54 protein-coding genes (1 of these 54 cut by a window edge) are annotated in these 57,037 nt (G+C 66.5%); 35 read left to right on the forward strand and 19 right to left on the reverse strand.

Annotation, left to right across the window (positions count from 1 at the left end; all coding sequences use genetic code 11):
• The 8 genes from QGG75_05575 to QGG75_05610 all read left to right on the forward strand — a co-directional run.
• Nucleotides 1-714, forward strand: a 714-nt coding sequence (locus QGG75_05575) for a group II intron maturase-specific domain-containing protein (GenBank protein MDP6066712.1), incomplete at its 5' end; no start/stop codon positions are given.
• 224 nt (nt 715-938) lie between these two features.
• The gene (locus QGG75_05580; protein MDP6066713.1) at nt 939-1,751 is read left to right on the forward strand and encodes a peptidylprolyl isomerase; all 813 of its coding nucleotides are present in this window, start codon (nt 939-941) and stop codon (nt 1,749-1,751) included.
• A gap of 39 nt (nt 1,752-1,790) precedes the next feature.
• A complete protein-coding gene (locus tag QGG75_05585) occupies nt 1,791-3,041 on the forward strand; it encodes a sarcosine oxidase subunit beta family protein (GenBank protein ID MDP6066714.1) in 1,251 nt (416 codons plus the stop codon).
• Nucleotides 3,042-3,045: 4 nt separating this feature from the next.
• Entirely contained in the window at nt 3,046-3,324 is a 279-nt protein-coding gene (locus QGG75_05590; protein MDP6066715.1) for a sarcosine oxidase subunit delta, read from the forward strand.
• Entirely contained in the window at nt 3,324-6,308 is a 2,985-nt protein-coding gene (locus QGG75_05595) for a sarcosine oxidase subunit alpha family protein (protein ID MDP6066716.1), read from the forward strand. The genes QGG75_05590 and QGG75_05595 overlap by 1 nt, the downstream gene beginning before the upstream one ends.
• Nucleotides 6,301-6,915 (forward strand): sarcosine oxidase subunit gamma family protein, encoded by a 615-nt coding sequence (locus QGG75_05600; protein MDP6066717.1) that lies wholly within the window; start codon nt 6,301-6,303, stop codon nt 6,913-6,915. Before QGG75_05595 ends, QGG75_05600 begins: the two co-directional genes overlap by 8 nt.
• Nucleotides 6,916-6,973: 58 nt before the next feature.
• Nucleotides 6,974-8,527: an AMP-binding protein gene (locus tag QGG75_05605; protein MDP6066718.1), complete on the forward strand. Its 1,554-nt coding sequence runs from the start codon at nt 6,974-6,976 to the stop codon at nt 8,525-8,527.
• 13 nt (nt 8,528-8,540) lie between these two features.
• Nucleotides 8,541-9,593 carry an isocitrate/isopropylmalate family dehydrogenase gene (locus QGG75_05610; protein ID MDP6066719.1) on the forward strand — a complete coding sequence of 351 codons (1,053 nt, stop codon included), beginning with the start codon at nt 8,541-8,543 and terminating at the stop codon, nt 9,591-9,593.
• Between the two features lie 51 nt (nt 9,594-9,644).
• On the opposite strand, the gene QGG75_05615 is transcribed toward QGG75_05610, so the two are convergent.
• From QGG75_05615 to QGG75_05635, 5 genes are all read right to left on the reverse strand, one after another.
• Nucleotides 9,645-10,892 (reverse strand): MFS transporter, encoded by a 1,248-nt coding sequence (locus QGG75_05615; GenBank protein MDP6066720.1) that lies wholly within the window; start codon nt 10,890-10,892, stop codon nt 9,645-9,647.
• Nucleotides 10,893-10,900: 8 nt separating this feature from the next.
• Nucleotides 10,901-12,121, reverse strand: a complete 1,221-nt coding sequence (locus QGG75_05620; GenBank protein ID MDP6066721.1) for an MFS transporter — start codon at nt 12,119-12,121, stop codon at nt 10,901-10,903.
• Complete coding sequence (locus QGG75_05625; protein ID MDP6066722.1) at nt 12,118-13,773, reverse strand: AMP-binding protein; 1,656 nt, start codon at nt 13,771-13,773, stop codon at nt 12,118-12,120. Before QGG75_05625 ends, QGG75_05620 begins: the two co-directional genes overlap by 4 nt.
• 94 nt (nt 13,774-13,867) lie before the next feature.
• Nucleotides 13,868-14,692 carry a dienelactone hydrolase family protein gene (locus QGG75_05630; GenBank protein MDP6066723.1) on the reverse strand — a complete coding sequence of 275 codons (825 nt, stop codon included), beginning with the start codon at nt 14,690-14,692 and terminating at the stop codon, nt 13,868-13,870.
• Between the two features lies 1 nt (nt 14,693).
• On the reverse strand, nt 14,694-15,179 hold the full coding sequence (locus QGG75_05635) for a cache domain-containing protein (protein MDP6066724.1): 486 nt from the start codon (nt 15,177-15,179) through the stop codon (nt 14,694-14,696).
• Between the two features lie 153 nt (nt 15,180-15,332).
• Between QGG75_05635 and QGG75_05640 the strand changes: the two genes are divergently transcribed.
• The 8 genes from QGG75_05640 to QGG75_05675 all read left to right on the forward strand — a co-directional run bounded on the left by QGG75_05640 (nt 15,333) and on the right by QGG75_05675 (nt 21,836).
• A complete protein-coding gene (locus tag QGG75_05640) occupies nt 15,333-16,868 on the forward strand; it encodes a trimethylamine methyltransferase family protein (GenBank protein ID MDP6066725.1) in 1,536 nt (511 codons plus the stop codon).
• 41 nt (nt 16,869-16,909) lie between these two features.
• Nucleotides 16,910-18,421, forward strand: a complete 1,512-nt coding sequence (locus tag QGG75_05645; protein MDP6066726.1) for a malonyl-CoA synthase — start codon at nt 16,910-16,912, stop codon at nt 18,419-18,421.
• A complete protein-coding gene (locus QGG75_05650; GenBank protein MDP6066727.1) occupies nt 18,418-19,305 on the forward strand; it encodes a DUF1932 domain-containing protein in 888 nt (295 codons plus the stop codon). Before QGG75_05645 ends, QGG75_05650 begins: the two co-directional genes overlap by 4 nt.
• 102 nt (nt 19,306-19,407) lie before the next feature.
• Nucleotides 19,408-20,127, forward strand: a complete 720-nt coding sequence (locus QGG75_05655) for a Crp/Fnr family transcriptional regulator (GenBank protein ID MDP6066728.1) — start codon at nt 19,408-19,410, stop codon at nt 20,125-20,127.
• Between the two features lie 207 nt (nt 20,128-20,334).
• Nucleotides 20,335-20,574 carry a hypothetical protein gene (locus QGG75_05660; GenBank protein ID MDP6066729.1) on the forward strand — a complete coding sequence of 80 codons (240 nt, stop codon included), beginning with the start codon at nt 20,335-20,337 and terminating at the stop codon, nt 20,572-20,574.
• A 53-nt stretch (nt 20,575-20,627) separates the two neighbouring features.
• Nucleotides 20,628-20,861 (forward strand): hypothetical protein, encoded by a 234-nt coding sequence (locus tag QGG75_05665; GenBank protein ID MDP6066730.1) that lies wholly within the window; start codon nt 20,628-20,630, stop codon nt 20,859-20,861.
• Nucleotides 20,862-21,202: 341 nt separating this feature from the next.
• On the forward strand, nt 21,203-21,412 hold the full coding sequence (locus tag QGG75_05670) for a cold-shock protein (protein ID MDP6066731.1): 210 nt from the start codon (nt 21,203-21,205) through the stop codon (nt 21,410-21,412).
• Between the two features lie 163 nt (nt 21,413-21,575).
• A complete protein-coding gene (locus tag QGG75_05675; GenBank protein MDP6066732.1) occupies nt 21,576-21,836 on the forward strand; it encodes a hypothetical protein in 261 nt (86 codons plus the stop codon).
• Between the two features lie 102 nt (nt 21,837-21,938).
• Here the strand turns inward: QGG75_05675 and QGG75_05680 are convergent, their stop codons facing one another.
• Nucleotides 21,939-23,600, reverse strand: a complete 1,662-nt coding sequence (locus QGG75_05680; GenBank protein MDP6066733.1) for an acyl-CoA mutase large subunit family protein — start codon at nt 23,598-23,600, stop codon at nt 21,939-21,941.
• A 173-nt stretch (nt 23,601-23,773) separates the two neighbouring features.
• On the opposite strand from QGG75_05680, the gene QGG75_05685 reads away from it, so the two are divergent.
• The 6 genes from QGG75_05685 to QGG75_05710 all read left to right on the forward strand — a co-directional run bounded on the left by QGG75_05685 (nt 23,774) and on the right by QGG75_05710 (nt 30,389).
• Complete coding sequence (locus QGG75_05685) at nt 23,774-24,871, forward strand: TRAP transporter substrate-binding protein (protein MDP6066734.1); 1,098 nt, start codon at nt 23,774-23,776, stop codon at nt 24,869-24,871.
• A 106-nt stretch (nt 24,872-24,977) separates the two neighbouring features.
• Entirely contained in the window at nt 24,978-25,529 is a 552-nt protein-coding gene (locus QGG75_05690; protein MDP6066735.1) for a TRAP transporter small permease subunit, read from the forward strand.
• Between the two features lie 26 nt (nt 25,530-25,555).
• Nucleotides 25,556-27,106: a TRAP transporter large permease subunit gene (locus QGG75_05695; GenBank protein ID MDP6066736.1), complete on the forward strand. Its 1,551-nt coding sequence runs from the start codon at nt 25,556-25,558 to the stop codon at nt 27,104-27,106.
• 16 nt (nt 27,107-27,122) lie between these two features.
• Nucleotides 27,123-28,268, forward strand: a complete 1,146-nt coding sequence (locus QGG75_05700; protein MDP6066737.1) for a thiamine pyrophosphate-dependent enzyme — start codon at nt 27,123-27,125, stop codon at nt 28,266-28,268.
• A 1-nt stretch (nt 28,269) separates the two neighbouring features.
• On the forward strand, nt 28,270-29,253 hold the full coding sequence (locus tag QGG75_05705; GenBank protein ID MDP6066738.1) for an alpha-ketoacid dehydrogenase subunit beta: 984 nt from the start codon (nt 28,270-28,272) through the stop codon (nt 29,251-29,253).
• Nucleotides 29,253-30,389: a dihydrolipoamide acetyltransferase family protein gene (locus QGG75_05710; protein ID MDP6066739.1), complete on the forward strand. Its 1,137-nt coding sequence runs from the start codon at nt 29,253-29,255 to the stop codon at nt 30,387-30,389. Before QGG75_05705 ends, QGG75_05710 begins: the two co-directional genes overlap by 1 nt.
• A gap of 6 nt (nt 30,390-30,395) precedes the next feature.
• On the opposite strand, the gene QGG75_05715 is transcribed toward QGG75_05710, so the two are convergent.
• Nucleotides 30,396-31,256 carry a crotonase/enoyl-CoA hydratase family protein gene (locus QGG75_05715; GenBank protein ID MDP6066740.1) on the reverse strand — a complete coding sequence of 287 codons (861 nt, stop codon included), beginning with the start codon at nt 31,254-31,256 and terminating at the stop codon, nt 30,396-30,398.
• Between the two features lie 49 nt (nt 31,257-31,305).
• Between QGG75_05715 and QGG75_05720 the strand changes: the two genes are divergently transcribed.
• Nucleotides 31,306-32,853, forward strand: a complete 1,548-nt coding sequence (locus QGG75_05720) for a carboxyl transferase domain-containing protein (protein ID MDP6066741.1) — start codon at nt 31,306-31,308, stop codon at nt 32,851-32,853.
• A gap of 1 nt (nt 32,854) precedes the next feature.
• Here QGG75_05720 and QGG75_05725 read toward each other — a convergent pair whose 3' ends face one another.
• The 3 genes from QGG75_05725 to QGG75_05735 form a co-directional block, all read right to left on the reverse strand.
• Nucleotides 32,855-33,205 (reverse strand): type II toxin-antitoxin system MqsA family antitoxin, encoded by a 351-nt coding sequence (locus QGG75_05725; protein ID MDP6066742.1) that lies wholly within the window; start codon nt 33,203-33,205, stop codon nt 32,855-32,857.
• Complete coding sequence (locus QGG75_05730; GenBank protein ID MDP6066743.1) at nt 33,202-33,495, reverse strand: type II toxin-antitoxin system RelE/ParE family toxin; 294 nt, start codon at nt 33,493-33,495, stop codon at nt 33,202-33,204. Before QGG75_05730 ends, QGG75_05725 begins: the two co-directional genes overlap by 4 nt.
• 117 nt (nt 33,496-33,612) lie before the next feature.
• Nucleotides 33,613-34,506 (reverse strand): alpha/beta hydrolase, encoded by an 894-nt coding sequence (locus QGG75_05735; GenBank protein ID MDP6066744.1) that lies wholly within the window; start codon nt 34,504-34,506, stop codon nt 33,613-33,615.
• Nucleotides 34,507-34,580: 74 nt separating this feature from the next.
• On the opposite strand from QGG75_05735, the gene QGG75_05740 reads away from it, so the two are divergent.
• Nucleotides 34,581-35,189, forward strand: a complete 609-nt coding sequence (locus tag QGG75_05740; GenBank protein MDP6066745.1) for a glutathione S-transferase family protein — start codon at nt 34,581-34,583, stop codon at nt 35,187-35,189.
• 11 nt (nt 35,190-35,200) lie between these two features.
• Here QGG75_05740 and QGG75_05745 read toward each other — a convergent pair whose 3' ends face one another.
• Complete coding sequence (locus tag QGG75_05745) at nt 35,201-35,788, reverse strand: hypothetical protein (protein ID MDP6066746.1); 588 nt, start codon at nt 35,786-35,788, stop codon at nt 35,201-35,203.
• Nucleotides 35,789-35,834: 46 nt separating this feature from the next.
• Complete coding sequence (locus tag QGG75_05750) at nt 35,835-36,878, reverse strand: alpha/beta hydrolase (protein ID MDP6066747.1); 1,044 nt, start codon at nt 36,876-36,878, stop codon at nt 35,835-35,837.
• A gap of 99 nt (nt 36,879-36,977) precedes the next feature.
• Here QGG75_05750 and QGG75_05755 point away from each other — a divergent pair, with 99 nt between their 5' ends.
• Nucleotides 36,978-38,537, forward strand: a complete 1,560-nt coding sequence (locus QGG75_05755; protein ID MDP6066748.1) for an MBOAT family protein — start codon at nt 36,978-36,980, stop codon at nt 38,535-38,537.
• A 9-nt stretch (nt 38,538-38,546) separates the two neighbouring features.
• The gene (locus QGG75_05760; GenBank protein ID MDP6066749.1) at nt 38,547-39,809 is read left to right on the forward strand and encodes a hypothetical protein; all 1,263 of its coding nucleotides are present in this window, start codon (nt 38,547-38,549) and stop codon (nt 39,807-39,809) included.
• A gap of 18 nt (nt 39,810-39,827) precedes the next feature.
• Here QGG75_05760 and QGG75_05765 read toward each other — a convergent pair whose 3' ends face one another.
• The 7 genes from QGG75_05765 to QGG75_05795 form a co-directional block, all read right to left on the reverse strand.
• The gene (locus QGG75_05765) at nt 39,828-41,552 is read right to left on the reverse strand and encodes a thiamine pyrophosphate-binding protein (GenBank protein ID MDP6066750.1); all 1,725 of its coding nucleotides are present in this window, start codon (nt 41,550-41,552) and stop codon (nt 39,828-39,830) included.
• Between the two features lie 117 nt (nt 41,553-41,669).
• Nucleotides 41,670-42,992, reverse strand: coding sequence for a HipA domain-containing protein (locus QGG75_05770; protein MDP6066751.1), 1,323 nt, complete (start codon nt 42,990-42,992; stop codon nt 41,670-41,672).
• A complete protein-coding gene (locus QGG75_05775) occupies nt 42,982-43,320 on the reverse strand; it encodes a helix-turn-helix transcriptional regulator (protein ID MDP6066752.1) in 339 nt (112 codons plus the stop codon). The genes QGG75_05770 and QGG75_05775 overlap by 11 nt, the downstream gene beginning before the upstream one ends.
• Nucleotides 43,321-43,508: 188 nt before the next feature.
• Nucleotides 43,509-43,838, reverse strand: a complete 330-nt coding sequence (locus tag QGG75_05780; GenBank protein ID MDP6066753.1) for a TraR/DksA C4-type zinc finger protein — start codon at nt 43,836-43,838, stop codon at nt 43,509-43,511.
• A gap of 4 nt (nt 43,839-43,842) precedes the next feature.
• Nucleotides 43,843-45,396 (reverse strand): AMP-binding protein, encoded by a 1,554-nt coding sequence (locus QGG75_05785; GenBank protein MDP6066754.1) that lies wholly within the window; start codon nt 45,394-45,396, stop codon nt 43,843-43,845.
• 17 nt (nt 45,397-45,413) lie between these two features.
• Nucleotides 45,414-45,752, reverse strand: a complete 339-nt coding sequence (locus QGG75_05790) for a hypothetical protein (protein ID MDP6066755.1) — start codon at nt 45,750-45,752, stop codon at nt 45,414-45,416.
• 31 nt (nt 45,753-45,783) lie between these two features.
• Nucleotides 45,784-46,650 (reverse strand): VOC family protein, encoded by an 867-nt coding sequence (locus tag QGG75_05795; protein MDP6066756.1) that lies wholly within the window; start codon nt 46,648-46,650, stop codon nt 45,784-45,786.
• Between the two features lie 495 nt (nt 46,651-47,145).
• On the opposite strand from QGG75_05795, the gene mraZ reads away from it, so the two are divergent.
• The 9 genes in view from mraZ to ftsW are tightly spaced (at most 20 nt apart) and all read left to right on the forward strand, a layout consistent with a single transcriptional unit that may run on beyond the window.
• Complete coding sequence (gene mraZ, locus QGG75_05800) at nt 47,146-47,613, forward strand: division/cell wall cluster transcriptional repressor MraZ (protein MDP6066757.1); 468 nt, start codon at nt 47,146-47,148, stop codon at nt 47,611-47,613.
• 20 nt (nt 47,614-47,633) lie between these two features.
• Nucleotides 47,634-48,647 (forward strand): 16S rRNA (cytosine(1402)-N(4))-methyltransferase RsmH, encoded by a 1,014-nt coding sequence (gene rsmH / locus QGG75_05805; GenBank protein MDP6066758.1) that lies wholly within the window; start codon nt 47,634-47,636, stop codon nt 48,645-48,647.
• Complete coding sequence (locus tag QGG75_05810; GenBank protein MDP6066759.1) at nt 48,644-49,009, forward strand: hypothetical protein; 366 nt, start codon at nt 48,644-48,646, stop codon at nt 49,007-49,009. The genes rsmH and QGG75_05810 overlap by 4 nt, the downstream gene beginning before the upstream one ends.
• Nucleotides 49,006-50,691, forward strand: a complete 1,686-nt coding sequence (locus QGG75_05815; GenBank protein MDP6066760.1) for a penicillin-binding protein 2 — start codon at nt 49,006-49,008, stop codon at nt 50,689-50,691. Before QGG75_05810 ends, QGG75_05815 begins: the two co-directional genes overlap by 4 nt.
• Before the next feature lie 4 nt (nt 50,692-50,695).
• Nucleotides 50,696-52,144: a UDP-N-acetylmuramoyl-L-alanyl-D-glutamate--2,6-diaminopimelate ligase gene (locus QGG75_05820; GenBank protein ID MDP6066761.1), complete on the forward strand. Its 1,449-nt coding sequence runs from the start codon at nt 50,696-50,698 to the stop codon at nt 52,142-52,144.
• Nucleotides 52,141-53,571, forward strand: coding sequence for a UDP-N-acetylmuramoylalanyl-D-glutamyl-2,6-diaminopimelate--D-alanyl-D-alanine ligase (locus QGG75_05825; protein MDP6066762.1), 1,431 nt, complete (start codon nt 52,141-52,143; stop codon nt 53,569-53,571). The genes QGG75_05820 and QGG75_05825 overlap by 4 nt, the downstream gene beginning before the upstream one ends.
• A gap of 20 nt (nt 53,572-53,591) precedes the next feature.
• Nucleotides 53,592-54,677, forward strand: a complete 1,086-nt coding sequence (mraY, locus tag QGG75_05830; GenBank protein MDP6066763.1) for a phospho-N-acetylmuramoyl-pentapeptide-transferase — start codon at nt 53,592-53,594, stop codon at nt 54,675-54,677.
• A 7-nt stretch (nt 54,678-54,684) separates the two neighbouring features.
• Nucleotides 54,685-56,076, forward strand: a complete 1,392-nt coding sequence (murD, locus tag QGG75_05835; GenBank protein MDP6066764.1) for a UDP-N-acetylmuramoyl-L-alanine--D-glutamate ligase — start codon at nt 54,685-54,687, stop codon at nt 56,074-56,076.
• A protein-coding gene (gene ftsW / locus QGG75_05840) for a putative lipid II flippase FtsW (GenBank protein ID MDP6066765.1) crosses the window boundary here: on the forward strand, nt 56,073-57,037 show its 5' portion. It continues 157 nt past the right edge of the window; 965 of the gene's 1,122 nt are visible here — the first part of the coding sequence; it begins with the start codon at nt 56,073-56,075; the stop codon falls past the right edge of the window. Before murD ends, ftsW begins: the two co-directional genes overlap by 4 nt.

Consider the following 57,037-nt stretch of genomic DNA (forward strand, 5'->3'; position numbering starts at 1 on the left):
CGGCAGCAGGGAACGCCACAAGGCGGGCCGCTGTCGCCGCTGCTGTCGAACATCCTGCTCGACGACCTGGACAAGGAACTGGAACGGCGGGGCCATGCCTTCTGCCGCTACGCCGACGACTGCAACGTCTATGTGCGGTCACGGCGGGCGGGGGAGAGGGTGCTGGCATCACTGACCCAGTTTCTGGACAGGCGGCTGAAGCTCAAGGTCAACGAAGCCAAAAGCGCCGTTGACCGACCGTGGAAACGGACCTTTCTGGGCTACTCCGTGAGCCACCATCACAAGCCGCGACTGAAAGTGGCGGCAGCCTCGGTGGTGCGGTTCAAGGGCACGCTACGGGAAGTGTTCCGCCGGGGACGGGGGCGCTCCCTGGCCCAGGTCATCGAGGAAATCACCCCGATGCTGCGCGGCTGGACGACGTACTACCGGCTGGCGCAAGTGAAGGGTGTCTTCGAGATCCTCGATGGATGGCTGCGGCGCAGGCTGCGGCTCATCCTCTGGCGCCAGTGGAAACGGCCCCGCACCCGAGCCCGGAAACTGATGCAACGAGGCCTCGACAGGGAACGGGCGTGGACAGCCGCCTTGAACGGCAGGGGGCCCTGGTGGAACGCCGGATCCTCCTACATGCACCAAACCTACCCGACATCCTTCTTCCGGGGTCTCGGTGTGCCATCTTTCATCGAGCAACTCCACCACCCGCAGCGCACTTCATGAACCGCCGTATACGGATCCGTACGTACGGTGGTGTGGGAGGAGGGGTGCCGCAAGGCCCCCTCCTACCCGATCCGGACGGCCGGCGGGCGGCAGTCGCCGCCGTTGCACGAAAAGACCAAGCGCAAAAAAATACATCGCTCACGGCTGCGGAACAGAAATCAATTGTCGCCGCTCTGCCCCTGGGGTAGGCAGGGGGCCGATCCCAGTCAGCCCGAGGTCAGGTTATGAGACGTCTTTTGCTGCCGCTGCTGCTTGGCCTCTCGGCCACCACCACTACCGCTCTGGCCGGGCCCGCGGCTGGCGACGTCGTGGCCACGGTCAACGGCGCGCCCCTATACCGCTGGGAGGTTGCCATGATGCACCAGGCGTTGCCGCCGCGTTTTCGCAATCTGCCGCTCGAGCGCCTTTTCGATCAACTGGTGGAGCGCATGATCGACCGCCGCCTGGTGACCCAGGCGGCACGGCGGGTGGGGCTGCACGAAAAGCCCGAGGTCAAGGCCCGCATCGTCTTCCAGTCCGACGAGGTACTGTGGCAGGAGTACCTCAAGATCGCCGTCGAGGGTGAGATCAGCGAGACCAGCCTGCACCAGGCCTACGATGCCATGGTGGCCAAGCAAGCGCCCAAGCTCGAGGTCCACGCCCGCCATATTCTGGTAAAAGAGCAAGAAGAGGCCCGCGACATCATCAAAAAACTCAACGGCGGTGCCGGCTTCGCCGAGATGGCACGGCGGCATTCCACCGGTCCCTCGGGGCCCAAGGGTGGCGATCTCGGCTACTTCGGCAAAAGCCAGATGGTGCCGCCCTTCGCCGAAGCCGCCTTTGCCATGGAACCCGGGAACTATTCCCAGACACCGGTGCAGACGCGCTTCGGCTGGCACATCATCCTGGTCGAGGACCGGCGCCAAAAGCCGGCGCCGAGCTTTGCGGAAAGCGCACCTGAGCTGAAGGCCGAACTGAGCCGCGGCCTGGTCGCCGAGCGGGTGGCCGAGCTGAGGAAAGGTGCCCAGGTGACCAGAACCAAGAGCGGTGCCAAATGACCGCGTGACAGGCTTCGCCGCTTTGCGCGAGAATTCGTCATGAGCCGCTATTCCATCTTCGGCCTGGTGCGCAACGCGCTTTCCCACCGGCCCGACTGGCCTCAGGCCTGGCGCAGCCCCGAGCCCCAGCCGGCCTACGACGTCATCATCATCGGCGGCGGCGGCCACGGCCTGGCCACGGCCTACTACCTGGCCAAGGAGCACGGCATCTCCAACGTCGCCGTGCTGGAAAAGAGCTGGCTGGGCGGCGGCAATACGGGGCGCAACACCACCATCATCCGCTCGAATTACCTGTGGGACGAAAGCGCCAACCTTTACGAAAAATCGCTCAAGCTTTACGAGGGGCTGAGCCGGGATCTCAACTTCAACATCATGCTGAGCCAGCGCGGCGTGCTCAACCTGGCCCACACGCTGGGCGACATGCGCGAGCTCTCGCGGCGCGTGGCCGCCATCCGCCTCAATGGCATCGATTCGGAAATCCTCGATACCGCCGAGGTCAAGGCCATGGTGCCGCTCTTGAACGTCTCGCCCCAGGCGCGCTATCCCGTGCTCGGGGCCTCGCTGCAGCGCCGCGGCGGCACAGCCAGGCACGATGCCATTGCCTGGGGCCTGGCCCGGGCCGCCGATGGCCTGGGCGTCGACATCATCCAGAACTGCGAGGTCACCGGCATCAAGCGCCAAGCCGGCCGGGTGACGGGCGTCGAGACCAGCCGCGGTACCATCGAGGCCAAGAAAATCGGCATCTGCGTGGCCGGGCATTCCAGCGAACTCGCCGCCATGGCGGGCCTCTGCCTGCCCATCGAGAGCCATCCCCTGCAGGCCATGGTCTCTGAGCCCCTCAAGCCTCTGCTCGACTGCGTCGTCATGTCCAACCAGGTGCACGTCTACGTCAGCCAGTCGGACCGCGGTGAGCTGGTCATGGGCGCCGGCATCGATCACCACATCGGCTACAGCCAGCGCGGCGGCCTGGCGGTGCTGTCGGAGACCATCGCGGCGGCGCTGGAGCTGTTTCCGGTGTTCAGCCGGGTGCGCCTGCTGCGCCACTGGGCCGGCACCGTCGACACCTGCCCCGACGCCAGCCCCATCGTCGCCAAGCTGCCGCTGGAAGGCCTTTACCTGAATGGCGGCTGGGGCACCGGCGGCTTCAAGGCGACACCCGGCGCAGGCTGGGTCTTCGCCCACACCATCGCCCAGGACCGGCCGCACGCGCTGAATGCGCCCTTCTCGCTGGAACGCTTCACCTCGGGTGCCCTGATCGACGAACACGGCGCCGCGGCCGTGGCGCACTAATGCCATGCTGAGTATCCCCTGCCCCTGGTGCGGCCCCCGCGACGAGGAGGAATTCTCCTACGGCGGCGAGGCCCACATCACCAGGCCCCAAGACCCGGCGGCGCTGAGCGATGCCGAGTGGGCCGATTACCTCTTCATGCGGCAAAACACCAAGGGCCGCTTTCATGAGCGCTGGGTGCACAGCCAGGGCTGCCGGCGCTGGTTCAACATCACCCGCGACAGCGCCGACAACCGCCTCATCGCCGCTTACCGCATGGGCGAGCAGCCGCCGGAGGAAGGCTGATGGCGGGGCGCCTCGACGAGGGCGGCCGCATCGACCGGCAGCGGCCGCTGCGCTTTCGCTTCAACGGCCAGGGCTACCAGGGCTTTGCCGGCGACAGCCTGGCCTCGGCGCTGCTGGCGGCCGGCCGTGGGCCGCTGGCACGGAGTTTCAAGTACCACCGCCCGCGCGGTCTCATGGGCCTGGGCGCCGAGGAGCCCAACGTGGTGGTGCAACTGGAGACCGGCGATCGCTCGACACCCAACCTGCTGGCCAGCCAAATCCCGCTCTATCAGGACCTCAACGCCCGTAGCGTCAACTGCTGGCCCGGGCCGGGCTTCGATCTGGGCGCCATTATCGAGCCCTTTTCGCGCTTCATGCCGCCCGGCTTCTATTACAAGACCTTCATGTGGCCGGCGGCGCTGTGGCCCCTTTATGAGCGCATTATCCGCAGCCGTACCGGTCTCGGCAGGGTGCCCGAGGAACCGGATCCCGAACGCTACGATCACATGCACGCGCATTGCGACGTGCTGGTGGTGGGCGGCGGCCCGGCCGGCCTGGCTGCGGCCCTGGCGGCCGGGCGCCTGGGGGCCCGGGTCGTGCTGGCCGACGAGCAGACCGAGTTCGGCGGCAACCTGCTGGGCAGCAGGCAAACCATCGACGGCGCCCCGGCCCTGGACTGGGTGGCCAAGGCACTCGAGGATCTGGAAAAGCGCGACGAGGTGACCCTGCTTTCGCGCACCACGGCGGCGGCCTATGGCGACCATAACTACCTCACGCTGATCGAGGAGCGCGCTGGCGAAACCCCACCTGGCGCCAGCCGCCAGCGCCTGTGGCGCCTGCGGGCGCGACAGGTGGTGCTGGCCACCGGCGCCATCGAACGGCCGCTGGTCTTTGCCGGCAATGACCGGCCCGGCGTCATGCTGGCCTCGGCGGCGCAGGGCTATCTCAATCGCTACGCCGTCAAGCCGGGCCGGCGCGCCGTGGTCTTCAGCAACAACGACAGCGCTTATGCCGCCGCCCTCGACCTGGCCCATGCTGGCATCGCGGTGAGCCTGGTCGACGCCCGGCCGGAGCCCACCGGCGAGCTGCCCCAACGGGCCGGCAAAATGGGCATCGAGATTCTCGAGGGCCGGGTCGTGGTGGCGACTCGCGGCCGGCGCCGGCTGAAGGGCGTCGAGGTTCGGCGTCTCGGGGCGGACGGCGGCCTGGGGGACGAAGCCAGACACCTCGATTGCGACCTGCTGGCCATCTCGGGCGGCTGGAGCCCGGCCGTGCACCTGCATTGCCACGCCGGCGGCAAACTCGCCTGGCGCCCCGAGGACGCCTGCTTCGTACCCGCCGCCACGCCCCAGTCCTCGCGTGCCGCGGGCGCCGCCAACGGCACTTTCGGACTGAAAGGCTGCTTGGCCGAGGGCCGCAATGCCGGCACCGATGCGGCCGCCGAGGCCGGCTTCCTGCGTCGCGGCCGGGCACCCAAGGCGCCGCAAGCCGAGGACACAGCGGACCAGCCGCTGCTACCGCTTTGGCAAGTGCCAACGCCAACCGAAGCAAAGGCGAAAGCCTTCGTCGACATACAGTATGACGTCACCGCCGATGACATCCGCCTGGCCGCCCGCGAGGGCTATCGCTCGGTCGAGCACATGAAGCGCTACACCACGGCCGGCATGGCCACCGACCAGGGCAAGACGGCCGGCGTCAACGCGCTGGCCATCCTGGCCGACGAGCTGGGGGCCGGGATCGCGGAGATCGGCACCACGACCTTTCGGCCGCCCTACACGCCCGTCAGCCTGGGCGCCCTGGCCGGGCGGCGGGTCGGCCCCTTCGCCGACATCATCCGGCGCACGCCGCTGCACCACTGGCACGAGGGCGCCGCTGCCCGCTTCGAGGACGTGGGCCAGTGGAAACGGCCCTGGTACTACCCCCGGGCCGGCGAGGACATGCGCGCCGCCGTCAACCGCGAATGCCTGGCGGCGCGCCAGGGCGTGGCCATCCTCGATGCCACGACGCTGGGCAAGATCGATATCAAAGGCCGCCATGCGGCCGAATTCCTCGACCGGGTCTACTGCAATTCCTGGCAAAGCCTGGCGCCGGGACGCTGCCGTTACGGCCTGATGCTGGGCGATGACGGCATGGTCATGGACGACGGCGTCACGGCCTGCCTGGGCGAGGATCACTACCTGATGTCGACGACGACGGGGAACGCGGCCCGGGTGCTGGGCTGGCTCGAGGAATGGCTGCAAACGGAATGGCCCGAGCTCGAGGTCTACCTCACCTCGGTCACAGAGCACTGGGCCGTGGCCGCAGTTTCCGGGCCGCTGGCACGCCGCCTGCTGGCTGAGCTGGCGCCCGAGCTCGACCTGGATCCAGAATCCTTTCCCTTCATGGCGGTGCAAAGCGCCACGGTGGCGGGCATCCCGGCGCGCATCTTCCGCATCAGTTTCACCGGCGAGCTCTGCTTCGAGATCAACGTGCCGGCGAGCCACGGCATGGGGCTTTGGACGGCCCTGATGACGGCCGGCGAGAAGTACGGCATCACACCCTTTGGCACCGAAGCCATGCACGTGCTGCGGGCTGAAAAGGGCTATGTCATCGTGGGCCAGGATAGCGACGGCACGGTGACGCCCGATGATCTCGGCCTGGGCGCCATGGTGGCGCTGAAAAAGCCCGACTTCATCGGCCGGCGCAGCTTGCACCGCGCCGACACCACGCGCCCCGACCGCAAGCAACTGGTCGGATTGTGGCCTGAGAACCCCGAAGAGGTGCTGCCCGAGGGCGCCCAGATCGTCGCCGAGCTGCACGAGCGGCCGCCCATGCCCATGATCGGCCACGTCACCTCGAGCTATTACAGCGCCAACCTGGGCCGCTCGTTCGCCCTGGCCCTGGTGGCCTCGGGGCGCGACCGGCTGGGCCAGACGCTGCACCTGCCGCTGGCCGGCCACATCGCCCGGGCCGAGGTCACGGACACCGTCTTCATCGATCCCCAGGGGAGCCGGTTGCGTGGTTGAAGGCTATCTCAGGCAGAGCCCGCTGGCGCACCTCCACCTGCCGGCCCGGGCCACAGATTCGGCGGGGGCCGGCGTGGTGATGGCGGAACGGCCTTTCCGTGGGCTCGTCAATTTGCGCGGAGATGCCGGCGACAAGGATTTTTGCCGGGCCGTGGCCGAGGTGCTGGGTGAGACCCCGCCTGGCGAGCCCAACACCACGGCCGGCTCGAGCCCACGCCTGTTCTGGCTCGGCCCCGACGAGTGGCTGGTGATGACGGCCGAGGACGGTGGCTCGGCCGTGGCCGCGGCGCTGACCTCGGCGCTCTCGGGCCTGGCCGCCGCCGCCACCGACATCAGCGAAAGCCGCACCATCATCGACCTCTCGGGGCCACGAGCCCGCCAGGTGTTGATGAAGGGCTGCGGCCTGGACGTCCACCCCCGCGCCTTCCCCAGCGGGGCTTGCGCCCAGACGCTGCTGGGCCAGGTCGGCGTACTGCTGCACTGTCTGGATGCCGAGGCCGGACAGTACGAAATCACAGTGCCGCGCAGTTTCGCCGAATACCTCTGGGCCTGGCTCGAGGACGGGGCCCTGGAATACGGCCTGGCGGTGGCAGCCGAGGAAATCTGAAAACGCCGTGGTCCATGACCCCCGCATTCCCGAACGCCAGGCCTCTGTCATACCGGCCATGCTCGAGCGCTGGGCCCATGAGACGCCGGAGAAGGTGTTTCTGGTTTTCGCCGACGGCGAGGCCTGGAGCTTTGCCGAGACCCGGAGCCGGGCGCGCCGGGCCGCCGCCGGCCTGCAGGCGCTGGGTGTCGGCCGGGGCGATCACGTGCTGTCCTGGCAGCCCAACGGCAAGCAGGCCATCACAACCTGGTTCGGCCTGAATTTCCTGGGCGCGGTCTACGTGCCGATCAACACCAGCTATCGCGGCAGTCTGCTGGAGCACGTGGTGGCGCTATCGGATGCCCGCCTGCTGGTGGCCCACAGCCAACTGCTGCCCCGCCTGGCCGAGGTCGGGCAGGGCCAGCTCAGCGACGTCGTGGTCAGCGGCGGGCCGGCCCCAGACATCGCCGGCCTTCGCTTCCACGACATAGCGGTGCTCTCGCCAAGCGAGGAGACCGAGGCCGAACCGCCGGTGGAACCCTGGGAGACCCAGTACATCATCTTCACCTCGGGCACTACGGGGCCCTCGAAGGCGGTGCTGTCGTCTTATTTGCAGACCTGGTCAATGGCCGTCGAATCCGCCGATTATCTCGGGGCCGACGACCGTTTCCTGGTCAACCTGCCGCTCTTCCACGTCGGCGGCACCATGTTCGTCCATGGCATGTTGGCGCGGGGCGGCTCGTGCTTGGTGGTCGAGGGCTTCGAGACCGACATGTTCTGGCCCCAGGTGCGCCGGCACGATGTCACCTCGACCTGCTTCGTCGGCGCCATGACGCCCTTCCTGCTCAAGCTGCCGCCCAGCAACCGCGATCAGGAGCACCCCATGAGGGTGGGGGTAACGATTCCCTGGAACGAGGATTCGCTGCGGTTGGGCCAGCGCTACGGCATCGAGATGCGCACCGCCTTCAACATGACGGAGATCTCGGCGCCCATCGTCTCGGAGCCCAATCCGCCCCAGATCGGCACCGCCGGCAAGCCCCGGCCCGGCATGGAGGTGCGGGTGGTCGACGAAAACGACTGCGAGGTGGCGCCGGGCGTGGTGGGCGAGCTGATGGTGCGCAGCGATCGGCCCTGGGCGCTCAATCACGGCTATTACAAGGACCCCGAGGCCACGGCCCAGGCCTGGCGCAACGGCTGGTTCCATACCGGCGACGCCTTTCGCTACGACGACGAGGGCAATTTCTTCTTCGTCGACCGCATCAAGGACGCCATTCGGCGACGCGGCGAGAACATCTCGTCCTTCGAGGTCGAGTCCGAGGTTACGCTGCACCCCGACGTGGGCGAAGCAGCCGCCATCCCGGTGCCCAGCGAGTTCAGCGAGGACGAGGTCATGGTGGTGGTGGCCCCGGTGCCGGGGCGCGAGGTCGAGCCCGAGGCGCTTTTTCACTTTCTCGAGCCGCGCCTGGCCCACTTCATGCTGCCGCGCTACATCAGGATCGTCGACGACTTGCCCAAGACGCCGACCCAGAAGATCCAGAAACACCTGTTGCGCGACGACGGCGTGACGGCAGCGACCTGGGACCGCGAGGTCGCCGGCATCAAGGTCAAGCGCGAACGCATCGGCGACGGCTGACCGGAACCTCACCATGTCCCAGAACGCTTTTCGCATCGCCGTGATGCCCGGCGACGGCATCGGTCCCGAGGTCATGGCGCCGACGCTGGCGCTGCTCGACGCCGTGGCCGCCCGGGTTGGCGGTTTTGCCTTTCACTTCGAGCACCACGCCGTCGGTGCCGGGGCTTACCTGGAAAGCGGCACGGCGCTGAGCGACGAGGCTCTGGCGGGGGCCGAGGCCGCCGACGCCATGCTGTTCGGCGCCGCCGGTGATCCCGGCGTGCGCTACCCCGACGGCACCGAGATCGGACCGCAGCTCACGCTGCGCGAGACTTTCGGGCTTTATGCCGGGGTGCGGCCGATCCGCGCGCTGCCCGGCGGCCCGACGGTGCTGGCCGATCCGCGGGGCCGCGACATTGACCTGGTCATCGTGCGCGAATCCACCGAGGGCCTATTCGCCTCGCGCCGTTTGGGCACGGTCGAGGACGACGTCGCCCGCGGCGTCATGGAGATCACGCGGGCGACATCCGAGAAGCTTTTCGATTTCAGTTTTGCGCTGGCCCACCGGCGCCGAGCCCGGGGCCGGCCCGGCCGGGTGACCTGTGTCGACAAATCCAACGTCATTACGGCACTCGCCTTCTTTCGCGCCATCTTCGACCAGAGCGCGGCGGAGCATCCCGGGATCACGGCCGACCACGCCTACATCGATGCCACGGCGCTCGATCTGGTGCGCCAGCCCTGGAACTTCGACGTGCTGGTGACCGAGAACATGTTCGGCGACATCCTCTCCGACCTGGGCGCCGGCCTGATCGGCGGCATGGGATTCGCCCCCTCGGCCGACATCGGCGACCGGCACGCGGTCTTTCAGCCCTGCCACGGCTCCGCCCCCGACATCGCCGGCCAGGGCCTGGCCAATCCCACGGCGATGTTCCTCTCGGCCGCCCTGATGCTCGACTGGCTGGGCCGGCGCCATGGCCTCGAGGCCTGCCACCAAGCCGCCGAGCTGATCGAGGCGGCGGTCGACGGCAGCCCCGCCGGCACGGCCGCGGTGACCGGCGCCGTCATGGCGCGCCTTGGCACCACATGAGATGGCGGACCGCCTGCCTGTTAGGTCCCTGCCCTCGAAACTCCGAAACCCTTAGGCCGGCTGTAGGGCCGGAGTCTGGCGGTTGAAGCGCACCAAGAGGGTGCCGACGATGGCGAGATTGAGGATGTTGAAGGCGACGCCCACGGTAAAGGCGATCTGGTACGAAGCCGTGAGATCGAAGATGAGACCGCCCAGCCAGCCGCCCAGCGCCATACCGATGGTGCCGAAAAGGTAGATCACGCCAAGCCGCCAGCCGCTCTCGCCGGCCGGGTAGAGGTCACGAATGATCATCGTATAGGTCGGCACGATACCGCCGAAGCTGAGGCCAAACAGCGCCGCCACCAAGTAGAGGGCGCCCAGGCTCTCGGCCATGGTAAAGAGCGTCAGCGTGATGGCCTGCAGGCTGGCGCTGATGAACAGCGTGCGCAAGGACCCGATTCGGTCGCAAAGCGCCCCGAAGCCGATGCGGCTCGCGGTGCCGCAGGCCAGCAGCACGGCCAGCATCTCGGCCGCCCGGGCCGTGGGGTGGCCGAGATCGCTGGCGTGGGCGACGACATGCACCATGGGCATAGCCATGGCGACGCAGCAGCCGATGATGGCCAGGCTCAGAAGCCCCAGCACCAGGTTGGGCTTGAACCCCAGCACGCGCCCCTCCTCGCCGCCGGCCGGCGCCGTGGCGGCAACCTCGGCCAGCGGCGGCGGCCGGCGGAAAATCAGGCACATGGGCAGCATGGCGGCCAAGGCCAAGAGGCCGAGCAGGAAATAGCTCTGGCGCCAGCCGTAGTTTTCCATGACGTAGCGAAAGAGCGGCGGCCAGATCACGCCGCCGACGGACTGGCCGCTGATGACGATGGCCACGGCAACGCCCCGGTAGCGCTGGAACCAGTGCGTCACGTTGGCCACCAGCGGCGAAAACATGACGCCGTTGCCCAGCAGCCCGAGCAGCACCGCATGCACCAGCAGCAGACTCACGGGCCCCTCGCTGAAACCCGCCGCCAGGGCGCCCAGACCGACGCCGAACGAGCCCAGCAGCGCCGGCTTGAGCATGCCGACGCGATCCGACCAGCGGCCCATGGCGATGCCGCCGATGCCCATGCCCAGCATGACCAGCGAAAAGCCCGCCGAGGGCACCCAGCGCGGCACCGCGAACTCGGCGGCGATGGTCTTCAGGCCCACCACCACGCCGTAAGTGCTACCGACGGCAAAGCTCATCAGCAACATCGAGAGCAGGGCCACGGTCCAGGCGTAGCCCCGATCGACGGCCGATGGGGCCGATTTTTCCCAAATGCGCGGGCTCATGGCCGGTCTCAAGCGGCCTGGGCCACTATGCCGCCCCGGCCCTGGCGGCGCTCGCGGCCCAGCAGCATGCCGATGATGACCAGATGGCCGATGTTGAAGACCACGCCCAGCGCGAAGGCCCACTGGTAGGAGGCCCAAACGTCGAAGACGAAGCCGCCCAGCCAACCGCCCAGACCGGCGCCCACGGTCCCGAACAGCATGATCACGCCGATCCGCCAGCCGCTTTCGGCGGCGGCAAAATGGTCGCGGATGATCAGGGTGTAAAGCGGCACGATGCCGCCAAAGCTGAGGCCAAACAGGACCGACAAGAGGTAAAGCCCGGCCAGGCCGTCGACGAAGAGATAAAAAGACAGCACCAGGGCCTGAAAACCCGAAGCCACGAGCATCGCCTTAAAGGCGCCGATGCGATCGGCCAGCAGCCCGAAGGCCAGCCGGCTGGCGGTGCCGAAGGCCAGCAGCACGGCCAACATCTCGGCCGCCCGGGCAGTCGGGTGGCCGAGATCGCTGGCATGGGCGACGATGTGCACCATGGGCAGCGCCATGGGCACGCAACAGGCCACGATGGCCAGGCACAAGAGACCGAAGAGCAGGTTGAGCGGGAACTCCAGCGGTCGCTCGCTGCCCGCCCCGGCCGCCTCGGTCGCCGCCGCTTGCATCGGCCGCCGGCGGCGCAGCAGCAGGCAAAGCGGCAGCATGGCAACCACTACCAGGCCATACCAAAGATAGGTCTCACGCCAGCCCGTCTCGTCGATGGAGTAACGAAAAACAGGCGGCCACAAGGCGCCGCCGAGGCTCTGGCCGCTGATCACCATGGCCACGGCCAGGCCGCGGCGGCGTTCGAACCAGTGCGTGATATTGGCCACCAGCGGCGCGAACAGGGCGCCGTTGCCGAAAAAGCCGAGCAGCAAGGCCTGGGCCAGAACGAAGGTCAGCGGCCCGCTGCTGGCCCACACCGCCAACGCCCCCAGCCCGAGGCCCAAGCTTCCCACCAGCGCCGGTCCGAACATGTCGGCCCGGTCCGACCAGCGGCCGAAGACGATGCCGCCGAGGCCAATGCCCAGCATCAACAGGGCATAGCCAGCCGAAGGCACCCAGCGCGGCACGGCCAGGTCCAGCGCCACCGGCTTGAGGGCCACGACGATGCCGTACATGCCGCCGCTGGCCAGCACCATGAGCAGCAGCGAACCGCCCGCCACCGCCCAGGCATAGCCGCGATCAGTGGCGCTCAAGCGCCGCTCTCCGGGGTCAATTCCTTGGCCATCTCGCGCAGCTTGAATTTCTGGATCTTGCCCGACGGCGTGCGGGGAAATTCGGCGACTATCTCGAGCCTTTCGGGCAGGTAGTTGCGGGCGATCTTGCCCTCGTTGAGGAAGGCCACCATGGCCTCGAAGTCGAGGCTCTGGCCGTCCCTGAGCTGCACGAAGGCGCAGCCCCGCTCGCCCAGACGCTCATCCGGCATGCCCACCACGGCCACGTCCTGCACCGCCGGATGGCGGTAGATCAGTTCCTCGACCTCGACCACCGGCACGTTTTCGCCGCCGCGGATGATGACGTCTTTCGAGCGCCCCGTGATGCGGATGTAGCCCTCGTCGTCAATGTGGGCCAGATCGCCGGTCTCGAACCAGCCCTCGGCGTCGGTGCCGTGGAGTTCGGGCCGCTTGAGGTAGCCTACGAAGGAGGCGTGGCCGCGGGCCTGCAGGCGTCCCTCCCGGTAGTTTGGCAGAGGCCGGTCCTGATCGTCGACCACCCGCACCTCGAGACCGTCGAGCGGCAGGCCGTCGGTTTCGGCCGCTTTCTCCGGCCGATCCTCGGGCCGGGTGGTGGTGAAGGCGCCGTTCTCGGACATGCCCCAGCAGGAAACGATGGTGACGCCAAGCTTCTCGCGCGCCCTTTGCACCAAGGCCGGCGGGATGGGAGCGCCTGCGCATAGAAAAGTGTGCAGCGATTCCAGTTCGTGATCGCCCGCTGCCGCGACTTCCGTGAGATCGGCCAGGAAGGGTGTCGAAGCCATGGTGAAGGTGACGCCCTCGGCGGCGATCAGCCGGGCCGCCCGGTGGGGGTCCCAGACGTCCTGTAGAACGCCCGTGGCCTGCATCATGATGGGCATCACCAGGCCGTAGAGGAACCCGGTCTGATGCGCCACCGGCGAGGCCATGAGGACAACGTCGTCGGAGCCCAGGCCGAGGCGCTTGACATAGAGTTCGACGCCGCCGTGCAGCGTGTTGGCGGTATGCAGCACGCCCTTGGGCTCGCCCGTGGTACCCGAGGTGTAGAGCACCTCGATGACCTCGTTGGGGCTCGGTCGGCGCTCGGCGAAGATCGCCTGGGCGTCCAATTCGTCCTCCCAGCGGCGCTCGATGAACTGTGCCTCGAAAGAATTCTCGCCCTCGCCGCAGACGGCAAAAACGTGCTCGAGTTTGGGCAGCTCGGGACGCACGTCGGCGATCATTTCCGGGTAATCGAAGGCCCGGAAGCTTTGCGGCACGAAGATGGCCCGGGATTCGTTCAGCCCCAGCATGAAACCGAGCTCGCGCTGGCGGAAGATCGGCATCAAGGGATTGGTGACGGCGCCGATGCGCATACACGCCATGTGCAGCGCCGGAAACTGCCACCAGTTGGGCAATTGGATCGAGACCACGTCGCCCGGCTCGATGCCATGGCCCACCAAGCCCAGCGCGATGCGCGTCACCATGGTGTCGAACTCGGCATAGCTGTGCCGCGTGGTCTGGCCCAAAGTGCTGTTGAGGCCGATGTAAGCAGGATGGTCGGGACGCGCCGCCACGGCGGCGTCGAGATAGTCGATGACCAGCTTGTCCAGCCAATGTCCGGCCGCCGCCATGGCGTCGATACGGGCCTTGGGCAGGATACACTCGATCGCCATCACCACTCCTCCCTGTGATCTTGCGCCCTATGACACACAAAAGGCTGGCTTTTGCCAATGGCAAAGCAGCAGAAAATCGTTGAGCCGCGCCGAGCTATCGGGCTTGCGGCCTGAGGACGGCACGGAAATGGGCGTTGGCGCGGCGCCGCGCGGCGCTGGCCGTGGTGGCGTCGAACTTCCAGGCGATCTTGCCGGACAGGCTGCGGTGGCGCGAGGAAAAGCGCTGCTCGCCCCGCTTGTCGAAGCCGTGGTACTGGCCGGGAAAGACCTGCACCTGGGCCAGGCCCGGGCGGCTGGCGGCCCAGCGCGGACAGCGCCGGGCGCCGCCGTTGAAGTCGCGGGCGCCGATCAGGATCAACAGCGGCCCCTGCCCCTGGGCCCGGCCGGAGCCGCCCTGGCTGCATTCGGGGTAGAAGGCAACGCTGACCGAAAACCCCGCCTCGCCGCCGCGCAGCCAGTCGCGGCGCAGCGTTTCCTGGCTGGCCAGCAACACAACCTCGGCGCCCGCCGCGAAACCCAGCAAACCGATGCGCAGAGGATCGACCCGGCCCTGGCGGCGCAGCGCCCGCAGTGCCCCGAAGACGTGGCGCACCAGGATCTTGGGCGCCGGCGCCTGGCTGTCGCGCACATAGCCGCCGCGCTTGAAGTCGAGCTCCAAGACGGCGATGCCATCGTCCAAGAGCGCCCCGCCGTGATAGGCATAGCGCCGGTCCGGCCCCTCGACGGCGTGCAGCATGATTACCGCCGGCACCAGCACGGCACCACCGCGCGGCAGCCGCAGGATTGCGCCGAAGGTGCGCGAGATGCGTTCGTCGGCGCTTTTGAAGCTGAAGTCGAGGCGGCTTTGGGCGCCCACGGGTGGCGCCACTAGCGCCGCCGCCAGCGAAAGGGCAAGAAAACAGCCAATGCGGTTTCTCATCTCACACCCCCACCACGCCGTAGATCCCGACACCGATGATGAAGGGCCCCGCCTGCAGCAGGAAACTCGCCTTGGGCTGCAGCTTCCGGGTGCAGGGATTATACCAGGTGTACTGGATCCAGGCCCGGCCGCGGCGTTGCACAAGTCGCAAGCCCTCCTGGAAGATGGAGCGGCCGTCCGGGTCGCGGCTGCCCAACACGTTGGAACCGATCAGCTCGGGAAAACGCCCGTTCACCCACATCAGACCCTCCAGGTCGAAGACGAAAACATAGAGGTCGCGCTCCATGAAGCCGGCAGCGGGATCGAGGAAGCCGGCAAAGGCCGCCTCGGGACCCAGCCGGCGCAGGTGCTCGGCGGCGCGTTGGGCCAGGGCCTCGGCCTCCTGCGGCGTTCCGGGGCGCCGGCAGGGTCCCTCGGCCGGGGCCGGCGCGGCGCCCAGCATAAACACCAGGACCAAGCCCAGCGCCACGGTCAAGAGCTTGCGCATGCCACCCTCCGGCAAGCGATACCGGCGCTTATTGTGGCGCCGCCGGGGCAGGCACACAAGGCCGCCCGAGCGGCTGCTGGGGATCGCTTTGCGGCTTTTCAAAGGCCGTCTTCCCTATCTATTGTGGCGCCTTGTCAGGCAAGGATTAGAGCCATGAGGCGGGATCAACGCAAAACCGACCGGCGCCGGGCAGGTGGGCAGCAAGGCGGCGCACCGACCCAAGCGGCCTGGCGCCAGCCGCGCAACCCCTATCGCCCCCAGGAGATCTTTTCGGCCGACCAGATCGAGGCCATCCACGCCGCCTCGCTGATCGTGCTGCAGGACATCGGCATCAATTTCCTGCTGCCCGAAGCCTGCGAGCTGTGGCGCCGCGCCGGTGCCGCGGTCGAGGGCGATGGCCCGCGGGTGCGCTTCGAGGCGGGCCTGATCGAAAGCCTGATAGGCAGCCTGCCGGAGCGCTTCACGCTGCACGCCCGCAACGCCGAGCGCCACCTCGAACTGGGCGGCGACGCCGTCGCCTTCTCCGTGGTCAGCAGTGCCCCCAACGTCAGCGACCTGGAGCGCGGCCGCCGGCCGGGCAACTTCGCCGACTTTTGCGACCTCCTGCGCCTGGCCCAGGCGCTCAACGTCTGCCACCTGATCGGCGGCTATCCGGTCGAGCCCATCGACCTGGATCCGGCGACCCGCCATCTCGACGCCGTGGCCGCCATGCTGCGCCTCAGCGACAAGGTGGTGCAGGGCTACGCGCTGGACCGCCAACGCATGGCCGACGCCATCGAGATGGTGCGCATCGCCCGGGGCCTTGGCGATTACGAGCTCGAGCAGCAACCCAGCCTCTATACCGTGGTCAACGCCAACTCGCCGCTGCAGTACGACAATCTCATGCTCGAAGGCATGATGGAAATGGCCAGGCACAACCAGCCGGTCGTGGTGACGCCTTTCACCCTGGCCGGAGCCATGGCGCCGGTGACGCTGCCGGGCGCCCTGGTGCAGCAGAACGCCGAAGCCCTGGCCGGCCTGGCTTTTACCCAGGTGGTGCGGCCGGGCGCTCCGGCGGTCTATGGTTCTTTCACCTCCAACGTCGACATGAAAAGCGGCGCCCCGGCCTTCGGCACCCCCGAATACGCCATGGCCACCATCGCCAGCGGCCAGCTGGCACGGCGCTACAAGGTGCCGCTGAGGACCTCCAACGCCACCGCCGCCAACGCCCCCGACGCCCAGGCGGCCTATGAATCGCAGATGTCGATCTGGAGCTCGCTGCTGGCCGGCGGCCACATGCTCAAGCACGGCCTGGGCTGGCTCGAGGGTGGGCTTTGCGCCTCCTTCGAGAAAGTGGTGATCGATGCCGAAATGCTGCAGATGATGTCCGCCTTCCTCGAGCCGCCAAGCATCGATAGCGCCAGTCTGGCTCTCGAGGCGATGCGCGAGGTGGGACCGGGCGGCCACTACTTCGGCGCCGCCCACACCCTGGAGCGCTACGACAACGCCTTCTACCAGCCGCTGCTTTCGGATTGGCGCAACTTCGAGAGCTGGAGCGAAGACGGCGCCCGCGACGCCACCCAGCGCGCCCACGGCATCTGGCAGATGCTGCTGGCGGAGTACGTCGAACCGGCCATGGACCCGGCCGTGGCCGAGGAACTCGAGGCCTTCGTGGCGCGGCGCAAAGCCGAGGGCGGCGCCACCGCCTGAACGATTCCCACCAAGCCTGAATCGCACTATCGTCGGCCCCCATGACAGAAAATCTCTACGCCCTCTTCGAGAGTCGTTTTCCCGCCGACCGTGGCGCCACCTTCCTCGACGCCCTCGACGGCCGGGTGTTCTCCTACGCCGATCTCGAAGACTGGACGGGCCGTCTGTCGCGGCTGCTGGACAAGACCGGCGTGGGCCTGGGCGATCGCGTGCTGGTGCAGGTCGAGAAATCGCCGGCCGCGGTCATGCTTTACCTCGCCTGCCTGCGCCACGGCGCCGTCTTCGTGCCGCTGAACACGGCCTACACGGCCCGCGAGGTGGCATTTTTCGTCAATGATGCCGAACCGGCGCTGGTGGTCTGCGATCCGGCCCGCCGGGAGGAGACCGCCGAGCTTGCCGGTAGCGCCCGGGTGCTGACGCTGGACGCCACCGGCCAGGGCACGCTGTCCGAGGGGACGAAAGCCCTGGACGGTGATGCCCCGGTGGCCGAACTGGCGGCCGACGACCTGGCTTGTATCCTCTATACCTCGGGCACCACGGGGCGCTCGAAGGGCGCCATGACGAGCCACGGCAACCTGGCCGCCAACGCCCTCGATTTGCACCGCATCTGGGGCTTCGAAGCGGCCGACGTGCTGCTCCATGCGCTGCCCATATTCCACGCCCACGGCCTTTTCGTGGCCCTCAACACGACGCTGCTCAACGGTAGCGGTATGCTTTTCCTGCCCCGTTTCGAGGCCACCGAAGTGGTGCGGCTGTTGCCCCGGGCAACGGTCATGATGGGCGTGCCGACGTTCTACACGCGGCTGCTGGCCAGCCCCGATTTCACGGCCGAGCTCTGCCGTCACATGCGGCTCTTCATCTCGGGCTCGGCGCCTCTGCTGGAGGAAACCTTCGAGGCCTTCGAAGCGCGCACCGGGCAACGCATTCTGGAGCGTTACGGCATGACCGAGGCCGGCATGATCACCTCCAACCTGCTGGCCGGCGAACGCCTGGCCGGCAGCGTCGGATTTGCGCTGCCCCAGACCGAGGTACGCGTCGCGGACGAAAACGGCGGCGTGCTGGGCCCGGACCAGATCGGCGTTCTCGAAATCAGCGGCGCCAACGTCTTCCAGGGCTACTGGCGGCTACCCGAAAAGACGGCCGAGGAGTTCCGCCCCGACGGCTGGTTCATCACCGGCGACATGGCGCGCCAGAATACCGAGGGCCGGGTGACCATCGTCGGCCGGACCAAGGACCTGGTGATCTCGGGCGGCTTCAACGTTTACCCGAAGGAGGTCGAACTGCTCATCGACGAGCTCCCTGGCGTCGCCGAATCGGCGGTCATCGGTCTGGCGCATGCCGATTTCGGCGAGGCCGTGACGGCCGTCGTGGTAGCCGGAGACGAGGCCCCGGCGGAGAGCGAGATCATCGCCGGGCTGAAAGCGCAACTGGCTGCCTACAAAGTGCCCAAGCGGGTTGTCTTCGCGGCGGAGCTGCCACGCAACGCCATGGGCAAGGTCGAGAAGAACCACCTGCGTGAGAGCTACGCCGGACTTTACGAGGGCGCCAAATGACCACCATCGGCCTCCTGGGCACGGGCGACATGGGCGCCGCCGTGGGCCGGGCGCTGGGCGGCCACGGCCACCGCCTCGTCACTTCGCTGGCCGGGCGCAGCGAACGCTCGTATGCCCTGGCGGTGGCGGCCAGCATCGAGGACGCCGGTGATCTGGCGGCTTTGATGAGGCAATCCGAGTTGGTGCTGTCGATCCTGCCGCCGGCGGCGGCGCTGGAGGCGGCCGCCCAGGCCGCTACGGCGATGGCGAGCCCGCTTCCCACCTATGTCGACTGCAATGCCGTGTCGCCGGCGACGGCTACGAAGATCGCGGCGCTGCTGCAGGCCGTGGACGCCCCTTTCATCGACGGCTCCATCATCGGCGCGGCACCGGGCAAAGGCGTACCGCCGCGCTTTTTCGTCAGCGGCGCCGACACCAGCGCCATGCAGGCCCTCGACGGCCAGGGCATCGACGTGAGGGCGCTGGGCTCCAGGCCGGGCCAGGCCTCGGCCCTCAAGATGTGCTACGCCGGGCTGACCAAAGGCACCTTCACGCTGCATACGGCAGTGCTGTTGGCGGCTCATAGACTGGGTCTGGAGAGCGAGCTGCGGAGCGAGCTGGAGTACAGCCAGGCCAAAGTGCTCGAACGCATGACCGCCATCGTGCCCTGGCTGGCGGCCGATGCCGGGCGCTGGATCGGCGAGATGGAGGAGATCGCCGAGACCTTTGCCGGGGTCGGCCTGACGCCGGACTTCCACCGCGCCGCGGCCCAGGTCTTCGCGCTGCTCGACGCCACTCCGCTGGCCGCCGAGACCCGCGAGAGCCGCGCTGCCGAACGCCGCCTCGAGGACGCCATCGCCATCTACGCCAAGGCCCTCGATGAGCCGGACGCTCCCGGGACCTGAGCAGGCCGCCGCCAGCCCCGAGGACAATGCCCGGTTGACGGCTGGCGGTCTGCCTCGACATGATAGCCCAAGCGCGAACGCAGGCAGCAGGGGCGAGGTGCCGTGACCGAGATCGACGACAGGGCGTTAGCGAACATTGGCCTCTTTGAGAGCCTGACCAGCGACGAGGTGGAGAAGTTGCAGCGCCGCAGCGCCTGGCGGCGCTTTGTTCCCAACGAACAGATCCTCGACCGCATGAGCGCCAACCAGGAGGTGTTCTTCGTCGTCGAGGGCGCCGTGCGGGTGGTCAACTATTCGCTGACCGGGCGCGAGGTGGCTTACGCCACGGTACGCGCCGGCGGCTATTTCGGCGAACTGGCGGCGATCGACGGCGAGCCGCGCTCGGCCAGCGTGGTGGCCACCGAGAACTGTCTGTTGGTCAAGCTGCCGCCGAACGTCTTCATCGAGCTTTTACAAAACTATCCAAGAATCTCGCTCGACGTCATGCGCCGCCTGACACAGATCGTGCGGCGTTGCGACAACCGCATCATGGATCTCAGCACCCTAACCGCCATCCGCCGGGTCTATGTCGAACTGCTGCGGCTTTGTGAGCCCGATCCGGCCTCACCGGGCGGCTTCATTATCCGGCCGCTGCCGACCCACAGCGACATCGCCGCCCGGGCCAGCACCACGCGCGAGACCGTGGGCCGGGTGATCGGGCAGTTGGCCGGCGACGAGATCGTGGTACGCAAGCCACGCACCCTTTTTATCCGCGACCGCGACCGGCTCGAACTGCTGGCCGAAACCATCGACATCGAACGCGACGAAGAACTGGCTCGTTAAGGGCCTTTTCAAGTTCGACAAGATTCCATCGTCGTCGTGATAGCGATCACAGACGAGCACCCGTTCTGCACCTAGGGTGTGCCCTATCGACGGGCCGCAGACCACGGCAACCCCCACCGCGCAGCGGTCTCGATACGGGAACGAAATCTAACGAAATTTGACGAAATCTAACGAAATCTAACGAAACCTAACGTGCAGGAGAACATCATGAGTGACCAAAGTTCAGCAGGCGTCGAGCAAGGCGGCAAGTCCGGTGGCGATGCTTCGGCAGGCGCCGGTGCGGGTTCCTATTCGGGTGCCAGCGCTGGGACCAGCCAGTGGGGCGCCAGTGGCGCCGAAGCCGACACCCACGCCCATTCGGGCGCCGGGGCCTATGCCGGTGCCGGGGCTTCCGGCGGTGACGTCACCGACCAGACCCGCATCGGCTCGATCAACGTGAGCTCATAGGGCTCCTGAAAGCCGACGAAATTCGCCGGCAAGCCAAATTGAAGGAGAACATCATGAGTGACCAAAGTTCAGCAGGCATCGAGCAGGGTGGCAAGTCGGGCGGCGATGCCGCGGCCGGCGCCAGCTCGGAATCCTCATCCTACGCCTCTGCCCACACCTGGCAGTCTGGTCGCCCCATCGATCCCACGGTGGCCGGCTCGGGCGCTTATTCGGGCGCCGGCGCGGGCGCCTCGGGCGGCGACGTCACCGATCAGACCAGCATCGGTTCGATCAACGTCAGCTCGTAAAAATCCTGAGGATTTCTCCTCTTCATTACGTGTCTTTTGGTAAATCTTCCTTATTCCTCCCTGTGACTTAAAGCCCCGCCCCAGTGGCGGGGCTTCCTTTGTCGCCAACGCCTATTGCTGATTCCCCTTGCTTTTTTCGGTCCACCTGGGTCAATTGGAGAGTGAGGATTCCGCACGCTGGGGACTGATCCGGACTATCGCTATGGAAATCGGCCGGAAACCGCTTCGGCAGTGTGGATTCTTGCGACCGGCGAAGCCGCTCCTGGGCGGCCCGCTAACTTTAGAGCGAGGCGGAGCCACGATTGGCGGCCCGCCCAGATAGAAGTGCGAAAGGACTACCCATGGCGACGGGAACAGTGAAGTGGTTCAATCCCAACAAGGGCTACGGCTTCATCCAGCCGAGCGACGGATCCCGCGACGCATTCGTGCATATTTCGGCGGTTGAGAGGGCGGGTCTGAGCTCGCTCGAAGAAGGCCAGAAGGTCGAGTTTGAACTCGTGCCCGGCCGCAACGGCAAATCATCCGCAGAGAACCTCGTCCTGGTCGACTGATCCACCAGAATGGCAACAAGCACCTCGCGTGCCTGGCCCCATTCAGTGCCCATGGCCGGACCAACTGGATTTCGGACATATTTGATCTCTCGACCCCGACCGTGTGGGGCATCAGGCGGCGTGTCGCCCAGTAACCTGGAAGGCGCCGTTAGAAAGGACCAAATTGGCTCGCAAGCCTAACTACCGATTCGAGCGTCTGGCCCGCGAAAGAGCCAAGGCAGCCAAGAAAGCCGCCAAAAGAGCTGCGCGGACCAAGGCCAAGGAAGACAAAGCAAACCTGCTGAACCCGGAAGCGATTGATCCGGAAACGGGCGAAGTGATTGCGGCCGAAGCCGGTACGGGCGAGGAGGCCACGGAGGGCGAGGCGGATACGGCCGAAGAGCAATCAGTATCGCCGGGAACGGTAGAGCCGGAACTGCGCTGAGTGACCTCGGCCTTCGGCGGGATCGCCGCGGAGGTTACCAGTCAAGCTTGGTGGCACCGATGTTTCGGCGGCGGTCGAAGCAACGGGTCGTTGGCTTTGAGTTCAGGCCGCCACCAGGGGCTGGCCGAAGCCCAACTCGGCACGCACCCGAGCGCAGACCTCGCCGTGGCTGGTCCCGGCCATGACGGCCTCGACCACGGCCCCGAATAGATTCACCCCCTCGTCATGGCAAGCCCGGGCCAGAGCGTCCAGCGCGCGCTGCACGGCGGCTTGGTCGCGATCACGTTTGAAAGCCTCAAGCCGGGCCAGATAGGCCTCGATGCTGGCCTCGTCGGTGCGTGGCAGCGGCGGCGGGCGTTCGTCGGCGGCCGCCACTTGGTAGGCGTTGACGCCGACCATGACCTCCTCGCCGCGCTCCAGCCGCTCCTGAAAGGCCTGGGCGGACTTGCCGATGATTTGCTGCACCAGTCCGCTCTCGACGGCGGCGAACATGCCGCCTGCCTCGTCGATGCGCGCGATCACGGCGGCGATCTCGGCCTCCATCTGATTAGTCAGTGACTCGACGTAGTAGGAGCCGCCGAAGGGATCGATGACGTCGTCGAGATGGGCCTCGGAGAGCAGAATGTTCTGGCTGGCGACGGCGATCCGGGCGGCTTCCTCGGTGGGCAGGCTGAGGGCCTCGTCGTAGCTGTCGGTGTGAAGCGACTGCAGGCCGCCACAGATCCCGGCCATGGCCTGGACGGCCACGCGGGCGACGTTGTTCAAGGGCTGCTGGCGCGTCAGGTCGGCACCCGAGGTCTGGCCATGGAAGCGGAAGCGCCGGGCGCGTGGGTTGCGGGCACCGAAGCGTTCTCCGGTGATGCGGTGCCAGAGCCGGCGGCCGGCGCGGAACTTGGCGACCTCTTCGAAAAAGCTGATGGAGATGTCGAAGAAAAAGCTGAAGCCGGGCAGGAAATCATCGGGCTGGTGGCCCCGTGCCACCATGTCGTCGGCGTACTGGATGGCGGAAGAAAGGGTCAGCCCCATGGCTTCGGCCGGCGTCGCCCCGGCCTGCTGCATGTGCTGGCCCACCACCGACAGCGCGTTCCAGCGCGGCACCTGGCTTCCCATCCACTCGATGTGGTCCAAGAGCATGCGCCGCTGGGCCGCCAGGGGCAGCCGGAAATACATGTGCAGTGCAACGAAATGCGAAAGATAGTCCGACTGGTTGGTGGTGCCGGTCAGGCTCGACCAGGGCAGGCCGCGGTCGCGGGCCACCTTCAGCATCATGGCCGACAGCGTGTAGGGCGCGGTATCGCCCAGACTCAGCGTCATCTCGTCGAAGGCCAGGCCGTCCAGGCAGCTCGCCATGTCGTCCGAGGTGTTGATGACGACACCGCAGTGGCCCAGCTGTTCTGGCTCGACCTGGTCGGCATCGTAGCCCCGCATATGCGTCGGACAGGGTGCAATGAAAAGTGTATTGAGGCCGGCCTGGCAGAGCGTGCGGATGCGGGCGTTGAAGTCCTCGGGCAGGCCCAGGCCGACGACGTGGCGCCGGTTCCAGCTGCGGCCACGGTTCATCGCCGGGTAGATGCCGCGGCTGGTCGGCGCCTGGCCGGGATAGCCGAGATCCTGGTCGTAGCGCGAGGAATCCCAGTCCTCGGGCGTATAGAGCGGCTTGACCTCCAGGCCCGAGCGGTTCCGCCGCGCCACCTCGTCGGGTAGTTGGGCTCGGTAGTCTTCCCGCCAGCGTCGGCGCGCCCGGGATTTGACGGCATCGTTCATCGGCTCCCCTCCGATGTTGCTGCGACCAGCGAAGCACAGTCGCGGCACATTTTCCAGCGCTTCCCGAGGCCTGAAAGAGCAACTTGCCCAGGCCCGCCAATCGCCTAAGATGTGGGACGACACCGCGGGGCACGAAACCGGCGGTGGACAAAAATTACTCGGGGAGATAACCCATGAAACGTCGTACATTTGTCAAAGCCGCTGCGGCCGGTGTTGCCACCGCCGCCGCGGCCTCGAGCTTTCCGGCCCCCGCCCTTTCGCAGGGCAAGAAACGGTGGAAGATGGCGCTGACCTGGCCCGCCAACACGCCGGGCCTGGGCCTGTCGGCACAGCGCGTCGCCAAACGCATCGAGATGTTCACCGAAGGCAAGATCAAGATCAAAGTCTATGGTGCGGGCGAACTGGTACCGGCCTTCGAGAGCTTCAATGCCTGTTCGGCGGGCGACGTCGAAATGTACCAGGCTGCCGAATACTATTGGCAAGGCCACCACAAGGCCTTCAATTTCTTCACCACCGTGCCCTTCGGCCTGACCGGATCCGAGCACTACGCCTGGATCAACTTCGGTGGCGGCCAGGAGCTCTGGGACGAGCTTTCGGCCCAGTTCAACCTGAAAGGTTTCGCCGGCTCCTGGACCGGCGTGCAGATGGGCGGCTGGTTCCGCAAGGAGATCAACACGATGGATGATCTCAAGGGACTGAAGTTCCGCATGCCCGGCATCGGCGGTGAGGTACTGCGCCGCCTGGGCGTCGCCGTGGTCAACCTGCCCGGTGCCGAGGTCTTCCCGGCGCTCCAGGCCGGCACCATCGACGGTACCGAATGGGTGGGGCCGTGGCTTGATCTCAATTTCGGTTTCTACAAGGTCGCCAAGTACTTCTACACCGCCGGTTTCCATGAGCCCGGCACCGTCGGCAGCTTCGGCATCAACAAGAAGGTCTGGGACGGCCTGTCCGACAGCGAACGCGAGATCATCACCACGGTGATCCAGGCCGAAGGCCAGTTACAGACATCGGAATTCCGGGCTCGCGATCTGGCCTCGCTGCATAAACTGGTGTCCGAGCACGGCGTACAGGTGCGCAACTTCACCAACGAGATGTATCGCGAGTTCGGCCGCCTGTCGGGCGAAGTCGTCAAGGCGATGGCGGCCGGGGATCCTCTGACCAAGAGGGTCTATGACAGCTATGCGGGCTTCCGCAAGGGCGCCATTGCGCTTTCCAAGATCCAGGAGGGCAAGTACCTGCGAGCCCGCGAACTGCCGTTCAAATGGTCCTAGCCCCCCAGGGCTGAGACTGATGAACTGGGAAGCCCGCTCGGATATCCGCTGCGGGCTTCCTTTGTTCGCCCCGGCAAACTCAGATCGCAATCTCAGGAGGTAGACGGTGGGCCGATTGAGGGCAGCGGCGCGCCTGATCGATGCCGTCAACGACGTGCTGGGCCGCGCCGTCGCCTGGCTGACGCTGATCATGGTGTTGACGCAGTTCACTGTCGTGATGATGCGCTACGTTTTCGGGCTGAGCTCCCTCTACATGCAGGAATCCATCGTCTACATGCACGCCATCGTGTTCCTGGCGGCGGCCGGCTATACCCTGCTGCACGAAGGCCACGTGCGCGTCGATATCTTTTACGGCAGCGCCAACGAACGCCGCCGCGCCTGGACCAACCTGCTCGGCGTGTTTTTGCTGCTGTGGCCCATGGCCGGGACCACCTTGCTGGCGTCCTGGGGCTATGTGCTGGCGTCCTGGAGGGTCTTCGAGGTTTCGCCCGAAGGCACCGCCGGGCTGCCGGCAATCTTTCTGCTCAAGACTTTCATTTGGGTGTTTGCCACGGTTTTGATCCTGCAGGGCTTCTCGCTGGCCGTACATTCGCTGGGCGTGATCCTGGGCCTCGAACAAAGCTCCACGCCCCAGGCGGAAGAGGAGCACGCCCTGTGATCGTCACGGAAATCCTGGTGATCCTCATGTTCCTGGGGGTTTGCGGCGTCCTTATGGCCGGTTTCCCCGTGGCCTTCTCGTTGGGGGGTGCGGCGCTGATGTTCGCCGGGATCGCCACCCTGGCCGGCGAGTTCGATTCGGTTTTCTTCGGTTTCTACGCCAGCCGGATTTTCGGCCAGATGACCAACGAGGTGCTGATCGCGGTGCCGCTGTTTGTCTTCATGGGCGTCATGTTGGAACGTTCCAAGGTGGCCGAGGACTTGCTCGAGAACATGGCCATGGCCTTTGGCTCGTTGCCCGGGGGCTTGGGCATTTCAGTCTGCATCGTCGGCGCGCTGCTGGCCGCCTCCACCGGCATCGTCGGCGCCACGGTGGTCACCATGGGCCTGTTGTCGCTGCCCACCATGCTGCGAAGGGGCTACGACCCCAAGCTGGCGACCGGCGTGATTTGCGCTTCGGGCACGCTGGGGCAGATCATTCCGCCCTCGCTCATCCTGGTGGTCCTGGGCGACCAGATCTCGGCCGCCTACCAGGAAGCCCAGCGCAAGCTGGGCAATTTCGCGCCCGATCCGGTTTCCGTCGGCGATCTCTTTGCCGGTGCGCTGCTGCCCGGCCTGATCCTGGTCGGCATGTACATCACCTATCAGTTCGGCTACGCCCTTCTGCGCCCCGAATCGTCGCCGCCGATTCCCCGTGAAGAGCTCACCGCCGGCCTCACCCGGGGCCAGGTCCGGATCAAGCTGCTCAATGCCCTGGTGGCGCCGGTGGTGCTGATCGTCTCCGTCTTGGGCTCCATCCTGGGTGGCGTCGCCACCCCCACCGAGGCCGCCGCGGTCGGTGCCATCGGCGCCACCCTGCTGGGTGGCCTGCGCTTGGGCGCCGACAAACCGTGGCCGGTCTACATCGCCGGGCTCTCTCTTATTGGGCTGCTGGTATTGACGGCCCAGGTCGACCTCAGGGTCTCGCGCGACATCATCAGCGCCGGCGAGTGGGCCGGCATTGTGGCCGCCGGGGTGTTCTGCCTGGCTTTGACCTGGGGTCTGCTGGTCAGTCTCGCGCGGGTTTTCGACGGCGGCGCGCTGCAAGAGGTCATGCGCTCGACCATGAAGATCAGCGCCATGGTTTTCGGCATCGTCATCGGGGCCCAGATGTTCTCGCTGGTGTTCCGCGGCCTGGGCGGCGACGACCTGGTGCATTCCTTCCTGACCTCGCTGCCCGGCGGCACGGTGGGGGCGGTGTTCTTCGTCATGCTGATCATGTTCATCATGGGGTTTTTCCTCGATTTCATCGAGATCACCTTCGTCGTCATTCCCATCGTCGCCCCCATCCTGTTGCTGATGGATCTCAATCCGGTGTGGCTCGGCATCATGATCGCCATGAACCTACAGACCTCGTTTCTCACGCCACCCTTTGGTTTTGCCTTGTTCTACCTGCGTGGCGTCGCGCCCCCTGAGGTGACGACCGGGCAGATCTACCGCGGCATCATTCCCTTCGTGGTGATCCAGCTCATTGCGCTGGGCCTGCTGGCGGCCTTCCCGGAACTGACGACCTGGTTGCCCAAAGTGATCTACGGCTAGAGCGGCGGACGGAACCATGACCATCGAGACCTTCGCGGGCCAACCGCGGCCGGTTCAGCCGCCGCTGCTGGAGCGTGCCGCGGAGCTCGGCATCCGCCAGGTGCTGGACCGGGACGGCGAACTGGCCGGCGACCTGGCCGATCCCGAACTCTCGCGCGAAGACCTCGTACGAATGTACGAAATCATGGTGCTGGTGCGCCTGATCGACGAGCGCGGCTGGCAGTTGCAGCGCTCGGGCCGGGTCGAGTTCTGGATCCCCGGCCGCGGCCAGGAGGCCGCCCACATGGGCTCGGCCCTGGCGCTGGAGGAAGACGATTGGATCTTCCTGGCCGACCGCGAAGTGGGTGCCATGCTGCTCCGTGGCGCCAGCCTAGAGAGCCTGTTCGCGCAGTTCTTCGGCCGCGTCGACGAACCGCTGCGCGGCCGCCGCCTGCCGCTCCTGCTGGGCGACAGGCGCCTCAACATCGTGCCCTGCATGACCCAGGTGGGATCGTACTTGCCTCATGCCGCCGGGGCTGCCTGGGCGGCCAAGCTGCAAGGCCACAGCACACGCACGCTGGTCTATTTCGGCGACGGCGCCACCTCGCGCGGCGAGTTTCACAGCGCACTCAACTTCGCCGGCATCCACCGCCCACCGGTGATCTTCATGTGCCAGAACAACGGCTGGGCCGTATCCACCCCCACCGACCGCCAGACCGCCACAGACAGCTTCGCCGCCAAGGGCGAGGCCTATGGCGTGCGCAACGTGCGCGTCGACGGCAACGATCCGCTAGCCGTCTACGCCGTCACCCGCGAGGCCCACGAGCTGGCGCCCGAGGAAGGCGCCACCCTGATCGAGGCGGTGACCTATCGTTTGGGGTTCCATACCTCGTCCGACAACCCCGACCTCTACCGCCTGCCGGAAGAAGTGACGGCCTGGGAGGCCTGGGACCCGCTCAACCGCACGCGGCGCTATCTGGAAAAGCGCCAGTGGTGGAGCGAGGCCCAGGAGCAGGCGCTCCATGAAAGCTGCCTGGCCGACATCCAGGCCGCCATCGAGACGGCCGAGGGCATGACCGGGCCGACGCCCGGCGATATTTTCGACGACATCCACGCCGAGCCCACCTGGCGCCTCGAGGAACAGCGCCGGCGGTTGCTGGCCGATCTCGGCCAGGAAGACTGAAGTGCCCGAACTCACCGTCCTCGAAGCCCTGAATGCGGCCATGGCCCACGAGATGGCACGCGACGAGACGGTCGTCCTCCTGGGCGAAGACGTGGGCGTGGCCGGCGGCATCTTCCGCGCCAGCCAGGGCCTGCAGCAGCGCTTCGGGCCTGGGCGCGTGATCGACACGCCGCTCGACGAGAAAGGCATCGCCGCCCATGCCGTGGGCATGGCGCTTTACGGCCTCAAGCCGATCGCCGAGATCCAGTTCTCCGGCTTCATCCACGACGCTTTCGAGCACATCATGTTCGGCGGCGCCAAGTACCGCTGGGCCACGGCCGGCCAGTACTCCTGCCCGATGGTCGTGCGGGCACCTTCCTTCGGCGGCATCCACGGCGGTTTCTGGCATTCCCAAAGCCCCGAGGCATATTACGTCCACGGCGGCGGCATAAAGATCGTCGTCCCCAGCACGCCGGCCGACGCCTATGGCCTGCTGCTGGCCGCCATCCGTGATCCCGATCCGGTGCTGATCCTGGAGCCGGTACCGCTTTATCGTTCGCTGCGCGGCGAGGTGGCAGACGACGGCAAGGCCCTGGCGCTGGGCCAGGCCGCCGTGGTGCGCCCGGGGCGCGACCTCAGCCTGGCCACCTACGGCCCCATCCGCTACGACTGCCAGCGCGTGGCCGAACGCCTGGCGGCCGAGGGCCTTGAGATCGAGATCATCGATCTGCGCTCCATCGTGCCCTTCGACGCCGACGCCGTTGTCGCCTCGGTCGAGCGCACCGGACGCCTGATGATCGTGCATGAGGCGCCGCTCAGCCTGGGTTTCGGAGCCGAATTGGCGGCCACCGTGCAAGCCCGCGCCTTTGGCTACCTGGAAGCCCCCATCGAACGCGTGGCGGCGCCCGACATGCCTTATCCCTACGGCGGCGGCGATGCCTACTACCGGCCCGGCGAGGCCGTCATCGAGGCGGCGGCGCGGCGCACGCTGGGCTTCAGCCTCTGATGTTCGCCTTCAAGCTGCCCGACGTGGGCGAAGGCATCAGTGAGGCCGAGTTGCTGGAATGGCGGGTGGCCGTGGGCGATCAGGTGGCCGAGGGCGACGATATCGCCGTGGTCAACACCGACAAGATCACTGTCGAGCTGCCGTCGCCTCGCGCCGGCACCATCCGGGCGCGCTACGGCGAAGTGGGCGAGATCATCGCCGTGGGCACGGTGGTCGTCGAGATCGACGACGGCTCGGAGGAAACCGCGGCGGCCCCGGTGGCGGCAAAATCCCCAGCCGCGCCCGCCGCCAAGCCAGGCAAGGTCGTGGCCGCCCCGGCGACGCGCCGGCGGGCCCGCGAGTTGGGCGTCGACCTGGCCCGCCTCACGGGTAGCGGCGAGGGCGGCGCCATCCGCATCGAGGACGTCGAAGCCGCGGCCGCCGGCGGCGGCAGCGACGACAGCCGGCGCATTCCCCTCAGCGGGGCCCGCGCCACGGCGGCCCGGCACCTGGCCCAGTCGGTTCACACCCTGGCCACCTCGACCACCAGCTTCGAGGCCCGCGGCGACGGCATTCTCAAATGCCTCGAGGCGGCCCGGCCGGCGGCCGAGCAGCAAGGCCTGAAAATCAGCCCGGTCGCCGTCGTCGCCAAGTGCCTGGCCGCCGTGCTGAGCCGCCACGAACGCTTCAACGCCACCATCGACGAGAGTAGGAACGAGCTGATCGTACACCAGACCGTCGAGCTCGGCCTGGCCGTGGCGGCGCCCGAGGGTTTGATCGTGCCGGTGCTGCGCGACACCGCAAACCTTGCGCTGCTCGACATTGCCGCCGACATCGCCGAGCTATCGCTCCGGGCTCGAGAGGGCCGGCTCACGCTGGCCGACATCAAGGGCGCCAGCTTCACGCTTTCCAGCACCGGCGGCCTGGAAGAGGCCACGATTATCTCCACCCGTCCCATCATCAATCCGCCGCAGAGCGCCGTGCTCTGGGTCTCCCGTATCAACCAACGGCCCCGGGTGACGGCCGGCCGCCTGGAATCCGGTCCCCTGCTGGCCGCCAGCCTGAGCTTCGACCACCGCTACATCGACGGCGCCGAAGCCACCGCCTTCATCAACGACCTGGTGGCTCAGCTCGAGGCGCCGGGCGGCAACGCCTGAGCCCCCCTATTCGAACTCGCGGGGCTGCCACCAGGGGTAATAGTCCGGCATGTCGGTGCTTGGCTTCATGCTGAATTTGGGCGGGCGTTTTTCCAGAAAGGACGCCACGCCTTCGTAAGCGTCGGGCAATTGCCCCATGGCCACGATGCCGCGGGAATCGAGCTTGTGGGCCTCCATGGGATGATCGGCGCCAAGCATGCGCCAGAGCGTCTGGCGGATCAGGGCGACGGAGACGGCCGAGGTGTTGTCGGCGATCTCGCGGGCGATCTTGCGGGCCTCGGGCAAGAGTTCCTCGGGCCGCACCACGCGACGCACCAGGCCCGCCTCGAGGGCCTCGTGGGCCGGGAAGACGCGGCCCGAATACATCCACTCCAGGGCCTTGGAGATGCCCACGATGCGGGGCAGGAACCAGGTCGAGCAGGCCTCGGGAACGATGCCGCGGCGGCTGAAGACGAAACCGAAGCGGGCCGTTTCGGAAGCGATGCGGATATCCATGGCCAGCGTCATGGTGGCTCCGATGCCGGCGGCCGGGCCGTTGATGGCGGCGATCACCGGCTTTTTGCAGTCGTAAAGCCTGAGCGTCGTCAGGCCGCCGCCATCGCGGTTCCTCTCGGGGATCTCCTGGGCCGCGCGTTTTTCGTAATCGAAGGTCTCGGCCCCGGCCGAGAGATCGGCCCCGGCGCAGTAGCCGCGCCCCGCGCCGGTGAAGATGATTGCCCGCACCTCGTCGTCGGCATCGGCCTGGTCGAGGGCGTCGATGATCTCCAGCCCCATGGGCTCGATCCAGGCATTGAGCTTGTCGGGCCGGTTAAGGGTGATGGTGAGGATTCTGTCTGCCACGTCGTAGAGAATGTACTTGTATGCCATGGCGGCTCTCCTTTGTACGCTGGTGGATCAAGTCTAACCCGAGGATCATATGACCTGGAAACCCGAGATCGAGGAACTGCGTCGGCGCGAGGCCTTCGCCCGCGAGATGGGCGGCGAGGAAAAAATCAAACGCCAGCACGACGCCAGCCGCCTGACCGTGCGCGAGCGTCTCGAACGCCTGCTCGACAAGGGTTCGTTCCACGAGATCGGGGCACTGGGGGGCGTCGCCAGCTACGACACCGACGGCGGCCTCGAACACGTGCGGCCGGCCAATTTCCTGTTCGGACGCGGCGATCTCGAAGGCCGCCGGGTGCTGGTCGAGGGCGACGACTTCACGGTGCGCGGTGGCGCCGCCGACGCCTCGATCTGGGACAAGATGGTGGCCGCCGAGCAGATGGCCGGCGAGCTCAGGCTGCCGCTCGTCCGCCTGGTCGAGGGCACCGGTGGCGGCGGCTCGGTCAAATCCATCGAGACCGAGGGCCGCACATACGTCAGCCAGGCCTTCGGCTGGGAACACGTGGTCGGCAACCTGGCCACGGTTCCCGTGGTGGCGCTGGGGCTAGGGCCGGTGGCCGGCCTGGGCGCGGCGCGGCTGGTTTCGAGCCACTATTCGCTGATGGTGCGGGGGCTTTCCCAGATGTTCGTGGCCGGCCCGCCGGTGGTGGCCCGGGTGGCCGCACCCATCGACAAGGAGACGCTGGGGGGCGCCGACATGCACGGCGACATGGGCGCCGTCGACGACGTGATGGAGAGCGAAGAGGCGGCCTTCGAGCAGGCGAAACGGTTCCTCTCGTACCTGCCTTCGTCGGTCTTCGAGCTGCCGCCCCGCGGCCCCTGCGACGACGACCCCGAAAGGAGAGACGAAAGTCTCATTGATGCCGTCCCACGCAACCGGCGCAAGGTCTACAAGATGCGTCCGATCGTCGAGAGCGTGGTCGACCGGGGCTCGTTCCTCGAGCTCGGCCGGCGCTGGGGCCGGTCGGTGATCACCGGCCTGGCGCGTCTCGATGGCTGGCCGGTGGCGCTGCTGGCCAGCGATCCCTACCACTACGGCGGCGCCTGGACGGCCGATGCCTCGCGCAAGGTGACGCGGTTCGTCGACCTCGCCCAGACCTTCCATCTGCCCGTGGTGCATCTCGTGGACATCCCCGGCTTCATCATCGGCCTGCAGGGCGAACAGGCCGGCACCATCCGCTTTGGATCGCAGGCCCTGGCGGCGGTCTTTCAGGCCACGGTGCCCTGGTGCAGCGTCATCGTGCGTAAGTGTTTCGGGGTGGCCGGGGCGGCCCACATGAACACCTCGCGAACCCGCATGAGATACGCCTGGCCCTCGTCGGACTGGGGCTCGCTGCCCGTCGAGGGCGGCATCGAGGCGGCCTACAAGGCGGACCTGGAAGCCGCCGACGACCCCGAGGCGCTGCGCCTAGACATCGAGGCGCGCCTCGAAAAGGCGCGTTCGCCCTTCCGCACCGCCGAGACCTATTGGGTCGAGGAGATCATCGATCCACGTGATACGCGGCCGCTGTTGTGCGAATTCGCCAACCTGGCGGCGCCGCTGCGCGAGGCCGGGCGTTCGGGGTTCGGGTATCGGCCCTAGTTTACTCAGCCGCCACCTTGGTCGTGCCCTTGTGGGATTGCTCCTTCTCACTCAGCGGCATCTTCAATGCTTCGTGCACCAGAACCGGGTCATACTCGATCACTCGAAAAAGGATTCGTGCCGTCCGGTGGGGTTTCCGGCGGCCCTGTTCCCAGGCCTGCAGGGCGGAGAGCTTGAAACCGAAAAAACCCGCGAACTCACGCTGAGTCATCCCCGTACGCCGGCGGATCTCCTTGATATCGGGATACTGTGGGACATAAACGAGCGTGGTGCGGGGAGCTTTCTTCTCTCCCCTGGCAATGGCCAAGGCATCGCGCGCCCCGCGCAGAATGCTCTCACCATATTCACTCATGTCCTTCTCCGTCCTCTGTGCACCGCCTTGATCCCGGCGGTGACCTGCCGCAAATCGTTTTCCTCGGCACGGGTAAGGTTGTCCTTGTCGCTCTTGCCGAATACCGAAAACAAATAAAGCGGCATCTGGTGGCTGTGGTAGTAGTAGATCACTCGCACCCCACCGCTTTTGCCCTTGCCTTTAGACGCCCAGCGGATCTTTCTGACCCCGCCCGTGCGCGGCAAAGGCGCCACCGTGACGGGACTGTTGGCCAGAAAATCGATCAGTTCCTCGCGCTCGGCGTGGCTCAATAACCCCTTTGCCTGGGCTATGAAGGGCTCAGTTTCGACGATCTCTACCGGCCCTGTATCCCCAGTCAGTATATAAGACATTGTCGTACTTGCTCAAGGGCAGAGAAGCTGCCATCCCTAGCCGCCCCTGAGCGGCCGCGAGTGGCGCCACTCGGCCAACAGCGTCCGCAGGCTGGCGATGAAAGCCAGCGGCTGGTCCAGCATCAGGTGGTGGTGGGCTTCGGGGATGGCCACGAAGGGCACGTTCTGGTCCAAGACCCCGAACATGTAGTCGACGGTGTCCTGGTTCATCATCTCGCTCTGCTCGCCATAGATGACGCCGACCCGGCATTTGAGGCTGGCCAGGTCGTTGGCCATGTTGCCGCGCTTGAAGTGCTTGAAGAGCTGGTCGTCGAACTTCCAGCTCCAGCCGCCCTCTGTCTCGACCACCGAATGGCGGGCGATGAATTCGAGCACGTAATCGTTTCCGCAATCCTGCGGCGGCATCAGGCGGAAACGGCCGACGGCGGTATCGAAGTCGGGGTAGTAGCGCTTGGGCCGGATGGGCGAGCGTTTGGGGTCGAACTCCCACTTGTAGTCCGGCGGGCGCACCGGCGCATCGACCAGCACCACGCCGGTCAACTGGTCGCCGAAAAGGGTGCCGGCCTTGAGGCTGATGAAGCCGCCGAAGCTGTGGCCGACGATGATCGGCCGCTCTCCCAGCTCGGCGTGCTGGCAGACCGCCATCAGCTCGGCCGCGAAGGTCTCGGCCCGGTAGCGCTCCCGGTAGCCCGAATCGCCCATGCCGCCGAGGTTGATGGCGGCCACCCGGTAGTGATCGAGGAAGAAGGGCGCGATGAAGCTCCACCAATAGGCATGGGCACCGTTGCCGTGCACCAGCAAAAGCCCTGGCTTGCCCACGTCGCCCCAGACCAGATAGCGGATGGGACAGCCTTCGACTTCGATCTCGCCGTGCTCATAGGGCGTATCCAGGGCGTGCTCGAACCAGGGCGGGGCGGCAATCGTCGACACTATGCTGTTCCTTCTATTTGCTCTCGTTGAGCCGCTATAGTAACCCTCTTTGCCCCGCCACCGAGGAGAGTCCCGTGAAACTCTATGACCTGGCCGCCTCGCCCAACACCCGCCGCGTGCGCATCTACCTAGCGGAAAAGGGCATCGAGATCCCCACCGTCGCCATCGACATGAGCAAGGGCGAGCAGAAGACGCCCGAGTATCTGGCCAAGAATTCGCTGGGCAAGATGCCGGTTTTAGAACTCGACGACGGCACCTGCATCGCTGAGAGCGTGGCGATTTGCCGCTATCTTGAGGAATTGCACCCGGAGCCGCCGATGTTCGGCCGCGACGCGCTGGAGCGCGCCCGCGTCGAGATGTGGCACCGCCGGGCCGAGCTCGAGATCCTGCAGTCCTTGATGCACGTCTTCGGCCACACCCACGAGATGTGGAAGGGCGTGCTGACCCAGATCCCGGAATGGGGCGCCGCCTGCGTCGAGACCGTGCAGGAACGCTACGCCTGGCTCGACCGCGAACTCGAAGGCCGCGAGTTCATCGCCACGGACGACTACACCGTGGCCGACATCGCGCTCCAGTGCGGCCTGTTGATGGGCAAGGGCATCGGCGTCCGCGCCCCCGACGATCTGGCCAACCTGGGTGCCTGGTGGCAACGCGTCTCCAGCCGGCCCACGGCGCGGGCCTAGTTTGGATTTCTCTAGTTGGCGGCGTGGGCGTATGAACCCGGAACGGTGAAGCGCCAGACCCCGCCGGATGACCGGACGCGCAAATTGAGGCAGGCGGTGAGCTTGCGTTGAAAAAACAGTGCCTTGACCGGGTACCAGGCGGTTTTGGGGACGCTGACCAGCACCACCCCATCGTTTTGACAGGTGTGCCTGCCATCGTGCTCGTAGACCTGAACGCCGCCCAGCGCGACACGCAGGCCGTCGTTGGAATAGAACTCGAGCTCGTGGGTCCCCGCTTCGAGGCGCAAATAGCCTTCGATGAAGGCGACCACGAGTTCCCTGGCATCCGAGGTCAGAACCGTGTCACCAGTGGCTGAATTGGCGTAGACGAATCCCGCCAGCGGCGTGCCCGGCTTGGTGTCGTCGGCCCAGACCTCGGCTTCATCCAGCCACTTGACCTCGCGATAGGCGTAGGCGACGGCCAGTCCGGGCCGCAGCGAGCCGGCCTCGGGCTGCGGCTCGGCCGGGGCCAGGAGAATAGGCTCCGCCGCCCGGACCGGAAAGGCCAGCAGCAGGATCGCCGCCAAGGCGATGCGGACGGAAACGCCACTCTGGCGCATGGTTGTTCCCCCGGGGCAGGCAGGTCGATCCCACGACGATAGCCTGCTAATCGAGATGGCGCAGCAGGAAATCCCTGAGCTCACCCGAAGACTGCTCGAATTCCGGCGAATCGCGGAAAAAATAATCGCCGTGCGACACGCCTTCGTAGACGTTGAGGTCGGCCACCACACCGGCAACGCGCATCTTGCGGTGGACGCGGACCGTGTCGCTGAGGAAAAGGTCCCGCGTGCCGGTGACCAGGTAGGTGGGCGGGAAGCCCTTGAAGGAGCCATAGACGGGCGAGATCAGCGGCGTCTTCAGGTCACGGCCATCGGCATAGAGCTTGGCGGCGCTCTCCAGGAGTCCGTGGTAGCTCACTAGCTTGTGGTCGATGCCCTCGTTGGTGTACAGGCTGTCGCCGGTTTTCGAGAGGTCGGCCCAGGGCGTCCCGGCCCAGAGCGCACCCGGCACCTCGAGGCCGAGTTCGATGAAGCGCTGCGTCGCCGCCAGGGTCAGCCCGCCGCCGGCCGAGGTGCCGCCAAGCGCCATCGACTTGGCCTGGCGTTCGGCAAGGAGCTCACGCCAGACCGCCACCACGTCGTCGACGGCGGCGGGAAAGGGATGATCGGGCGGCATGCGGTAGTCAATGGAGACCACCGGGATACGCCCCCGATGGGCGATCAGTACGGCTTCCAACAGGATGGCCTTGCCGGCGCCAATGACGTAGGCGCCACCGTGCAAATGCACGAACAGGCGGCTCCGATTGGCCGGATCGATCCCGGCCGGCGTCGCCGTGCGCACGCTGACGCCGGCGATCTCCGCCTTGCCAATCGTCACCCCCCAACGCTTGGCACGGAACTTGGCTTCCGCCCCGCGGCGGGCATTGGCGGCCCGGATCCTGCGGCGGAAGTCCTTTCCCGGGACGACCGTGGTCTGGCGCACGTGCTTGGCCACGTCCGGCTGCGCCCTGTTGGCGATGCCCGCCCGGATCACCTCGCTGGCGCCAGCGGGAGCCGGCAGCGTGCGTGGCCCGATTGTCCAGGGTTCGTTTCCCGCCAGCGCCGCCGACCATGGCAGAGTGAAGAACAGGGCAGCCAGGAATGCTCTCATTGTTCGCCGGACTCCCGGTTTCGAGGGCGTATGACAGGGTGCCCATCATGGGCCATACTTTCGGGCAATCGCAACGCTCCTTCTTATGGATGAATCCGCGTGCTGTTCAATACGGACGTCTTCATTTTTTTGTTCCTGCCCGGCACCCTGGTCGGATTCTTCCTGCTTGGACGACTGGGTAACGAACGGGCCTCGCTGCTCTGGCTGGTGGCGGCGTCATTATTCTATTACGGCTGGTGGAACCCGATCTATCTGCTGCTGGTGGGCGGATCGATGGCGGTCAATTATACCCTTGGCCAGTATATCAGCGGCGCCCGGGAGGCGGAGGCCGCGAAGCGGGCGCGCCATATTCTGATCGGCGGTATCGTCTTCAATCTCGGCCTGCTGGCCTATTTCAAGTACGCCAATTTCTTTCTCGACAGCATCGGCCATCTGACCGGCAGCACGCTTTCCGTGGGCGAAGTGCTGCTGCCGATCGGCATCTCGTTTTTCACCTTCCAGCAGATCGCCTATCTGGTGGACACCGCCAAGGGCGACGTGGGGCGCTATGATTTCGTCGAATACAGCCTGTTCGTGCTGTTCTTTCCCCAACTGATCGCCGGCCCCATCGTCCATCACAAGGAAATGCTGCCCCAGTTCGCCACCGCCCATACTTACCGGCCTGATCTCAGAAACCTCAGCGTCGGCGGTTCCATCTTCGCTATCGGTCTATTCAAGAAAGTGGTGCTGGCCGACAACCTGGCCATGGTGGCGACACCGGTATTCGCCAGTGCCGAAGGCGGCGCCACGCTCGACTTCTTCGCCGCCTGGCAAGGCACTTTCTGTTACGGCTTGCAGCTCTATTTCGATTTTTCCGGCTATTCCGACATGGCCATCGGCGCCGCCCGCATGTTCGGAATTCGCCTGCCCATCAATTTCAATTCGCCCTATCAGGCGACCGGCATTATCGATTTCTGGCGGCGCTGGCATCTGACGCTGTCGCGCTTTCTGCGCGACTATCTCTATATCGCGCTGGGCGGCAGCCGGCGCGGCAAGACGCGGCGCTACGTCAATCTGATGGCGACGATGGTGCTGGGCGGACTGTGGCACGGGGCGGGTTGGAATTTCCTGCTCTGGGGCTTTTTGCACGGCCTCTTTCTGGTGCTCAATCATCTCTGGCGCGCGCTTTGGGGCCGGCCCAGCGAGAATCCCTTGCTGCGCACCCTGGCACGACTTTTCACCCTGCTCGTGGTGACGCTGGCCTGGGTGCCGTTTCGGGCCCAGACCATGGACGGTGCCCTGGCGGTCTATCGCGGCATGATCAACCTGCCGGCGGAATGGGCCACGGTCGGACCACTGGCGCTGTTGCAATCGCTGGGCTTCAGTTTTGCCGGGCCGGCGGTGAGCCAGGCCAATCTGGAATCCCTGGTCTGGCTGGTGGGCTGGCTGATCGTGCTCTGGCAGGCGCCCAATACCCAGCAATTGATGGCGCGATACGAGCCGGCTTATGAGTTCGATGAAGAGAAAATGGCCGAGGACCCGGTACCGCCGCTGTTGCGGGGCAGATGGCCCCTCTTTTGGCGGCCGGGACTGGGCTGGGCCCTGGCCATCGGTGTGATGTTTGCCTTGGCGCTCTTGAACCTCAACCGCGTCAGCGAATTCCTCTATTACCAGTTCTGAGGACAGCCGATGAATGGCGACAAAAAATTCCTCATCGGCGTGGTGGCCGTGGTCATCGCCCTGGCGCTGGTCTCGGCGGCCGTGAACCTGGTCATCGACCCCTATGGCGTCCATCGTCTGGTCGAGATCGAGGGCTTCAACGCGGTCAAGCCTTCGGCCCAAGGCAATCTGCGGCTGGCCAAGGCCTACAACATCACCAGCCAGAGCCCCGAAGGCGTGCTGCTGGGCAATTCCCGGGTCGAGCAGGGCTTCAATCCGGCCGGCGCCTCGGTGCGTTTCCACCGCTCGATCTACAATGCCGGCCTGCCCGGATCGACGATCTACGAGAACTATCGCTATCTCCAGCATGCGGCGCGCTTGGGCACCCTGAAGGTGGCGGTGCTGGGGCTGGATATCTTTGCCTTCAACACCAACATGTTCCGCCAGGCCTCGAACTTCAGCGAGGGCCGCCTGGCGGTACAGTTGGACGGCCAAATCACGCGGCTTTGGAACCTCGCCCGATTTCGCGATCTGCATCAGATCTATGTGGCCTGGCCGACGCTGATGAAGTCGATCGCCACGGTGATGGATCAAGACGAGCCCTGGGCCTCGACCCGCACCATGCTGGGCTTCAATCCGGTCAGGGAAGGCGACGAATATGCCAAGGTAAAAAGCTATTGGCGCAGCTTTCGCAAACAAAACCGCAAGCATATTCGGCTGTTGCAGGCACATCCCATGAATTTCGGGCCGACCGCCGGCTGGCCCAACGGCTCGATGGTCTATTTCGAACGCCTGGTGGCCTTCTGCCGAGCCAAGAACATAAAGCTGATGCTGGCCATCCATCCCTATCACGCCCACATGCTCGAAGTGTTGCATGGCTCGGGCGCCTGGCCGGTGTTCGAATCCTGGAAGCGTGAACTGGTCGCCGTGCTGGCCTCGGACCGGGCCCGCCACCCCGGGGCGGTGGAATTCGAGCTTTGGGATTTCAGCGGCTACAACTCCATCACCACGGAAAAGGTACCGCCGCAAGGCAGCACGCAAGTGACCAAATGGTACTGGGGATCGTCCCACTACAAACAGTCCGTCAGCCCGCTGATGGGACAGCGCGCCTTCGACTATGGCGACCTGGCACCGGTCCCGGCCGACTTCGGTATCCTGCTCAGGCCCAACAACCTGGAAACCCACATGCAGGGCTTCGCCGCCCGGCGCCAGGCCTATCGCCAGGCCCGGCCCAAAGAGATGGCGGACATCCAGCGCCTGTTCGCACAGGAGAGGCACCGGCGCGGGCGATGACCCGGTGACAAATCCGGACTACCCATCCCGGCCCTCGAAGGCAGCAAACTCGCTCATGAAGGGGGCGGCAATGTCGGCGTTGATCTTGCAGTCCAGGAAGATCGGCCCCTGAGGGTCGTTCAGCAAAGGGGCGACGGCGCCCAAGTCGTCCAGGGTGCGTATGGTCGCTGCCTGGAAACCGAACGCTTCGGCGACAGGGGCAAAATCGACGTCCGGAAACAGCGACTTTTCGACAGGCTGCTGATGCGCCCGAAGCAGATGCAGCTCGGCCCCGTAGGCACAATCATTCATCAACACCACGATGAGGGGAAGATCTTCGCGGGCCGCGGTATCAAGCTCGCTCATGGTCATGACGAAGGCACCGTCGCCGATGATCAGCACCGTCGTCGTCTCCGGCCGCGCCTTGGCGACGCCCAGCGCTGTACCGAAGCCGAGGCCGATGGAGGCGAATTCATTGGTCATTTTGAAATGCCCCGGTCCGGGCGTCGTGAGGTAAGGAACCACGCCCAGGAAATTGCCCCCGTCATAGATCAGTTGGCGCTGGGCCGGCAAAAGCCGGTCGAGCTCAATGGCCAGGGAGCGCGGATCGACGGTGCGGGCGGTGGGGGCGGCCGAGAAATCGGTGGCGATGTCAAAATCGGCAAGACTTTGCCGCACCTCGCCGGAGTGGAAGGGCTTTTCGGCCGGCGACCGGGTCGGCACCGCCTCCAGGATCTGTTCCGCCACGACACGGGCATCGCCGACCAGAGCAACATCGGCGTTGGTCCAGCGGCCAATATTGCTGCGCACCTGATCCACTTGAACCAGCGGCGCGGCGGGCAGGGCATTACCGAAACTCATGGTCAGGAAGTTCAGGCCGGCGCCAAAAACCAGCACGCAATCGGCTTCGGCCACATAGCGCCGCCCCAATGAATGGGAGAAGGAACCCAGGATGCCCAGGTTGTTGGGGTTGCCCCGGAACATGTCCTTGCCCCGGGCCGTGGTAATCAGCAAGGCGCCGATTTTGTCAGCCAGGCTTTCCAGCGTCGGCCCCGCCTCCGCCAGATGGGCGCCCCAACCGGCAACGATCAGGGGCCGTTGGCTGGCTGCCAGCAGGCCGATGGTGGTGGCGATGCCCGGCGGCCGGGCCCCGGCGCCGAGCCTTGAGGGTGGCTGGGCGATGGGCTTTTGGTCATCCTGCACCTCGAGATCGGCAAGCTGAACGTCAGTGGGCAGGTGGAGCGTTATCAACCGGCCCCGCATGGCCATCGCCACGGCATCGGCAAGCGCCGTCCGGGCGGCCCGGGGCGTGGTGGGAAAGTAGGCCTGCAAGCCGGCGGCGGTGAAGACGCCACGGGAATCAAAGGTCTTGTAATCGGGCCCGATGCTGTTCGGCCCGCCGCCGCCCACCGGCGCCTCGCCGTAAATGAGCAGGACCTTCGAGCCCGTCCGCGAGGCACTGACGGCCCCGTGCAGCCCATTCGCCGCGGCCGGCCCGCGGCCGATGACGGCGACGCCCAGCCGGCCGGAGGCGGCGGCATAACCTTCGGCCATGGCGATGGCGCTGTTCTCGTGCCGGGCGCCCAAAAAGGGGATGCCGATGGCGTCGATCTCCGTCGCCAGCATCGCCGTGTCGTCGCTCATCAGGCCGAATACCGTATCGACACCAAGATTCTTGAGGTCGTGGGCCAGCGCCTCATAGGTAGGTATGGAGCGCCCTGTCCCAGTGCCGCTGGCGGCACTATCTTTTGCCGATTTGTTCATTTCCCCCCCGTCGCGTTCGCCTTTGCCTGGCACGATCTGCGCAACTGCCAGCGCGACCATCCGCGGGCAGGCTAGCACAATCACGTCGCTTCGGCCCCGCCCCCGGTCACGGATGATCTATGGCCGATTGCCAGACCTGAATTTCTGCCGCAATTCGTCGGCGAGATCTCGAAGATGAATTGTTTCATCCGCCAAGTCCTCAAAGGCAAAAGGATTCAGAAATTGGCGGCCCCAGAATAGATTTCCATCGGCATCGCTAAGTTCGGCGGCCTGGCAAACCTTGGCCCAATTCTCGCCGATACCAATCATCTGTTTTTCGATGATGGCGACAGCTTCTTCAATCGAGAGCTGGAACAAATGGGCGGCTTCCAAGCAGGCGGAGATTCGGCTCATGCGATTGTCACCAGATATCAACATGGCTTGAGAAGCCTCGTTGCCGGAACGCCCCTGCGGGCAAATGTCATAGGCGGGGGTTAGGGTCAGTATTTCGCCGTCCCAGAAGGCGGCGTGGTTGCGCGCATGGTCATCGGTATTACCGCTGAGGATGTTAAACGTCATCCGGCCAAAGAGTTCCCTTAAGCTTGCGGGCGCATCGCTGAATCTGTGGCGGACAATTTCCGCCAAGTCCTCATAGCTGGCGTAACGGGCCATCATCTCATCGAGTTCAAAGAGGGTCAGGGCCGAGACCATGCTTTTGCGTTGCCACCCCTGCGCTGACAGCACGCGGTCAAACCGTTCAATCAGCAGCACGTCCTTGCTAGCGGTCTTCTTAAGCGTCACCGGTGCGACGCTCAGGCCGACAATGTGGGCCAAGCGCATGGCGACAAACTCGCCTTTGACTACGCTATGGAGGTCCGAGCTGGAGGAAAACTTGGCGATAAATTTCTTCTTGTGATCCTCGACAAGCGCTTTCGGACGGGCCCCGCCAATCGAACTTCCATAGTGCAGGGCTTGATCAAGTTCAGCAGTCAGGGGAATGCCTTTCTCGACGCGTTCGGCGGCCTCGAGCAGCTCGTCCAGCGACGCGTTTGTCGGCGAACGGGGGACGTATTCACTGGGAGAGCGCTGAAAATCCAAAGCGCCAATACGGTCGGAGCCAGATTCCAGCAGGTAGGTCAACTCGTCGAGTTGGTTGTCGGTAACATTTTTCCCCTGGCGGCTCAGCTTCCTGTTGATGATGACGCGCCGTCCCCACGCATCGGGAGCACCGTCTCGGATGCAGTTGGGCAGGGAAAGGCCGGGGAGCAGGGGAATCATCCCCGCTTGCAACGGCAGTTCCGGCTCATGGATTGGCATGGCGTTGTCGCGTTCCAGATAGCTTTTACCGTAGTTGAACAGCAACACCTCGCCTTCGGCAAATAGCCGACCGGCGACCACCGGCTGCGTCTCTGCCGGCAGCCAAATCCAGACATAAGCCTCGGTGTAGCCGTTAGAAGTCATCTTCTACGACCCTTCGCGGCTTATGGGTGCTTTTGGGGAGCAGGGCCAGCTTTTCGTCTGCCAGCTTGGTGTGCCTGGTCAGCGTCGATTTTTCGGCATCGAACAGCGTGACGCCAACAATCGTTGCCACTTCGAAGACGAGGCCGATTTCACACTTGAGGTCACCGTTTTCGATCTTGCGCAGCGTGTAACGCGTGATGCCCGCCCGATCCGCCACGTCCTCTGCGGTCAGCTTGCGTTCTTTCCGGCCCAGCCTAATGAGCTTGCCGAGCAGCGCGGCGGCTTCCTTGCTGTAGCGCGAATATGCTCGCGATTTTGTCCGCCCCATAGCTTTACTCGAATGGTTACTGTAACGACCATATTTCCCAAATATGGTCGTTACAGTAATCATTCTAATGCCAAGCGTTGATAGCGTCAAACACAAATGATTACCGTGGTAACCATTTTTTTGAATATGGTTAATCAGGTGACCATCGCCCACGACGTCCGCTCAAGTTCGCGAGCAACGCAAACGCTTCAGCCCCCGGCGCAGTCGATACAAAGCGGCACCGCCGGATCGAGCTCCAAGCGCGCCGGTTCGATCTCCTCGCCGCAGCGCAGGCAGTCGCCGAATTCGTCGGCTGCCAGGCGGGCCAGCGCGGCGTCGATGCGGCGGATTTCCTGGCCGCGGCGGCGATCGGTTTCCAGCGACATGGCCTGAACCTGCAGCGCGTCCATGCGCGAGAGCCGGCCGACGCGGGACTGGTCGAGCTCGACGGGGGCCCGTGCGGCGTCCGAGGCGGCGGCTATCTCGACCAACTCCTGGCGCCTTTGCTCAAGGCGGGCTTTGGCCTTGGCGGCTTTCATCCGCTCAGCCCACCTGGCGGTCCTGGCCCTGCCAGTAGCGCTGGCGAATGTCGCGCTTCAGCACCTTGCCCACCGGGCTGCGCGGCAGGGTCTCGATGAAGTCGACGCTTTTGGGCGCCTTGACGGAGCCCAGCTTCTCTTTGCAGAGCGCGATGATCTCCTCGACCGCGACGCTGGCGCCGGGCTTGAGTTCGATCACCGCCTTGACGGCTTCCCCCCATTTTTCGTCGGGCACGCCGACCACGGCGCAATCCTGTACCGCCGCGTGGCTCCAGATCACGCGTTCGATCTCGCTGGGATAGACGTTGAAGCCGCCCGAGATGATCATGTCCTTCAAACGGTCGACGATATAAATGTAGCCGTCCTCGTCCTTCTGGCCGATGTCGCCGGTGTGGTGCCAGCCGAACTTCGAGACCTTGGCGGTTTCCTCGGCGTTGCGGTAGTAGCCCAGCATCACCATGTTGCCGCGCACCACGATCTCGCCGGGCTGGCCCGGGCCCAGGATATTGCCCTCTTCGTCCATGATCTCGGTCGGCGTCAGCAGCGTCGGGCGGCCGCAACTGGCCAGCCGGCCGGCCTGGTTGCCGGCCAGCGCCTCGGTGTGTTCGGCGGGCGAGAAATAGGTGCAGATCATCGGCGCCTCGGCCTGGCCAAAGGTCTGGGTCATGATCGGCCCGAAGATCTCGATGGCCTGCTTGAGCTTGTCCACCGACATGGGCGCCGCGGCGTAAATGAAATACTTCAGCGAGGAATAGTCGAACTCGCGTACCCGGGGATGGGCCAGCATGACGTAGACCGCCGTCGGCGGCAGGAAGAGGTGGCTGACGCGGTGGCGCTCGATGGCCTGCATCACCGCCAGGGCGTCGAATTCCTTGAGGATGACGTTGCTGGCACCCAGGCCCATAAGAGTCAGCGCCATGACGCCGGCGGCATGGGTCATGGGCGCCACCACCAGGTGCACCGGCGGCTCGGGGCTGGGCATGCAGAGGTTCATGGTGGCGATCATGGTTTCCAGATTGAGGCTCGAAAGCATGACGCCCTTGGGTGCGCCGGTGGTGCCGCCCGAGCCGATGATCATGGCCAGGCGGTGCGGATCGTCGGGCCAGTCAGCCAGTTCGCCCGGCGGCTCGACGATCCAGTCGGCCAGCGCCGGCACATCGCCGTCGACCCGGTCGATGCAGACGAAGGTGGCGAGAGCGGGGCATTGCTCGCGCATCCGGGCCACGTTTTCCGCAAACGACGAATGGTAGAACAGCACCTCGGCCTCGGTGTTGTTCAAGATGTAGCAATTGTCGTCGATGGCGTTGCGGGCGTTGACCGGCACCCAAACGGCGCCGGCCCGGGCCAGGCCGATGATGCATTCGAAGGCCCGGGCGGCGTTGGGGCTGTAGACCGCCACCTTGGTGCCGTCGCCCAGGCCCAGGGCCTGAAGCGCCTGGGCGATGCCCTGGCTGAGCTCGTGGCTCTGAGCATAAGTGCGGCTCTCCTCGTCATCGACGAGAAAGGCCCGTTCGGGGGCCAGGGCGGCGCCCCGGTCGAAGAAATCGATGATACGCATGCCGGATGCTCTCGAGGCTAGTCGGGGTCTTGCAGCAGCTCACTCAAGTGCGCCTCTGCCCGTTCGGCGCTTTCGGCGGCCTCGCGGGCAGCCCGGCCGCTATCGGTGACCGCCTCGTGGGCATAATCGGCGGCCCGGGCGGCGCGCTCGGCGGCCTGGCCGATGTCCTCGAAGCGGCTGCGCGCTTCTTCCAGGGCCCGGCGGTTAGCGGCTCTCGCGCCCTCCAGCGCCTGGCCCGCCGCAGCCACCTTGTGTTTTGGGCAAAGGCCGGGCGGCTGGCAGCTGCAAGGCGTGGCCTCCAGATCATCGGCCAACTCGTCGAGCAGCCGGCTCAGGGTAGCGATTTCATCCGTCATGGGCCGATCTTAGCCCTCATTTTTCACTTGGTCACGGCCTGCGGTGACCCCAGTCGCTGAGGCGGTCGTAGCTGCCGATCCGCCAGTCGGCGCCGATGGTGCGGCCGCCCCAGCCCAATTCGAACTGGAAGCCCGAGGGCGTGCGGCCGTAGAAAGAGGTCATGCGGTCGTTGGGGTGGCGGCCGATGCCCTGGACGATCTCGACACCCTGGTCCTGGCAGCGATCGAAGGCGCGGCCGAAGTCGTCCCAATCGGCCACTTGGAATATGATGTGGTGGGTGCGCTTGCGGCGCGCCATGCCGACCACCGAGAGCGAATGGTGGCGGGGATTGGCGTGAAAGAAGGTGACGCTGAGGGGCCCGGCCGGCGTCGTGGCCTCGATGGTGTCCGAGAGGCCGAGGCCCAGGAGATCACGGTAGAAGGCGATCGTGGGGCCATATTGCGCCGGCGCGACGTTGATCACCACGTGCCCCAGGCCCTGGTCGCCGGTGACGAAACCGCCGGGCACCAGGGGCGAGGCGAAGCTCTGGGCCGCGTTCTCCGCGCCATGGCCGATCTCCAGCGGATTGCCGGCGGGATCGCTAAGCGCCACGAAGCCGGCAACGCCGCGCCGCCGGGCTTGATCGGCGCCGCCGGCCCGCCACGCCACGCCGGCCGCGGTCAGGCGCTGCTCCAGCGCCGTCAGCGCCGCTCCGTCGCTGGCCAACCAGCCGCTATAAGCGACATCGTCGGCCGCACCCGGCTCGATGACATAGCGCCGCATCCGGGCGTCCATGCGGAAACCAAAATCATCGGCGCCCCGCGTAAGTCCCACGGTGGCAGTAAGAAAATCGCACCAAGCCTCGGGCCTGCTGGCTTCGATGCCCAGATACCCCAGTTCGACGATGCCACTTTCCATGAGAAAACCCCAAGAGCTGCCGTATTGGCCTCAAACTTAGGAGTTACGGCACCGAAAGCAAGTTGCCGGCGCCCCTCGTCAGGCTGGAACAGAGATTGATATCCTGGCTCTATATCTTTGATATTTCACAATATTTCAGGGTCGAATTCATTTTTCCGAGTTCGACCGCGATCACGGCGCCAAGTTCTGAAGCGAATACCTTAGTAAGAACAAACTGCGAACACAATTCTGCCACAATTCAAGCCTAGACAAAATCGAGGCAGCATTTGAGACCCCCGGGAGGGCTCTTGGCGATATCTGGAGCGTTTAACAATGACGGCTAACTAGTTCTTGAACCATACATTTTTGACTTGGTTTCCCATTGACTCCCATGTTTTCCCATGATACCCCATACCGTCCCATGAAGAGGCCTGAGGCGCAATCGGCAAGGGAAAGCGCGCATTTCAGGCGGTCGGGTGATGGGACCGAGGCTTGGCTTCGGAAAGGGGCTGGGGGATGGCATTGTTCTCATCCACCTTTGTTAACAAGGTCGACAAAAAGGGGCGCGTTTCCGTGCCGGCCCCCTTTCGCGCCGAGCTTGTCGGCCAGACCTTTCACGGCATCGTCGCCTACCCCTCGCTTAGCGAACCCGCCATCGACGCCAGCGGCATCGACCGCATGGCCATGCTTTCGAACCGGCTCGATGCCGAGGATCCCTTCGCCGCGGAGTACGACCCGCGGGCCGACGCCATCTTCGGCGATTCGGTGCAGCTCTCTTTCGATCCCGAAGGCCGCGTGATGCTGCCCGAGATCCTGCGCCAGCACGCCGCCATCGGCGACCAGGCGGCCTTCGTTGGCCGCGGCCCCACCTTCCAGATCTGGGAGCCCGAGGCCATGCGCCGAAGCCGGGCCGAGATCCGCCAGCGCGCCCGCGAGACCATCACCGCGGCGCGGCGCCAAACCGACGACCGGAACCAAGGGTAGAGGGGACTAGAGAACCAAGCATGCGCGACGGAGACAACATGGGGCAAGGCGGCCACGTACCGGTCATGCTGGCCGAAGTACTGGGCGCCCTGTCACCGGCGGCCGGCGAGATCATGGTCGACGGCACTTTCGGTGCCGGCGGCTACGCCCGGGGGTTGCTCGACGCCGCCGATTGCACCCTCTTCGCCATCGACCGCGACGCCCAAGCAGTGGCCCGGGGCGAGGCCCTGGCCGAGCGTTTTGGCGGCCGCCTGAAAATGCTGGAGGGCCGATTCTCGGAAATGCCCGACCTGCTGGCCGGCGCCGGCATAGCGGCCGTCGACGGCATCGCGCTTGATCTTGGCCTCTCGTCACTGCAACTCGACAGTGCCGCCCGCGGCTTCTCGTTCCGCCACGATGGCCCGCTCGACATGCGCATGGGCGGCCCAGGACCCAGCGCCGCCGAGTTGGTCAACCAGGCCGACGAGCCGACCCTAGCCGACGTCATCCGCCGCTTCGGCGAGGAACGCCACAGCCGCCGCATCGCAGGCGCCATCGTGGCGGCCCGCCAAGGCGCCGCCATCCAAGGCACCGCCGAGTTGGCCGAGATCGTCGTCGCCGCCATACCGGCCGGCAGCCGACGTGGTCCCCGGGGTCCCCGTGGCCAGCCCAAAATCCATCCCGCCACCCGCACCTTCCAGGCGCTGCGCATCTGGGTCAACGACGAGATCGCCGAGCTGCGCCGCGGCCTGGCCGCCGCCGAGATCCTGCTCAGGCCCCGGGGCCGGCTGGCCGTGGTCTCCTTCCATTCCCTCGAGGACCGCGAGGTCAAGCGCTTTTTGGCTCAGCGTAGCGGCCGTGGCGCCGGCCAGCATCGTCACGCCCCGGCCAGCGAAACGCCGGAGCCCAGCTTCGAGCTCATCCGCCGCCGTGTCGGCCGCCCCGGCGCGGCCGAGCTGGCAGCCAACCCGCGGGCCCGCTCGGCCCGCCTGCGGGCGGCCCGGCGCACCGCCGCCCCGGCCTGGCAGGCCCCGGCGGGGCAGGAGGGCCCATGAGGCGCCCGCTGACCATCGCCGCGGTGCTGCTGGCCGCCCTCATGGCCTACGGCCTCTACAACATGAAGTACGAGGTCAAGGGGCTGGAGGGCCGGCTGACAGGGCTCAACCGCCAGCTTCTGGAGCAAGACGAGGCCATCCAGGTGCTGCGCGCCGAGTGGAGCTACCTCAACCGGCCGGCCCGGCTGCAACGCCTGGCGCAGCGCCACCTGGAACTGGCGCCGGTTTCGGTACACGGCATCGAGGCCCTGGCGACGGTGCCACTGAAGGTCAGCAGCCGGCCCGTGGCAAACCTCAAGACCCTGCTGCCGGGCAGCAAGCCGGTCCGCCCGGGCACCAGCAAAAGGAAGCAAAGCCGATGACGCCAGCCCGGCCAGCCCGTCCCGAGACCAACCCGGCGCTGGAAACCGGCCGCAACCGGCTGGTCCTGGTGGCAACGCTGTTTGCCCTGGCCTTTGCCGTGATTGCCGGACGCTTGGTCGATTTGACGGTGCTGCGGGGCAGTGGCGGCGAGCCGGCGCTGGGTCGCGACCTGGCGGCCGTGGTGGCGCCGGTACGGCGCGACATCATCGACCGCCGCGGCGTGCTGCTGGCCACCAACGTGGCCACCGCCTCGCTCTATGCCCGGCCGGCCAAGGTACGCGATGCCGGTGAGGCGGCCCGGCGCCTGGCCGAGGTACTGCCCGAGCTCGATGCCCGGATCCTGGCAGCCAAGCTGGCGGCACGGCGGAGCTTTGTCTGGATCAAGCGCCACCTGACGCCGCGCCAGCAATACCAGGTCAACGCCCTGGGCCTGCCGGGTCTGGGATTCCAGCGCGAGAGCCGGCGCATCTATCCGCACGGCAATCTGTTCGCCCACACACTGGGCTATACCGGCATCGACAACCACGGCCTGGCCGGCCTGGAAAAGCATTTCGACAGCGATCTCGCGGCCGGCAGCAACACGGCCGGCCAAGCGCTCAGGCTCGGCCTCGATACCCGCGTCCAGCACGTGCTGCACGGCGAGCTCAGCCGCGCCGTCGAGGAGTTTCGCGCCCGCGGCGCCAGCGGCCTGGTGCTCGACGTCGACAGCGCCGAAGTGGTGGCCCTGGTGTCGCTGCCCGACTTCGATCCCAACCGCCTGGCCACCGCCTCGTCCGAGGCTCGCTTCAACCGAGCCACGCTGGGGGTCTACGAGATGGGCTCGACCTTCAAGACGCTGACCATGGCCATGGCGCTGGAGGCCGGCGTCGGGCTGAAGCGGAGCTTCGATGCCCGCCAGCCCATTCGGGTGGCCCGCTTCACCATCCGTGACGACCACGCCAAGGCACGCTGGCTGACGCTGCCCGAGATCTTCATCTATTCCTCCAACATCGGCGCCGCCAAGATAGCCTTGGACATCGGCGCCAAGCATCAGCGCCAGTTCCTCGGCGATCTCGGCCTGCTGCGCCGGGCCGCCATCGAACTGCCCGAGGTGGGCAAGCCGCTGATGCCCCGGCCCTGGCGCGAGATCAACACCATGACGGTGGCCTTCGGCCACGGTGTCGCCGTGAGCCCGCTGCAACTGGCCAATGCCGTGGCGGCGCTGCTCAACGGCGGCCTGATGCGCAATCCGACGTTGCTGGCCCGCGAGGGCACCGTGCCCGGCCGCCGGGTGGTCTCGCAACGCACCTCGGATGTCATGCGCTGGCTGATGCGCCTGAATGTCGAACAGGGCACCGGCAAGAAGGCCCGGGCGCCGGGCTATTTGGTCGGCGGCAAGACCGGGACGGCGGAAAAGGTAGGCACCGGAGGCTATCGCCAACGCGCCCTGCTGTCGTCGTTCGTTGGCGCCTTCCCCATGAAGCAGCCGCGCTACGTCGTGCTGGCGGTGCTGGACGAGCCCCAGGGCCGGCCAGAGACCTTCGGCTATGCCACCGGCGGCTGGACGGCGGCGCCGGTGGTGGGCCGGGTGATCGCCCGGGCCGGACCGTTGCTGGGCGTCGGCAAGACGGCCGACCAGACGCCGGCCAGCGCTTTTTATGTTTCCTTCAAACAGGCAACGGGGCGCCGTGCGACTTTCTGACCTCATAGATGACGCCCCCGGGAACGTCCACGGCGGCGATTTTTCGTTTGAAGTCAAAGGCTTGACGGCAGACAGCCGACAGGTGCGCCCGGGCTTTCTGTTTGCCGCCCTGCCCGGCAGCGAGCACGACGGCCGCGACTTCATCGCCCAGGCCCTGGATGACGGCGCCGTCGCCGTGCTGGCGCCGCCCGGCACCCAGCTTGACGAACGCCGCGCCGTTCTCATCATCGATGCCAACCCGCGGCGCCGCCTGGCCCGCCTGGCGGCGCGCTTCTTTGGCCGCCAGCCGGCGCACATCGCCGCCGTCACCGGCACCAACGGCAAAACCTCGGTGGCGCGCTTTACGGAACAGCTTTGGGCCAGCCTTGGCCACCAGGGTGCCAGCCTGGGCACGCTCGGTCTCTCTGGTGCCAGCCTCGACGAGGCCGCCGCCCTGACCACGCCCGACCCGGTGGCGCTGCACCGCAGCCTGGCCGGGCTGGCCGACCAAGGCGTCAGCCACCTGGTCATGGAGGCCTCGAGCCACGGCCTCGATCAATTCCGCCTCGATGGCGTCGACCTGGCCGCCGCCGCCTTTACCAACCTGAGCCAGGACCATCTCGACTATCACCGCGACGAGGCCAGCTATTTGGCCGCCAAGCAGCGCCTGTTCGACGAACTGTTGGCAGCCGATGGCACGGCGGTGCTGAATGCCGACGTGCCCCAATTCGAGGCGCTCCGCGCTATCTGCCGTGAGCGCGACCAGCGCCTCATGAGCTACGGCCGGCGGGGCAGCGAGCTGCGGCTGGTGGCCGAGCGCCAAGATGGCGAAGGACAAAAGCTCGACCTCGAGATCGAGGGCCGGCGCTTCGAGGTTCGCCTGCCCCTGGTCGGCGGCTTCCAGGCCGACAACGCGCTCTGCGCCCTGGGTCTGGTGCTGGCGTTGGGAGCGCCGGCCGATGCCGCCGTGGCGGCGCTGGAGCATCTGCGGGGGGTACCCGGGCGGCTCGAGAAAGTCGCCGTGCATACTTCGGGAGCGCCGGTTTACGTCGATTATGCCCACACCCCGGATGCCCTGGCCCACGCCCTCACGGCCCTGGCGCCGCAGGCCGCCAACCGCCTGGTCGTGGTATTCGGCTGCGGCGGCGACCGCGACCGCGCCAAGCGACCGCTGATGGGCAACATCGCCTGCCGCCTGGCCGACCGCATCATCGTCACCGACGACAACCCGCGCGGCGAGGAGCCGGGCGCCATCCGCCGGGCCGTCCTGGAGGGCTGCGACCGCGGCGTCGAGGTGAACGACCGCGGCGTGGCCATCCGGGCGGCGGTCGGCGGCCTCGACCGGGGAGACGTGCTGGTGATCGCCGGTAAGGGCCACGAGCAGGGTCAGCTGGTGGGCCACGAGATCAGGCCCTTCGACGACGCCCAGGAGGCGCGCCGCGCCGTTCGGGCCAGCGCCGAGGTGCAACCATGACCCCGGAAGTGCTGTGGACGACCCGCGAGGCCCGCGAGGCCACCGGCGGCCGGGCGCTGGGCGACTGGGTCGCCACCGGCGTCTCCATCGACAGCCGCAGCATCGAGGCGGGCGAACTTTTCGTGGCCCTCGAAGGCCCCCACAACAACGGCCACGACCATGTGGCCGAGGCTTTGGCCAAAGGCGCCGCGGCGGCCCTGGTGCGGCGCATTCCAGAGGGACTGAGCCGCGCCGCGCCGCTGCTGCAGGTGGCCGACACCCAAGCCGCACTTGAGGCTCTGGGCAGCCACGCCCGGGGCCGGGTCGGCGCCCGCATCGCCGCCATCACCGGCAGTGTCGGCAAGACCGGCACCAAACAGGCCCTGGACCGGGCACTCGGCCGCTCGGGCGCCTGCCACGCCAGCCTGGCCAGCTACAACAACCTCTGGGGCGTGCCGCTGAGCCTGGCCCGCATGCCGCGCCACAGTGTCTACGGCGTCTTCGAGATCGGCATGAACCACGCCGGCGAGATCGTGCCGCTGGCCCGCCAGGTGCGGCCGCAGGTGGCCATCGTCACGGCGGTGACGGCGGCGCACCTCGAGTTCTTCGCATCAATGGCCGAGATCGCCGAGGCCAAGGCGGAAGTCTTCCAGGGCCTGGAGCCCGGCGGCAGCGCCATCATCAACCGCGACTGCGAGTACTTCGAGCTGCTGGCCGGGCGCGCCCGCGAGCACGGCGCCCGGGTGCTTTCCTTCGGCCAAAACGACGACGCCGACGTGCGCCTCGAACGCCTGGCACTGCATGCCACATGCAGCTGCGCCAGCGCCGACATCGCCGGCCAGCCCATCACCTACAAGATCGGCCTGCCCGGCCGGCACTGGGCGCTGAACAGCCTGGCGGTGCTGGCGGCGGTCAAGGAGATGGGCGCGGATCTCGGCCTGGCGGCACTGGCGCTGGCCGAGCTGGAGGCGCCGGCCGGACGCGGGCGCCTGCACCGGGTGGAACTGGACGAGGGCCACTTCAGCCTGATCGACGACAGCTACAACGCCAACCCGGCTTCGGTGGAGGCTGGTCTGGCGGTACTGGGCGGGGCCCAGGTCGAGGCCGGCGGCCGCCGCCTGGCGGTGCTTGGCGACATGCGCGAGTTGGGAGACGGAGCCATCGACCTGCACGCCGGCCTGGCCGCGACGGTCGAGCAAAACGCCATCGATCTGGTGTTCACATGCGGCCCCCTGATGACCCACCTGGCGGCCTCGCTGCCGGCCAGTCGGCTGGGCAGCCACGCCGACAGCGCCGAAGAAATCCTGCCCCAGGTGCTGGCCGCCTTGCGGCCCGGCGACGTGGTGCTGGTCAAGGGCTCGCTGGCCAGCCGCATGGGGCTCGTGGCCGAAGCGCTGCTGGCACCTCGGCCCCGGAGTCGTGCAGCGCGCCAGGCAGTCAACGGATAGCGCTGGGAGGGGCGACACACATGCTTTTCCTGCTCTCCCAGTTCGCCGATCAGTTCGGGCCCTTCAATCTGTTTCGCTATCTCACCTTCCGCACCGGAGGTGCCGTGCTGACGGCGCTGTTGGTGGCCTTCATCGTCGGTCCGGTGCTGATCCGCTGGCTCAAATCAAAACAGACCAACGGCCAGCCCATCCGCGACGACGGGCCGGTCAACCACATCGTGGGCAAACAGGGCACGCCGACCATGGGTGGCTTCCTCATCCTGCTGGGGCTCTCGATCGGCACGCTGCTGTGGGCCGATCTGAGCAACGATTACGTCTGGGCGACGTTATTGGTGACCATCGGCTTCGGCATGATCGGCTTCGCCGACGACTATTTGAAGGTGACCCGCCAAGATCACCGCGGCCTGCCGGGACGCCTCAAGCTGCTGCTGGAAATCCTGGTGGCGGCAGTCGCGGCCTGGTGGATGGTCGAAATTACCGGAGGTGCCGGGGCCACCGGCCTGGCGCTGCCTTTCTTCAAGGATGTGCTCATAGACCTGGGTATCTTCTTCATACCCTTTGCCGTGCTGGTCATGGTCGGCGCCTCGAATTCGGTCAACCTGACCGACGGCCTGGACGGCCTGGCCATCATGCCGGTGATCATCGCCGCCGGCGCCTTCGCCATGATCTCCTACGTCGTCGGCAACGTCGTGTTCTCGCAATACCTGCAGCTTCACGCCGTCCCCGGGGCCGGCGAACTGGCGGTCTTTTGCGGCGCTCTGGTGGGGGCGGGACTGGGCTTTCTGTGGTTCAACGCGCCGCCCGCCATGGTCTTCATGGGCGATACCGGCAGCCTGGCCGTGGGCGGCGCGCTGGGCGCCACGGCCGTGGTTACCAAGCACGAGTTGGTGCTGGCCATCGTGGGCGGGCTTTTCGTGCTCGAGACGGTGTCGGTGATCGTGCAGGTGGTGTCGTTCAAGACCACCGGGCGTCGGGTCTTCCGGATGGCGCCGCTGCATCACCACTTCGAGGAAAAAGGCTGGCCCGAATCGACCATCGTCATCCGCTTTTGGATCATCGCCGTGGTGCTGGCGCTGATCGGCCTGGCCACCCTGAAGTTGCGTTGAGGCGGGCATGATCAGCATGGACCATCTCAAGCAACAAAAGATCGCCCTTTTCGGCCTCGGCCAGAGCGGCCTGTCGGCGGCCCGGGCGCTGCTGGCCGGCGGCGCCGAGGTGAGGGCCTGGGACGACGCCGCCGGGCGCCGCGACGAGGCCGCCGCCAGCGGCGTGCCGCTGGCCGATCCCGAAGACCTGGACTGGTCCGAAATCCGGCTGCTGGTGCTCAGTCCCGGCGTGCCGCTGAGCCATCCCCAGCCGCACCCGGTGGTGGCGCGGGCCAGGGCGGCGGGCTGCGAAGTCATCGGCGACGTCGAGCTCTTTGTGCGGCGCGGCCTGCCGGCCCGGGTTGCCGCCATCACCGGTACCAACGGCAAATCCACGACCACGGCGCTGTGTGGTTTTCTGCTCGAGGCCTGCGGCCAACGCGTCGCCGTCGGCGGCAACATCGGCACACCGGTGCTTGATCTGCCCGAGTTGGACGCCGGCGGCACCTATGTGCTCGAGATGTCGTCATACCAGATCGACCTGGCGCCCTCGCTGGCCGCCGACGTGGCGGTACTGCTGAACCTCAGCCCCGATCATCTCGAACGCCACGGCGGCTGGCCGGGCTACGTCGCCGCCAAGCAGCGCCTGTTCGAGCAGCAGCGCCCGGGCCAGACCGCCATCGTCGGCATCGACGACAGCGAAAGCGCCGGCCTTTTCGAACGCCTCAACGGGCTGGGCGACCGTACCGTGGTGCCCATCTCGGTGCAGGGCGCGGCAGCGGCACGGCACAACGGCGTCTCGGTCGAGGCCGCCCAACTTCACGAAGCCGGCAGCACGGCAAGCGCCGATCTCGGCGCCGCCCGCGCCCTCAAAGGAATTCACAATTGGCAGAACGCGGCGGCCGCCTTTGCCGCCGTGCGTGCCCTGGGTTGCCCCGGGCCGGACGCCGCCAGATCACTGCTCGAGTTTCCCGGACTTGCACATCGCATGGAAGACTTGGGAGTGATCGGCGGCGTCCGGTTTATCAACGATTCGAAGGCCACCAACGCCGAAGCCGCGGCCCGCGCCCTGGCCTGCTTCGAGCACATCCACTGGATCGCCGGCGGCCGGCCCAAGGCCGGCGGCTTTGCCGCGCTGGAGCCCTACATCGAGCGCCTGGAGGGGGCCTATCTGATCGGCGAGGCGGCCGAGGAGTTGGCCAACTGGCTCGACGGCCGGGTCCCCGCCCGGCGCTGCGCCGACCTGGCCAGCGCCGTCGATTCCGCCCGTTCTGTGGCCCGTTCTGTGGCCCGCTCGGCGGCCTCCGGCGCCACCGTGCTGCTGTCGCCGGCCTGCGCCTCTTTCGACCAATTCGCCAACTTCGAGGCCCGCGGCGAGGCTTTTCGCGAGCTGGTGACGGCGGCGGAGGCGGCGCCATGACCGTGCCGGCCGTCAGCGACAATTCCCTGGTCAGCCGCTGGTGGTGGACGGTGGACCGCTGGACGCTGTTGGCCGTCGGCCTGCTGGCTGCGCTGGGCGCCGTCCTGGTGATGGCAGCCAGCCCGGCGGTGGCTGACCGCATCGGCCTGGCCTCCTTTCATTTCGTGCAGCGCCAGCTGATCTACCTGGGACCCGCCCTGGCCCTGATCGTCGGCGTCTCGCTGCTCTCGCCCCTGGCCGTGCGCCGGTTGGCCACGCTGTGCCTGCTGGCGGCGGTGCTGCTGATGCTGACGGCGCTTGTTTTCGGGGTCGAGATCAACGGCGCCCGGCGCTGGATCAGCTTCGGTCCCTTCGTCATCCAACCCTCCGAATTCGTCAAGCCCTGCCTGGCCGTGATCACCGCCTGGATGTTCTCCGAGCAGGTCCGCAGCCCCGGCTTTCCCGGCCAGTTGATCTCGGCCCTGCTGCTGGTCATCGTGCTGGCGCTGCTGATGGCGCAGCCCGATTTCGGCATGGCCGTGGTGGTCGCCGCGGTCTGGTTCGCTCAGTTCTTCATGGCCGGCGTGGCCATGGCCTGGATCGGTGGCCTGGCCTTCCTCAGTCTGGCCGGCGCCGCCACGGCCTATGCCTTGCTGCCCCACGTGGCCAGCCGCATCGATCGCTTTCTCGACCCCGCGGCCGGCGACAGCTTCCAGGTCGACACCTCGCTGGAGGCCTTTCGTTCGGGCGGCCTTTTCGGCCGGGGACCCGGAGAAGGCACGGTCAAATCGGTGCTGCCCGACGCCCACACCGATTTCATCTTCGCCGTCGCCGGCGAGGAGTTCGGCCTGATCGTCTGTCTTTTCATCGTGCTGCTGTTCGCCTTCATCGTGCTGCGCGGCTTCAGCCGCATGCTCGGCGAGCCGAGCTATTTCGTGCTTCTGGCGACGTCCGGCCTGCTGGTCCAGTTCGGCATGCAGGC

The sequence above is a fragment of the Alphaproteobacteria bacterium genome, from assembly GCA_030740435.1.
Lineage (GTDB): Bacteria > Pseudomonadota > Alphaproteobacteria > UBA2966 > UBA2966.

Coding starts and splice junctions, on each gene's coding strand:
- QGG75_05685 (MDP6066734.1), top strand. CDS start 23,774: ATGAAACGTCGTACATTTGTCAAAGCCGCTGCGGCCGGTGTTGCCACC.
- QGG75_05725 (MDP6066742.1), bottom strand. CDS start 33,205: ATGAGTGAATATGGTGAGAGCATTCTGCGCGGGGCGCGCGATGCCTTG.
- QGG75_05720 (MDP6066741.1), top strand. CDS start 31,306: ATGACCTGGAAACCCGAGATCGAGGAACTGCGTCGGCGCGAGGCCTTC.
- murD (MDP6066764.1), top strand. CDS start 54,685: ATGATCAGCATGGACCATCTCAAGCAACAAAAGATCGCCCTTTTCGGC.
- QGG75_05715 (MDP6066740.1), bottom strand. CDS start 31,256: ATGGCATACAAGTACATTCTCTACGACGTGGCAGACAGAATCCTCACC.
- QGG75_05650 (MDP6066727.1), top strand. CDS start 18,418: ATGACCACCATCGGCCTCCTGGGCACGGGCGACATGGGCGCCGCCGTG.
- QGG75_05700 (MDP6066737.1), top strand. CDS start 27,123: ATGACCATCGAGACCTTCGCGGGCCAACCGCGGCCGGTTCAGCCGCCG.
- QGG75_05815 (MDP6066760.1), top strand. CDS start 49,006: ATGACGCCAGCCCGGCCAGCCCGTCCCGAGACCAACCCGGCGCTGGAA.
- QGG75_05785 (MDP6066754.1), bottom strand. CDS start 45,396: ATGCGTATCATCGATTTCTTCGACCGGGGCGCCGCCCTGGCCCCCGAA.
- mraY (MDP6066763.1), top strand. CDS start 53,592: ATGCTTTTCCTGCTCTCCCAGTTCGCCGATCAGTTCGGGCCCTTCAAT.
- QGG75_05745 (MDP6066746.1), bottom strand. CDS start 35,788: ATGCGCCAGAGTGGCGTTTCCGTCCGCATCGCCTTGGCGGCGATCCTG.
- rsmH (MDP6066758.1), top strand. CDS start 47,634: ATGCGCGACGGAGACAACATGGGGCAAGGCGGCCACGTACCGGTCATG.
- QGG75_05645 (MDP6066726.1), top strand. CDS start 16,910: ATGACAGAAAATCTCTACGCCCTCTTCGAGAGTCGTTTTCCCGCCGAC.
- QGG75_05635 (MDP6066724.1), bottom strand. CDS start 15,179: ATGCGCAAGCTCTTGACCGTGGCGCTGGGCTTGGTCCTGGTGTTTATG.
- QGG75_05760 (MDP6066749.1), top strand. CDS start 38,547: ATGAATGGCGACAAAAAATTCCTCATCGGCGTGGTGGCCGTGGTCATC.
- mraZ (MDP6066757.1), top strand. CDS start 47,146: ATGGCATTGTTCTCATCCACCTTTGTTAACAAGGTCGACAAAAAGGGG.
- QGG75_05750 (MDP6066747.1), bottom strand. CDS start 36,878: ATGAGAGCATTCCTGGCTGCCCTGTTCTTCACTCTGCCATGGTCGGCG.
- QGG75_05770 (MDP6066751.1), bottom strand. CDS start 42,992: ATGACTTCTAACGGCTACACCGAGGCTTATGTCTGGATTTGGCTGCCG.
- QGG75_05780 (MDP6066753.1), bottom strand. CDS start 43,838: ATGAAAGCCGCCAAGGCCAAAGCCCGCCTTGAGCAAAGGCGCCAGGAG.
- QGG75_05680 (MDP6066733.1), bottom strand. CDS start 23,600: ATGAACGATGCCGTCAAATCCCGGGCGCGCCGACGCTGGCGGGAAGAC.
- QGG75_05765 (MDP6066750.1), bottom strand. CDS start 41,552: ATGAACAAATCGGCAAAAGATAGTGCCGCCAGCGGCACTGGGACAGGG.
- QGG75_05670 (MDP6066731.1), top strand. CDS start 21,203: ATGGCGACGGGAACAGTGAAGTGGTTCAATCCCAACAAGGGCTACGGC.
- QGG75_05665 (MDP6066730.1), top strand. CDS start 20,628: ATGAGTGACCAAAGTTCAGCAGGCATCGAGCAGGGTGGCAAGTCGGGC.
- QGG75_05605 (MDP6066718.1), top strand. CDS start 6,974: ATGCTCGAGCGCTGGGCCCATGAGACGCCGGAGAAGGTGTTTCTGGTT.
- QGG75_05810 (MDP6066759.1), top strand. CDS start 48,644: ATGAGGCGCCCGCTGACCATCGCCGCGGTGCTGCTGGCCGCCCTCATG.
- QGG75_05625 (MDP6066722.1), bottom strand. CDS start 13,773: ATGGCGATCGAGTGTATCCTGCCCAAGGCCCGTATCGACGCCATGGCG.
- QGG75_05825 (MDP6066762.1), top strand. CDS start 52,141: ATGACCCCGGAAGTGCTGTGGACGACCCGCGAGGCCCGCGAGGCCACC.
- QGG75_05660 (MDP6066729.1), top strand. CDS start 20,335: ATGAGTGACCAAAGTTCAGCAGGCGTCGAGCAAGGCGGCAAGTCCGGT.
- QGG75_05615 (MDP6066720.1), bottom strand. CDS start 10,892: ATGAGCCCGCGCATTTGGGAAAAATCGGCCCCATCGGCCGTCGATCGG.
- QGG75_05795 (MDP6066756.1), bottom strand. CDS start 46,650: ATGGAAAGTGGCATCGTCGAACTGGGGTATCTGGGCATCGAAGCCAGC.
- QGG75_05630 (MDP6066723.1), bottom strand. CDS start 14,692: ATGAGAAACCGCATTGGCTGTTTTCTTGCCCTTTCGCTGGCGGCGGCG.
- QGG75_05580 (MDP6066713.1), top strand. CDS start 939: ATGAGACGTCTTTTGCTGCCGCTGCTGCTTGGCCTCTCGGCCACCACC.
- QGG75_05585 (MDP6066714.1), top strand. CDS start 1,791: ATGAGCCGCTATTCCATCTTCGGCCTGGTGCGCAACGCGCTTTCCCAC.
- QGG75_05640 (MDP6066725.1), top strand. CDS start 15,333: ATGAGGCGGGATCAACGCAAAACCGACCGGCGCCGGGCAGGTGGGCAG.
- QGG75_05790 (MDP6066755.1), bottom strand. CDS start 45,752: ATGACGGATGAAATCGCTACCCTGAGCCGGCTGCTCGACGAGTTGGCC.
- QGG75_05595 (MDP6066716.1), top strand. CDS start 3,324: ATGGCGGGGCGCCTCGACGAGGGCGGCCGCATCGACCGGCAGCGGCCG.
- QGG75_05710 (MDP6066739.1), top strand. CDS start 29,253: ATGTTCGCCTTCAAGCTGCCCGACGTGGGCGAAGGCATCAGTGAGGCC.
- QGG75_05610 (MDP6066719.1), top strand. CDS start 8,541: ATGTCCCAGAACGCTTTTCGCATCGCCGTGATGCCCGGCGACGGCATC.
- QGG75_05775 (MDP6066752.1), bottom strand. CDS start 43,320: ATGGGGCGGACAAAATCGCGAGCATATTCGCGCTACAGCAAGGAAGCC.
- QGG75_05695 (MDP6066736.1), top strand. CDS start 25,556: ATGTTCCTGGGGGTTTGCGGCGTCCTTATGGCCGGTTTCCCCGTGGCC.
- QGG75_05590 (MDP6066715.1), top strand. CDS start 3,046: ATGCTGAGTATCCCCTGCCCCTGGTGCGGCCCCCGCGACGAGGAGGAA.